43 protein-coding genes and 4 tRNA genes (1 of these 47 only partly in view) are annotated in these 55206 nt (G+C 71.0%); 26 read left to right on the top strand and 21 right to left on the bottom strand.

What is annotated here, in order from left to right:
• The 12 genes from rpoB to KF823_13855 all read right to left on the bottom strand — a co-directional run.
• Window positions 1-3754, bottom strand: partial view of a DNA-directed RNA polymerase subunit beta gene (rpoB, locus tag KF823_13800; protein MBX3726981.1) — the 5' portion only. 332 nt of this gene lie to the left of the window's left edge; 3754 of the gene's 4086 nt are visible here — the first part of the coding sequence; the start codon lies at window positions 3752-3754; its stop codon lies beyond the left edge, outside the window.
• A gap of 211 nt (window positions 3755-3965) precedes the next feature.
• The gene (gene rplL / locus KF823_13805) at window positions 3966-4343 is read right to left on the bottom strand and encodes a 50S ribosomal protein L7/L12 (protein ID MBX3726982.1); all 378 of its coding nucleotides are present in this window, start codon (window positions 4341-4343) and stop codon (window positions 3966-3968) included.
• A gap of 51 nt (window positions 4344-4394) precedes the next feature.
• The gene (rplJ, locus tag KF823_13810) at window positions 4395-4925 is read right to left on the bottom strand and encodes a 50S ribosomal protein L10 (GenBank protein MBX3726983.1); all 531 of its coding nucleotides are present in this window, start codon (window positions 4923-4925) and stop codon (window positions 4395-4397) included.
• Between the two features lie 627 nt (window positions 4926-5552).
• Window positions 5553-6257 carry a 50S ribosomal protein L1 gene (gene rplA, locus KF823_13815; GenBank protein ID MBX3726984.1) on the bottom strand — a complete coding sequence of 235 codons (705 nt, stop codon included), beginning with the start codon at window positions 6255-6257 and terminating at the stop codon, window positions 5553-5555.
• 3 nt (window positions 6258-6260) lie between these two features.
• A complete protein-coding gene (gene rplK, locus KF823_13820; protein MBX3726985.1) occupies window positions 6261-6689 on the bottom strand; it encodes a 50S ribosomal protein L11 in 429 nt (142 codons plus the stop codon).
• 167 nt (window positions 6690-6856) lie between these two features.
• A complete protein-coding gene (gene nusG, locus KF823_13825; GenBank protein ID MBX3726986.1) occupies window positions 6857-7417 on the bottom strand; it encodes a transcription termination/antitermination protein NusG in 561 nt (186 codons plus the stop codon).
• A 3-nt stretch (window positions 7418-7420) separates the two neighbouring features.
• The gene (gene secE, locus KF823_13830; GenBank protein ID MBX3726987.1) at window positions 7421-7804 is read right to left on the bottom strand and encodes a preprotein translocase subunit SecE; all 384 of its coding nucleotides are present in this window, start codon (window positions 7802-7804) and stop codon (window positions 7421-7423) included.
• A gap of 82 nt (window positions 7805-7886) precedes the next feature.
• Window positions 7887-7962 (bottom strand) — tRNA-Trp (locus KF823_13835).
• A 94-nt stretch (window positions 7963-8056) separates the two neighbouring features.
• The gene (gene tuf / locus KF823_13840) at window positions 8057-9247 is read right to left on the bottom strand and encodes an elongation factor Tu (protein MBX3726988.1); all 1191 of its coding nucleotides are present in this window, start codon (window positions 9245-9247) and stop codon (window positions 8057-8059) included.
• 90 nt (window positions 9248-9337) lie between these two features.
• Window positions 9338-9413 (bottom strand) — tRNA-Thr (locus KF823_13845).
• Window positions 9414-9446: 33 nt separating this feature from the next.
• Window positions 9447-9520: transfer RNA gene (locus tag KF823_13850), tRNA-Gly, on the bottom strand.
• A 13-nt stretch (window positions 9521-9533) separates the two neighbouring features.
• Window positions 9534-9619 (bottom strand) — tRNA-Tyr (locus tag KF823_13855).
• 157 nt (window positions 9620-9776) lie between these two features.
• On the opposite strand from KF823_13855, the gene KF823_13860 reads away from it, so the two are divergent.
• Window positions 9777-14087: a glycosyltransferase gene (locus KF823_13860; GenBank protein MBX3726989.1), complete on the top strand. Its 4311-nt coding sequence runs from the start codon at window positions 9777-9779 to the stop codon at window positions 14085-14087.
• Between the two features lie 183 nt (window positions 14088-14270).
• Here KF823_13860 and KF823_13865 read toward each other — a convergent pair whose 3' ends face one another.
• Window positions 14271-15722, bottom strand: a complete 1452-nt coding sequence (locus KF823_13865) for a DUF1501 domain-containing protein (GenBank protein ID MBX3726990.1) — start codon at window positions 15720-15722, stop codon at window positions 14271-14273.
• Window positions 15723-15732: 10 nt separating this feature from the next.
• Window positions 15733-17475, bottom strand: a complete 1743-nt coding sequence (locus tag KF823_13870) for a DUF1800 domain-containing protein (GenBank protein ID MBX3726991.1) — start codon at window positions 17473-17475, stop codon at window positions 15733-15735.
• A 657-nt stretch (window positions 17476-18132) separates the two neighbouring features.
• Between KF823_13870 and rpsB the strand changes: the two genes are divergently transcribed.
• From rpsB to KF823_13970, 20 genes are all read left to right on the top strand, one after another.
• Window positions 18133-19086 (top strand): 30S ribosomal protein S2, encoded by a 954-nt coding sequence (rpsB, locus tag KF823_13875; GenBank protein MBX3726992.1) that lies wholly within the window; start codon window positions 18133-18135, stop codon window positions 19084-19086.
• Window positions 19087-19190: 104 nt separating this feature from the next.
• Entirely contained in the window at window positions 19191-20069 is an 879-nt protein-coding gene (locus KF823_13880; protein MBX3726993.1) for an elongation factor Ts, read from the top strand.
• Window positions 20070-20420: 351 nt separating this feature from the next.
• The gene (gene pyrH, locus KF823_13885; protein MBX3726994.1) at window positions 20421-21131 is read left to right on the top strand and encodes a UMP kinase; all 711 of its coding nucleotides are present in this window, start codon (window positions 20421-20423) and stop codon (window positions 21129-21131) included.
• A gap of 67 nt (window positions 21132-21198) precedes the next feature.
• Window positions 21199-21756 (top strand): ribosome recycling factor, encoded by a 558-nt coding sequence (gene frr, locus KF823_13890; GenBank protein MBX3726995.1) that lies wholly within the window; start codon window positions 21199-21201, stop codon window positions 21754-21756.
• 101 nt (window positions 21757-21857) lie between these two features.
• Entirely contained in the window at window positions 21858-22568 is a 711-nt protein-coding gene (gene uppS / locus KF823_13895; GenBank protein ID MBX3726996.1) for a di-trans,poly-cis-decaprenylcistransferase, read from the top strand.
• Window positions 22569-22576: 8 nt separating this feature from the next.
• Entirely contained in the window at window positions 22577-23392 is an 816-nt protein-coding gene (locus KF823_13900; GenBank protein ID MBX3726997.1) for a phosphatidate cytidylyltransferase, read from the top strand.
• On the top strand, window positions 23389-24576 hold the full coding sequence (dxr, locus tag KF823_13905; GenBank protein ID MBX3726998.1) for a 1-deoxy-D-xylulose-5-phosphate reductoisomerase: 1188 nt from the start codon (window positions 23389-23391) through the stop codon (window positions 24574-24576). Before KF823_13900 ends, dxr begins: the two co-directional genes overlap by 4 nt.
• 54 nt (window positions 24577-24630) lie before the next feature.
• Window positions 24631-25980 (top strand): RIP metalloprotease RseP, encoded by a 1350-nt coding sequence (gene rseP, locus KF823_13910; GenBank protein ID MBX3726999.1) that lies wholly within the window; start codon window positions 24631-24633, stop codon window positions 25978-25980.
• Window positions 25981-26042: 62 nt separating this feature from the next.
• On the top strand, window positions 26043-28421 hold the full coding sequence (gene bamA / locus KF823_13915) for an outer membrane protein assembly factor BamA (GenBank protein ID MBX3727000.1): 2379 nt from the start codon (window positions 26043-26045) through the stop codon (window positions 28419-28421).
• 30 nt (window positions 28422-28451) lie between these two features.
• Entirely contained in the window at window positions 28452-29009 is a 558-nt protein-coding gene (locus tag KF823_13920; GenBank protein ID MBX3727001.1) for an OmpH family outer membrane protein, read from the top strand.
• Entirely contained in the window at window positions 29006-30031 is a 1026-nt protein-coding gene (gene lpxD / locus KF823_13925; protein ID MBX3727002.1) for a UDP-3-O-(3-hydroxymyristoyl)glucosamine N-acyltransferase, read from the top strand. Before KF823_13920 ends, lpxD begins: the two co-directional genes overlap by 4 nt.
• Window positions 30028-30486 carry a 3-hydroxyacyl-ACP dehydratase FabZ gene (gene fabZ, locus KF823_13930; GenBank protein MBX3727003.1) on the top strand — a complete coding sequence of 153 codons (459 nt, stop codon included), beginning with the start codon at window positions 30028-30030 and terminating at the stop codon, window positions 30484-30486. Before lpxD ends, fabZ begins: the two co-directional genes overlap by 4 nt.
• Window positions 30483-31253, top strand: coding sequence for an acyl-ACP--UDP-N-acetylglucosamine O-acyltransferase (gene lpxA, locus KF823_13935; protein MBX3727004.1), 771 nt, complete (start codon window positions 30483-30485; stop codon window positions 31251-31253). Before fabZ ends, lpxA begins: the two co-directional genes overlap by 4 nt.
• Window positions 31254-31417: 164 nt before the next feature.
• Window positions 31418-32563: a lipid-A-disaccharide synthase gene (gene lpxB / locus KF823_13940; GenBank protein MBX3727005.1), complete on the top strand. Its 1146-nt coding sequence runs from the start codon at window positions 31418-31420 to the stop codon at window positions 32561-32563.
• On the top strand, window positions 32560-33216 hold the full coding sequence (locus KF823_13945) for a ribonuclease HII (protein MBX3727006.1): 657 nt from the start codon (window positions 32560-32562) through the stop codon (window positions 33214-33216). The genes lpxB and KF823_13945 overlap by 4 nt, the downstream gene beginning before the upstream one ends.
• A 243-nt stretch (window positions 33217-33459) precedes the next feature.
• Window positions 33460-37119: a DNA polymerase III subunit alpha gene (gene dnaE / locus KF823_13950; GenBank protein ID MBX3727007.1), complete on the top strand. Its 3660-nt coding sequence runs from the start codon at window positions 33460-33462 to the stop codon at window positions 37117-37119.
• A gap of 382 nt (window positions 37120-37501) precedes the next feature.
• Complete coding sequence (locus KF823_13955; protein MBX3727008.1) at window positions 37502-38461, top strand: acetyl-CoA carboxylase carboxyltransferase subunit alpha; 960 nt, start codon at window positions 37502-37504, stop codon at window positions 38459-38461.
• 89 nt (window positions 38462-38550) lie between these two features.
• Complete coding sequence (gene tilS, locus KF823_13960) at window positions 38551-39897, top strand: tRNA lysidine(34) synthetase TilS (GenBank protein MBX3727009.1); 1347 nt, start codon at window positions 38551-38553, stop codon at window positions 39895-39897.
• 10 nt (window positions 39898-39907) lie between these two features.
• Window positions 39908-40192 carry an exodeoxyribonuclease VII small subunit gene (locus KF823_13965; GenBank protein ID MBX3727010.1) on the top strand — a complete coding sequence of 95 codons (285 nt, stop codon included), beginning with the start codon at window positions 39908-39910 and terminating at the stop codon, window positions 40190-40192.
• Between the two features lie 103 nt (window positions 40193-40295).
• Window positions 40296-41081 (top strand): polyprenyl synthetase family protein, encoded by a 786-nt coding sequence (locus tag KF823_13970; protein ID MBX3727011.1) that lies wholly within the window; start codon window positions 40296-40298, stop codon window positions 41079-41081.
• 18 nt (window positions 41082-41099) lie between these two features.
• Here the strand turns inward: KF823_13970 and KF823_13975 are convergent, their stop codons facing one another.
• Together KF823_13975 and KF823_13980 are read right to left on the bottom strand one after the other, a co-directional pair.
• Complete coding sequence (locus tag KF823_13975; GenBank protein ID MBX3727012.1) at window positions 41100-41957, bottom strand: ion transporter; 858 nt, start codon at window positions 41955-41957, stop codon at window positions 41100-41102.
• Window positions 41958-42096: 139 nt separating this feature from the next.
• Window positions 42097-42624, bottom strand: a complete 528-nt coding sequence (locus tag KF823_13980) for a nuclear transport factor 2 family protein (protein ID MBX3727013.1) — start codon at window positions 42622-42624, stop codon at window positions 42097-42099.
• 230 nt (window positions 42625-42854) lie between these two features.
• Here KF823_13980 and KF823_13985 point away from each other — a divergent pair, with 230 nt between their 5' ends.
• The gene (locus tag KF823_13985) at window positions 42855-43874 is read left to right on the top strand and encodes a DUF11 domain-containing protein (GenBank protein ID MBX3727014.1); all 1020 of its coding nucleotides are present in this window, start codon (window positions 42855-42857) and stop codon (window positions 43872-43874) included.
• 118 nt (window positions 43875-43992) lie between these two features.
• Here the strand turns inward: KF823_13985 and ychF are convergent, their stop codons facing one another.
• Window positions 43993-45084, bottom strand: a complete 1092-nt coding sequence (ychF, locus tag KF823_13990) for a redox-regulated ATPase YchF (protein MBX3727015.1) — start codon at window positions 45082-45084, stop codon at window positions 43993-43995.
• Window positions 45085-45724: 640 nt separating this feature from the next.
• Entirely contained in the window at window positions 45725-46171 is a 447-nt protein-coding gene (locus KF823_13995; protein ID MBX3727016.1) for an MAPEG family protein, read from the bottom strand.
• A 124-nt stretch (window positions 46172-46295) separates the two neighbouring features.
• Between KF823_13995 and KF823_14000 the strand changes: the two genes are divergently transcribed.
• Window positions 46296-47348 carry an NAD(P)-dependent alcohol dehydrogenase gene (locus tag KF823_14000; protein ID MBX3727017.1) on the top strand — a complete coding sequence of 351 codons (1053 nt, stop codon included), beginning with the start codon at window positions 46296-46298 and terminating at the stop codon, window positions 47346-47348.
• 183 nt (window positions 47349-47531) lie between these two features.
• Here the strand turns inward: KF823_14000 and KF823_14005 are convergent, their stop codons facing one another.
• From KF823_14005 to KF823_14015, 3 genes are all read right to left on the bottom strand, one after another.
• On the bottom strand, window positions 47532-48845 hold the full coding sequence (locus KF823_14005; protein MBX3727018.1) for an amidohydrolase family protein: 1314 nt from the start codon (window positions 48843-48845) through the stop codon (window positions 47532-47534).
• Between the two features lie 5 nt (window positions 48846-48850).
• On the bottom strand, window positions 48851-50272 hold the full coding sequence (locus KF823_14010; GenBank protein ID MBX3727019.1) for an amidohydrolase: 1422 nt from the start codon (window positions 50270-50272) through the stop codon (window positions 48851-48853).
• Window positions 50273-50415: 143 nt separating this feature from the next.
• Window positions 50416-50655, bottom strand: coding sequence for a DUF2007 domain-containing protein (locus tag KF823_14015; protein MBX3727020.1), 240 nt, complete (start codon window positions 50653-50655; stop codon window positions 50416-50418).
• 328 nt (window positions 50656-50983) lie between these two features.
• Here KF823_14015 and KF823_14020 point away from each other — a divergent pair, with 328 nt between their 5' ends.
• From KF823_14020 to KF823_14030, 3 genes are all read left to right on the top strand, one after another.
• Window positions 50984-52702 (top strand): glutamine--tRNA ligase/YqeY domain fusion protein, encoded by a 1719-nt coding sequence (locus KF823_14020; protein ID MBX3727021.1) that lies wholly within the window; start codon window positions 50984-50986, stop codon window positions 52700-52702.
• Window positions 52632-53306, top strand: a complete 675-nt coding sequence (locus KF823_14025) for a TMEM165/GDT1 family protein (protein MBX3727022.1) — start codon at window positions 52632-52634, stop codon at window positions 53304-53306. Before KF823_14020 ends, KF823_14025 begins: the two co-directional genes overlap by 71 nt.
• A 399-nt stretch (window positions 53307-53705) precedes the next feature.
• Window positions 53706-54422 carry a nucleoside deaminase gene (locus KF823_14030; GenBank protein MBX3727023.1) on the top strand — a complete coding sequence of 239 codons (717 nt, stop codon included), beginning with the start codon at window positions 53706-53708 and terminating at the stop codon, window positions 54420-54422.
• Window positions 54423-55206 lie beyond the last annotated feature (784 nt).

The raw sequence follows: 55206 nt of genomic DNA on the forward strand, positions 1-55206 counted from the left end.
GCATGTACATGTAGCCGACGGTGACCGGCCGGTCGAAGGCCTCGCCGGTGCGGCCGTCGAACAGGGTCGTCTGACCCGATTCGGGCAGCTCGGCCAGTTCCAGCATCGCCTTCAGCTCGCTTTCGTGGGCGCCATCGAACACCGGCGACGCGGTGGTCAGGCCGCGCGATGTGTTGCGGGCCAGCTCCTGGATCTCGGCGTCGGTCAGGGACTTCAGGTCGACCCGCTTGTCGCTGGTGTTGTAGACCTTGTCCAGGAACTTGCGCAGTTCGGCGACCGCCGCCTGCTCCTCGATCATGCGGCCGATGCGCCGGCCGACGCCCTTGGCCGCCCAGCCCAGGTGGGTCTCCAGGATCTGCCCGATGTTCATGCGGCTGGGCACGCCGAGCGGGTTCAGCACGATGTCGACCGGGGTGCCGTCGGCCATGTGCGGCATGTCCTCGACCGGAACGATCATCGAGACCACGCCCTTGTTGCCGTGGCGGCCGGCCATCTTGTCGCCCGGCTGGATGCGGCGCTTGACGGCCAGGTAGACCTTGACCATCTTCAGGACGCCCGGGGCGAGGTCGTCACCCGCGGTGATCTTCTTCTTCTTCTCCTCGAAGCGCTTCTCGAACTCGGCCTTGTGGCGCTTGATCTGCTCGCCGGCCTTCTCGAGGGCCTCGGCCAGGGCCTCGTCCTTCATCCGGATCGCGAACCACTCGTCCTCCTTGAGGCCGTCCAGGTACTCGCCGGTGATTGCGGCGCCCTTCTTGATGCCGCCCGGACCGCCGTTGACCGGCTGGCCGGTGATCTGGCCGCGCAGACGGTTCTTGATCGCCTCGCGCAGGATGCGGTACTGGTCGTCGAGGTCCTTCTTGATCGCCTTGATCTCGCCCTGCTCGATGGCCAGCGCGCGCTTGTCCTTCTCCAGCCCGTCGCGGGTGAACACCTGCACGTCGATCACGGTGCCGTCCATGCCCGGCGGCACGCGCAGCGAGCTGTCCTTCACGTCGCTGGCCTTCTCGCCGAAGATGGCGCGCAGCAGCTTCTCCTCGGGGGTGAGCTGGCTCTCGCCCTTCGGGGTGACCTTGCCGACCAGGATGTCGCCGGCCTGCACCTCGGCGCCGATGAACACCACGCCCGACTCGTCCAGGCGCGACAGCGCCGACTCGCCGACATTGGGGATGTCGGCCGAGATCTCCTCCGGACCCAGCTTGGTGTCGCGGGCGACGCAGGTCAGCTCCTCGATGTGGATCGAGGTGTAGCGGTCCTCCTGGACGACCCGCTCCGAGATCAGGATGGAATCCTCGAAGTTGTAGCCGTTCCAGGGCATGAAGGCGACCAGCATGTTCTGCCCCAGGGCCAGTTCGCCGAGATCGGTCGACGGGCCATCGGCCAGCACGTCGGCCACCGCGACGCGGTCGCCGACCTTCACCAGCGGGGTCTGGTTGATGCAGGTGTTCTGGTTCGAGCGGGTGTACTTGACCAGGTTGTAGATGTCGACGCCGGCGTCGTTGTCGCCGATCTCGGCCTCGTCGACCTTGACCACGATGCGGCCGGCATCGCACTGCTCGACCATGCCGCCGCGCCGCGCGACCACGGTCACGCCGGAGTCGGTGGCGACCACGCGCTCGATGCCGGTGCCGACCAGCGGCGCCTCGGCGCGCAGCGTCGGCACCGCCTGGCGCTGCATGTTGGCGCCCATCAGCGCGCGGTTGGCGTCGTCGTGCTCGAGGAAGGGCACCAGGGCCGCGGCGACCGACACGGTCTGCATCGGCGAGACGTCCATGTAGTGGACCTCGGACGCCGCCTTGAGCAGGGTCTCGCCCTGGAAGCGGCAGGCCACGAACTGCTCGACGAAGGCGCCGTTGCGGTCCAGCGGCGAGTTCGCCTGGGCGATGACGTAGTCGTTCTCCTCGATCGCCGAGATGTACTGGACGTGGTCGGTGACCTTGCCGTCGACGACCTTGCGGTACGGCGTCTCCAGGAACCCGTAGGGGTTGGTACGGGCGTACACGGCCAGCGAGTTGATCAGGCCGATGTTCGGGCCTTCAGGGGTCTCGATGGTGCAGACGCGGCCGTAGTGCGTGGGGTGCACGTCGCGCACCTCGAAGCCGGCGCGCTCGCGGGTCAGGCCACCCGGGCCCAGCGCGGAGACGCGGCGCTTGTGGGTGACTTCGGACAGCGGGTTGTTCTGGTCCATGAACTGGGACAGCTGCGAGGAGCCGAAGAACTCCTTGATCGCAGCGGCCACCGGCTTGGCATTGATCAGATCCTGCGGCGTGAGGCCCTCGGCCTCGGCCATCGACAGGCGCTCCTTGACCGCGCGCTCGACGCGCACCAGTCCGACGCGGAAGGTGTTCTCGGCCATCTCGCCGACGCTGCGCACGCGGCGGTTGCCGAGGTGGTCGATGTCGTCGACGCCGCCCTTGCCGTTGCGGATGTCGATCAGCACCTTGAGCACGGCGAGGATGTCGTCGGTCGACAAGGTGCCGGCGCCGGTGATCTCCTCGCGGCCGACGCGGCGGTTGAACTTCATGCGGCCGACGCCCGACAGGTCGTAACGGTCGAGGCTGAAGAACAGGTTCTGGAACAGGTTCTGCGCCGCGTCCTTGGTCGGCGGCTCGCCCGGGCGCATCATCCGGTAGATCTCGACCAGGGCCTCGAGCTGGGTCCGGGTCGGGTCGATGCGCAGGGTGTTGGAGATGTACGGGCCGCGATCGAGGTCGTTGACGTACAGCGTCTCGACCCGGTCGATCCCCGCCTTGCGGAACTTCTCCAGGTGGGTCTCGTTGAGCTCCTCGTTGGCCGCGGCGATCAGCTCGCCGGTGCCCGGGTCGACCACGTCGCGGCCCAGGATCAGGCCGTGCAGGTAGTCGTCCGGCACCTGCAGGGCGGTGATCCCCGCCTTCTGCAGCTCGCGGACCTGGCGCGCGGTGATGCGCTTGCCGGACTCGACCAGCACGCTGTCGCCGACCACGATGTCGAAATTGAAGGTCTCGCCGCGCAGGCGCTCGGCGACCAGGTCGAGCTGGGCGCCCTCGTCCTCGAGCGTGAACGTGTTCATCTCGAAGAAGGTCGCCAGGATCTCCTCGTTGCTCATGCCCACGGCGCGCAGCAGGATCGTCACCGGCAGCTTGCGGCGGCGGTCGATACGCGTGAAAACGCTGTCCTTCGGGTCGAACTCGAAGTCCAGCCAGGAGCCGCGGTAGGGGATGACGCGCGCGGAGTACAGCAGCTTGCCCGAGCTGTGGGTCTTGCCGCGGTCATGGTCGAAGAACACGCCCGGCGAACGGTGCAGCTGCGAGACGATGACCCGCTCGGTGCCGTTGATGATGAAGGTGCCGGTGTCGGTCATGAGCGGCAATTCGCCCATGTAGACCTCCTGCTCCTTGACGTACTTGATCGCCTTGTTGCTGGCCGGGGAATCCTTGTCGTAGATCACCAGACGGACCAGCACGCGCAGCGGCGCGCCGTAGGACAGACCACGGGTCCGGCACTCGCGCTCGTCGAAGGGCGGCTCGCCCAGCTTGTAGCTGACGTACTCCAGGGCGGCATTGCCGCTGTAGCTGCTGATCGGGAAGATCGACTTCAGCGCGGCGTGCAGGCCGACCTCGGTGCGCTCGTCGGCAGGCCGGTCGACCTGCAGGAACTCACGGTAGGACTCGACCTGGGTCGCCAGCAGGTACGGGACCCGCAGGATGGTCGGACGCTTGCCGAAGTCCCGGCGGATGCGCTTCTTTTCGGTGAAGGAGTACTGGGTGGTGGTCATGTAACCGCCTCGCTAGATGCCGCCCCGCGGGCACGGGACTGGGGTGTGAAACCGGATGGCAGAACGGAAATCGGGAAGGCGCCGCCGGCGCCCGGGTCTCGGCGCCTTCCCCATTGCCGTCGCAACCACCGCGGCGAAAAACACGAAAGGCCCGGGGGCTTGCGCCCCCAGGCTCGACCGGTCGCTGTGGTGACAGCGACGCAACCGCCGATTACTTCAGCTCGACGGTGGCGCCGGCCGCTTCCAGCTCCTTCTTGAACTTGGCGGCGTCGTCCTTGCTCACGGCATCCTTGACGGTGCCGGTCGCCTCGACGAGGTCCTTGGCCTCCTTCAGGCCCAGGCCGGTGATGGCGCGGACCGCCTTGATCACCTCGACCTTCTTCTCGCCGGCCGACTTCAGCACGACGGTGAACTCGGTCTGCTCCTCGGCGGCCGGGGCAGCGGCGCCACCGGCCGGCGCGGCGGCGACCGCCACCGGGGCGGCGGCGGACACGCCGAACTTGTCTTCCATCATCTTGACCAGCTCGACGACGTCCATGACGGACATGCCGGCGATGGCATCCAGGATCTCTTCCTTGCTAACGGCCATTTTCTTAACCTCGAAACGTGATTACGGGATGATTGGGTTGCGAACCGCGGATCAGGCTGCAGCCTTCTTGGCTTCGGCCACGGCATTGACGACGCGCGCGGTCTGGGCGACCGGCTCGTTGAGCGTGCGCACGAACTTGACGACCGGGGCGATCATCACGCCGGCCAGCATTCCGAGCGCCTGCTCGAGGGTCGGCAGCGATGCCAGCTGCTCCACATGGGAGGCCGGGTACATCTGCCCGCCGACCGCGACGAGACGCGGCTTCAGCTTGTCGTTGCCCTTGGCGAACTCCTTGATCAAACGACCGGCAGCACCGGGATCGTCCTTGGAGAAGGCATACAGGAGCGGACCGGTCAGCGCGTCGGCGACGCACTGGTAATCGGTACCGTCCACCGCACGGCGGACCAGCGTGTTCTTGGCCACCTTGAGGAAGACGCCGCCCTGACGGGCCTTCGCACGCAGCTCGGTGAGCTGCGCCACGGACAAGCCGATGTAGTCGGCCGCGACCAGGGAATGCGCCTGGGCCGCCACTTCCGCGAGTTCGGCAACCAGCTCTTTCTTCTGAGCAAGATTTAGTGCCATTTCGACTCCGAACTTGCATCCGGCGGGCACCATGCCCGCCGGGGGTGAACGGACCGCATCCTTGCGGGCCGCCGGTGCCTTGCGGCACCTTCCGTGGTGGCCTTCATCCCGCTGCTCCAGCCGGCCGCAACCGGCTGGAGGAGCGGGACGAGGGTTGCACCATCTACGCAGGCCGGTTGCCCGATTACCCCGGAACGGCTCGCGCCACGCCGGGACCTGCGGTCTTTGACGGCTTGCCGGACGGTCACGCACCCTGGCGGGTGTCACACCGTGGGCCTTCCGGCAGCCCTCATTTACGGTCGTCCCTGACCAACAGCCCGGCCATCCATGGCCGGACTTTTCAAACAAGCCTTCCCTGACCAGAAGCCCGGCCGTCCGTGGCTGGACTTTTCAAACAAGCCTTCCCTGACCAGAAGCCCGGCCATCCATGGCTGGACTTTTCAAACAAGCCTTCCCTGACGAGAAGCCCGGCCGTCCGTGGCCGGCTTTTCAAACAAGCCTTCCCCGACCAGCAAGCCGGTCATCCGTGACCGGCCTTCGAAACGAGCCTTCGGAGGCCGTGGCGCCGGCCATCCGGGCCCGGCGCGATCGCGCCCGGGCCGGACGGGGCCCGAGCCCGCGGCCCGGTTACTTGGCGCCGGTGGTCAGGGTCGAGGTGTCGACGCCGATGCCGATGCCCATGGTGCTGGACACGAACACCTTCTGGAGGTACTGGCCCTTGGCGGCGGACGGCTTGGCCTTGACCAGGTCGGCGACCAGCGCGTTCAGGTTCTCCTTCAGGGCATCGACCTCGAAGCTGGCCTTGCCGATCGTTGCGTGGACGATGCCGCCCTTGTCCGCGCGGAACCGGACCTGGCCGCTCTTGGCGTTGTTCACGGCCAAAGCGACGTCCATGGTCACGGTGTTGGTCTTCGGATTCGGCATCAGGCCACGCGGGCCGAGCACCTGGCCGAGCTTGCCGACCACGCGCATGGCGTCCGGGGTGGCGATCACCACACCGAAGTTGAGGTCGCCGGCCTGCATCTGCTCGGCCAGGTCGTCCATGCCGACCGCATCGGCGCCGGCGGCGCGGGCCTCATCGGCCTTGGGACCCTGGGCGAACACCGCGACACGCACGGTCTTGCCGGTGCCGTTGGGCAGCACGGTGGAGCCGCGCACGACCTGATCGGACTTCTTGGGATCGATACCGAGGCGGACCGCGACGTCGATGGACTCGACGAACTTGGTCTTGCTGTTGTCCTTGAGGATCTTCAGGGCCTCGTCGATGGCGTAGGTGGAACCGGGCTTGACTGCACCGGCCATCGCCTTGAAACGCTTGCTGAGCTTTGCCATGTCTTATCCCTCCACCACCAGACCCATGCTACGCGCGCTGCCGGCGATGGTACGCACGGCGGCGTCCAGGTCGGCCGCGGTCAGGTCGGGCTCCTTCGCCTTGGCGATGTCCTCGAGCTGGGCGCGGGTGACCTTGCCGACCTTGTCGGTATGCGGCTTGGGCGAGCCCTTGGCCACGCCGGTCGCCTTCTTGAGCAGGATCGTGGCCGGCGGGGTCTTGGTGATGAAGGTGAAGCTGCGGTCGGAATAGACCGTGATCACGACCGGCAGGGGCAGGCCCGGCTCGACCTTCTGCGTGGCGGCGTTGAATGCCTTGCAGAACTCCATGATGTTGACGCCGCGCTGGCCCAGCGCCGGGCCCACGGGCGGACTCGGGTTGGCCTGCCCGGCCTTGACCTGCAGCTTGATGTAGCCGGTGATCTTCTTTGCCATCGTTGTCTACTCCTCGGGTCCAGACGCCTGCACGTCGATGTCGACTGCGGGGCTCCCCGTCAGTTTTGGATTCGGGACCGGGGACCGGGAACCGGGGACCGGCCGGGCGCGGATGGAATCCTTCCGCCCAGCCCGCTGTCCCGGCGCCCGACCCTGGGCCCGGCCTTTCAGGCCTTCTCCACCTGTGCGAACTCCAGTTCCACAGGCGTCGATCGGCCGAAAATCAGTACCGCCACCCGCAGGCGGCTCTTGTCGTAGTTCACTTCCTCGACCACGCCGTTGAAGTCGTTGAAGGGACCGTCGACGACGCGGACCATCTCGCCCGGCTCGAACAGCACCTTCGGCCGCGGCTTCTCGACACCTTCCTGGACGCGCCGGAGGATGGCGTCGGCCTCGTGGTCGGCGATCGGCAGCGGCCGGTCGGCGGTGCCGCCGATGAAGCCCATCACCTTGGCGGTCTCCTTGACCAGGTGCCAGCTCTCGTCGTCGATCTTCTTGGTCTTGCCGTCCTCGTGGGTCTCGATCTGGACCAGCACGTAGCCGGGGAAGAACTTGCGCTCGGACTTGCGCTTCTGGCCGCCGCGCATCTCCACGACCTCTTCGGTCGGGACCAGGACCTCACCGAAGCGGTCGTCCATGCCGGCGCGCGCGATGCGCTCGCGAAGGTTCTGGGCGACCGACTTCTCGAAGCCGGAATAGGCGTGAACGACGTACCAGCGCTTGGCCATGGCTCAGACTCCGACGATGCCGCGGACGATCCAGGCCAGCAGCATGTCGATCAGCCAAAGGATGATCGAGATGATGACCACCACGATCAGCACCACGATGGTGGTCTGGATGGTCTCCTGGCGGGTCGGCCAGGTGACCTTGCGCATCTCGAATCGGGTCTCGCCGAAGAAGCCGGTCAGGGCGCGGCCGGGACCGGTGAAGGCGGCCAGCAGCGCCGCCACCACCACGGTGGCGACCAGGCCGAGCACCCGCACCGCGAAGTGCAGGACGTCCGCGAACCAGTAGAAGCCCACCACGCCGGCGACCAGCAGCGCGAGCGCCGCCAGCAGCTTGACGGTGTCCTGGCCCGAGGCGCCGCCCTCGTGTTGTTCCACCTTGCCGTTCATCCAGCTTTCCTTGTCGCTGCCGGACACGCGCCCGGCACTGTGAGCTTCCGTCCGTGGGGACCGGGCCGTGGCCCGGGACCGGTGGCACGCCAGGAGGGACTCGAACCCCCAACCTGCGGTTTTGGAGACCGCTGCTCTGCCAATTGAGCTACTGGCGTAACCGGTGCCTCACAAACACGTTCGGCGAGCCCGCGAGGACTCGCCTTGATGACGCGTGCCGGGCGGCGTCGGCCGCCCGGCGGATCGTCGCGCTTACTCGATGACCTTCGCCACGACGCCGGCGCCGACGGTGCGGCCGCCCTCGCGGATCGCGAAACGCAGGCCGTCTTCCATCGCGATCGGGTTGATCAGCGTCACCACCATCTTGATGTTGTCGCCCGGCATCACCATCTCGACGCCTTCCGGCAGCTCGCACGAACCGGTCACGTCGGTGGTCCGGAAGTAGAACTGCGGACGGTAGCCCTTGAAGAACGGCGTGTGACGACCGCCCTCCTCCTTCGACAGCACGTACACCTCGGCCTCGAACTTGGTGTGCGGCTTGATCGTGCCCGGCTTGCACAGCACCTGGCCGCGCTCCACGTCGTCGCGCTTCGTGCCGCGCAGCAGCAGACCCGCGTTGTCGCCCGCCTGGCCCTGGTCCAGCAGCTTGCGGAACATCTCGACGCCCGTCACCGTCGTCTTCACGGTCGGACGGATGCCGACGATCTCGACCTCCTCGCCCACCTTGATCACGCCGCGCTCGATGCGCCCGGTCACCACCGTGCCGCGACCGGAAATCGAGAACACGTCCTCGACCGGCATCAGGAACGGCTTGTCGATGTCGCGCTGCGGCTCCGGAATGTAGCTGTCCAGCGCGTCCACCAGCTTGATGATCGCCGGAACGCCGATCTCCGACTGGTCGCCTTCCAGCGCCTTCAGCGCCGAGCCCTTGATGATCGGCGTGTCGTCGCCCGGGAACTCGTACTTGCTCAGCAGCTCGCGGACTTCCATCTCCACCAGCTCCAGCAGCTCGGCGTCGTCCACCATGTCCGCCTTGTTCAGGAAGACCACGATGTACGGCACGCCCACCTGCCGCGCCAGCAGGATGTGCTCGCGCGTCTGCGGCATCGGGCCGTCCGCCGCCGAACACACCAGGATCGCGCCGTCCATCTGCGCCGCACCGGTGATCATGTTCTTCACGTAGTCGGCGTGACCCGGGCAGTCGACGTGCGCGTAGTGGCGGGTCGGCGACTCGTACTCGACGTGCGCCGTCGAGATCGTGATGCCGCGCGCCTTCTCTTCCGGCGCCGCGTCGATCGCGTCGTAGGCCTTGAACTCGCCACCGAAACGCTCGGCACCCACCTTCGTCAGCGCCGCCGTCAGCGTCGTCTTGCCGTGGTCGACGTGACCGATCGTGCCGACGTTCACGTGCGGCTTGGTGCGCTCGAACTTACCCTTTGCCATGACTGCCTCTTGCTGACGTTAGCTTGTGTAGTGGCGCTCTCGGGGAGCCTGCACACGGATGTACGGGCCGTTGCGGGGGATCCGCGAATCTGGTGCCCACGAATGGAATCGAACCATCGACCTCTTCCTTACCAAGGAAGTGCTCTACCGACTGAGCTACGTGGGCAAGTTTTCAATGTGTCGTGCGGCAGGGTCGCAATGGAGCGGGAGACGGGAATCGAACCCGCACCATCAGCTTGGAAGGCTGAGGTTCTACCATTGAACTACTCCCGCTACGACGGGTTCCTGGTGGAGGGAGGTGGATTCGAACCACCGAAGGCGTAAGCCAGCAGATTTACAGTCTGCCCCCGTTGGCCGCTTGGGTATCCCTCCATTGGGAGCCGCGCATTCTCGCCGCAAGCGCCGGGCCATGTCAACGCCCGCCCCGGGCGCGGCTGGCGGACCGCGTCCGCCGCACTGGCCGCGGGCCGGCGCGATTGGCGATAATCCGCGGCCCGCCCGCGCCAGCCCGCCCCCCGACCCGACCCTGATGACGTCCCTCGCCGCCCAGACCGTCCGCTGGGGTCCGGATGCCGCCGCCCTGGCCCCGGGCGAGCTGGCCTGGCCCGACCTGGACCCGCCCGGGCGGACGGGCGACTGGCAACCCCTGCTCGAGCGGCTCGCCGCCCTGCCCGGCGACCGTCCGGTGCTGTTGCTGCGGGCCGGCGTCGTGCTGCCGGCAGCGGCCGTTCGCCGACTGGCCCTGTCCGGCGCCGCGATCGCGGCGGCCGCGGGCGGCGAGGCCGGGCATTCCCCGCTGCCACCGGGCACCTTGCTGCCCGCCCCCCTGCCCGTGGCGGAACTGGATCGCGCGCTGGCCTGGCTGGGGCGGGGGCGCACGGTCGCCCTGGCCGAGCCCGCCCTCGCAGCGGCCCTGTGGCAGGCCGGCGCCGCGACCCGGCTGCTCGCCTCGGGCTGGCAGCCAGGCGAGCCGCTGCCGGACGGACTGGACTGCCGGCTGGTCGACAACGCCCTGGCCCTGGATCCCGACCGGGACCTGGCCGGAACCCCGGCCTGGCAACACAACGTCGTGCCGCCCCCCGCCGACGCCCTGGATTCCGTCCGGGCCGGATGGCCGCTCACGCACGAGCGCCAGGCGCGCCTGCCGGACGTCCCCGCGGCGCCGGTTGCCGGTGTCGATCCGGTACCGGTTGTCCTGCATCTGTCGCATGGCTGGGGCGGCGGCACCGCACGCTTCATCACCGATCTCGCCCGGGCCGACACCTCCCGCGCCCACCTGTTGCTGGAGGCTCACGGGGCCACCACGCGCGCGCAGTACGGCGAGTGGCTGGAGCTGCGACCGGCCGCGGCGCCCGACCTGCTACTGGAACGCTTCGACCTGGCGCCCCCGATTGCCGCCAGCGTGGATGGCCATGCCCTGCACGCCCAGGCCCTGGCCGCGGTGCGTGAGCGCTGGCCGGTCTCGGCGCTGGTCGTGTCGTCGCTGATCGGCCACGCCCTGGCCGCGCTGGAATGCGGCCTGCCCTGCCTGGTGGTCTGCCACGACTACTATCCGCTCTGGCCCGAGCTGCACTGCGATTTCGGCGACCCGGCGCGGCGCTTCGACCGTGCGGAACTTGAGCGGGACCTGGCCCTGGCGCCACCGACCCTGTTCGGCGGCCGCGACGCCGGCCGCTGGTGGGCGCTGCGCGAGGCATTCGTGGCCCGGCTGCTGGCGGCGCGACCGACTCTGGTCACGCCCACCGCCCAGGTCCGTGACAACTGGCTGCGCATCGAACCGCGGCTTGCGGCGCTGCAGTGGCAGGTCGTGGCGCACGGCCTCGCGCCCTGGTCGCGGCCGGTCGCCATGCCGGTGCCGGATCGGCATGACGACCGGCCGCTGCGGGTACTGGTGCCGGGCCGGATCTCCGGCGGCAAGGGCATCGCCCTGCTCGCGCCGTTGGCGCGCAGCCTGCCGGACGGTGTCGAGCTGGTGCTGGTGGGCGCCGGCACCACCGGTGCCGAGCTGCTCGGCCTGTCCCGCGTCCACCTGCTGTGCGACTACCCACGCGACGAACTGCCGACGCTGGTGGCGAGCCTGGCGCCCGACCTCGCCCTGCTTCCCGCCACCGTGGCGGAGACCTTCGGTTACCTGCTGAGCGAACTGCGCGACCTCGGCGTACCGGTCCTGGCGACCGCCATTGGCGCCTACCGGGAACGCATCGACGATGGCGTGGACGGCCTGCTGGCCGAACCGGAGGCCGGCGCCCTGGCGCGCCGGCTGGCCGCGCTGCGCGACGACCGCACGGTCCTCGACCGCGTGCGCGCCCGGCTGGCCGCGCTGCCCAGCCGCAGTGCCGGGGCGATGGCCGCCGACTACGCGGCGCTGCTGCCGCCGGCACCGCCAGCGAGCCGGACCGGCAGACTTCCCGACCAGCTCGGCCTGGCCCGCCTGGACCAGCTCAACCGCCGCGCGCTGGAGGCCGAGGCGACCCGGGAATTCCTCTGCAACCGCCTGGCCGAACAGGCCGCCGAACTGGAACGGCGGGCGAGCTGGGGCTTCGCCCTCGACCGCCAGGTCCGCGCCCAGGCCGCCGTGATCGCCCAGCACGAGGCAAGCAGCGTCAACACCCGGCTGCGCGCCGAGGTCGACCAGCTGCTGGCCGACCGGGCCGTGCTGCAGGCCCGATCCGACGAGCTGGAGCGCGTCCACCGCAGCCGCTCCTGGCGCCTGATGGGACCGGCCCGGCGACTGGCCCGCCTGCTGCGCACCTCCGCCGACCGCCTGGCCTACCGGCTGCTGCGACTGCGCGGCCTGCTGCGCCGCGCCCGCCTGAGCCTGTCGACACGGGGACTGGGCGGCAGCCTGCGCCACATTCGACAGCGCCGGCGTGGTCCCGGCGCCGGTTCCTCGTCGGCGTGGGTCGTGCCGGTACCGGTCAGCGCCATCCCGCCGGCACGGCTGCCCACCTCGACGCAGCCCGAGGTGAGCATCGTCATCCCGGTGCACGGCAAGCTGCCCTACACCTGCGCCTGCCTGGCCTCCCTGGTCCGGCATGCCGGGCTGACACCGTTCGAGGCGATCGTCGTGGACGACGCCTCGCCCGACGACAGCGCGGCGGTGCTGGCGCAGGTCGAGGGTCTGCGCCTGCTCCGCAACGCCAGCAACCTGGGCTTCGTGGGCAGCTGCAACGCGGGCGCCGCCGCCGCGCGGGGCCGCTGGCTGCTCTTCCTCAACAACGACACCACGGTCACGGAAGGCTGGCTGGAGGCGCTGCTGGCGACCTTCGACGAGTTCCCGGAAGCCGGCCTGGTCGGCGCCCGCCTGGTCTATCCCGACGGTCGCCTGCAGGAATCCGGCGGCCTGGTGTTCGCCGACGGCTCGGGCTGGAACTACGGCCGCTTCGGCGATCCGTCGGACCCCCGCTACGCCTGGGCGCGCGCCACCGACTACTGTTCCGGCGCCGCGATCGTGATCGCCAGGGCGCTGTTCGAGCGGCTCGGCGGCTTCGACCAGCGCTATTCGCCGGCCTACTACGAGGACACCGACCTGGCCTTCAAGGTGCGCGACGCCGGCCGGGACGTGGTCGTCCAGCCCGCCGCGACGGTGGTGCACCACGAGGGCGTCACCGCCGGCACCGACACCGGCAGCGGCATAAAGCGGCACCAGGTGGTCAACCAGGCCACCTTCGCCGAACGCTGGCGCGACGCCCTGGCCCGACAACCCGCGCCCGGCTGCGATGTCGACGACCTGGTCCGGCGCGCCCCCCGCGGCCGCGTCCTGGTGGTCGACGCGACCACCCCCGAGCCCGACCAGGATTCCGGGTCGGTGCGCCTGGTCAACCTGTTCCGGCTGCTGCGTCGATCCGGCCGCCATGTCACCTTCCTGGCCGACAACCGCGCCCGGGTGCCTGGGTACACGGAACGACTGCAGGCGATCGGCATCGAGGTGTTGTACGACCCCTGGCTGGGCGATCCCATCGACTGGCTGCGCCGCCACGGCCCGACGCTGGACGCGGTGATCGTCTGTCGCCACTACATCGCCGCGTCCTGGCTGCACCTGGTGCGCCGCTACGCGCCGCGGGCGCGCTTCGTGTTCGACACCGTCGACCTGCACTACCTGCGCGAGCAGCGCGCCGCCGAACTGTCCGGCAGCGCCGAGCTGGCGCGCCAGGCGGCGGTCACGCGCGGCCAGGAGCTGCGCCTGGTGCGCGCGGCCGACGTCACGGTGGTGGTCAGCCCGGCCGAGCGCGCACTGCTGGCCGTCGATGCCCCGGGCGCGCGCGTCGAGGTGCTGTCCAACATCCACCCGGTGCACGGCTGCCGCAGGCCCTGGGCGCAACGCGCCGACCTCTGGTTCGTCGGCGGCTTCCAGCATCCGCCCAACGTCGATGCCGTGTCCTGGTTCGTGGCCGAGGTGTTCCCGGCGATCCGGCAGCGATTGCCCGGGGTGCGCTTCCACGTGGTCGGCAGCAAGATGCCGGCCTCGATCCGGGCACTGGCCGGCGACGCGGTGGAGATCCATGGACACGTCGCCGACCTCGACCCCTTCCTGGACGGGTGCCGGATCGCGGTCGCGCCGTTGCGCTACGGCGCCGGCGTCAAGGGCAAGGTCAACATGAGCATGAGCTGCGGGCAGCCGGTGGTTGCGACGCCGATGGCGGTCGAGGGCATGCACCTGGCGGACGGCAGCGAGGTGCTGGTGGCCGACGACGCGGCGCGGTTCGCGGACGCGGTGGTCCGTCTCTACCAGGACGAGTCGCTCTGGGACCGCCTGTCGGCGGCCGGGCTGGACAACGTCCGGCGGCACTTCTCCTTCGAGGCGGCGCAGGCCGCGCTGGAGCAAGTGCTGGAGCGCTGAACGGGCGTGCAGCGCGCGGCCCCGGCGATCTCCCGTCCGGCACTGCGGTGGGAGCCGCAGCGTTGCATGATCGACGTGCTGCCCCGGGCTGAGCCTTCCGTCGAGCGCAGCAGCGCGCGCACGCCGGGTGCCCCAGGGCCGCAATCGGCGGCCGGGCGCGCCCGCGCGCGCCCGGCGTCGGGTTCAGACCATGAAGCCCAGGTCGTTGCTGGCGAAGTTGGGCAGGTTCGGAAAGATGGTGTTGAGGTCGTTGCTGGCGGTCACGCCCATCCAGCGCGCCAGGGTCGAGCCCATCTGCTCCACCGACAGGGCCGGGATGGTCTGCCCGCGGCTCAGGCTGATCGGGCCGTTGAGGGTCTGGTCCGGCCAGGGCCCGTACAGGCGTCCACCGTTGACCTGGCCGCCCATCACGAACTGCACGCCGCCCCAGGCATGGTCGGACCCGTTGCCGTTGGAGTTCAGGGTACGGGCGAACTCGCTCATGGTGAAAAGCGTCACCTCGTCCTGGGCGCCCAGCTCGCCCATCGCGGTCCAGAACGCCGCCATCGCCGCCGAGACCCGGCCCAGCAGATTGGCGTGGTTGCCGGCGAAGTTGGCGTTCATGAGGTTGTCGTGCAAGTCGAAACCGCCCATCCGCACATAGAACACCTGGCGTCGGTGCTGGATTCCGAGGTCGGTCTCCCGGGAAATCTTGATCATGCGCGCGACCATGCGCAGCTGGTCGGCCAGGTTGTTGTTGGCCGGGAAGGTCGTGGTCAGGCTGCCGTTCGGGCCGTCCAGCGCCGTCTTGACGGCATCCTGCAACTCGCGGGCCCGACCGAAGGTCGCTGCGTACTCCGCCTGGAAGGCGTTGTCGTAGGCCTGGTTGAGGAGCAGCTCCAGGGCCGCCGTACGCTGGCTGTTGAAGCCGGTGCAGTTGGCGCCCGGGTTGCACACGCCGCTGAGGTTGGCGACGCCACCGGTGCCCATCTGGTAGGGAATGGTCTGCTGCCCCACCTGGAAGCGGTTGCTGCCGGCGATCGAGATGCACGGCGACAGTGGCTGGTACAGGTTCTGGCCCCGGACCCGGTCGGCCACCTGGCCGCCCCAGCCGGTCGCCGCCGAGCCTGCGCGGCCATACTGCCACTGGTTTTCCTGGTCGTTGTGGGAGTAAAGCTGCGGCGGCCGCAGGGCGCTGTTGGCGTTGTATTCGGCCTTGGTGATCGGCCGGCGCAGGGTGCCGATGTTGGACAGGATGGCCATCCTGCCCTGGTCGAACAGCGGCTTGAGGCCCGTCATCGCCGGATGCAGGCCGTACGGCAGGCCGCTGGCGGCATCGGTGATCGGCAGCACCTGACCGAGGTCCAGCGCAAGTCCGGCAGGGTTGCTGCCGGCGTTGTAGACGCCGCCGCGGGCGGCGGCATACACGTCGAAACGCGCCTGGTCGCGCGGCACCACCATGTTCCAGGAGTCGTTGCCGCCGGCGAGGTACAGGCAGACCAGGGCCCGGTAACCGGGGACGGTGCCACGGGGTGCCTGGGCCAGCGCGGTGCCCAGCATGCCCAGCTGTGGCAAAAAGGCGGCGCCGCCTGCGGCGCAGACGCTGCCGGCGAGCTGGCGGATGAAGGCGCGGCGGGACTTTCGCGATTCGGTCATGGCGGGCTCCTCAGCGCTGCACCGCGTATTCGGGGGACAACGCCACCAGGTAGACCAGGGAGCGTGCCTTCTCGTTGGCGCTGGCCCCTGGCATGAAGGTGAGCATGTTGACCAGGGTCGAGCGCATGGCCGGCGACATCGCGCCGAAGGTCATGCGCAGGTCGGCCTCCGCCACCATGGCGGCAGGGTCGCTGGCCAGCGCCAGCAGCGGATCCAGGTTCAGCAGGGGCCGGTCGGCAGGCGGATTGGTCATGCCGACCCAGCTGTTCCAGCTGTAGGTGTACAGGCTGTTGGTGACCGAGAACGCCGTGCCCTCATGGATGACCTGGAACTCCGGGGCGTACAGCCCGGCAGCGGCGAGCGGTCCGGGCGGCTGGAAGTCCGGCTCCCAGAAGTTGAACACGGTCGGGGCGCCGAGGGGGCGCTGACCGTAGTTGCCCAGGGTGGCGGCGGTGCTGGTCAGGCCCATCGGCACGTCGCCGAACTGGTTGGCGGCCGGCGACTGCGCGTCCCAGGCCCGCCACAGGGCGGTCAGCCGCAGCAGCGGCTCGCGGGCCTTGCCGTAACCCGCGCCCGGCGGCGGATTGCGTGCCTCGGTGTCGAGCAGGATGGCGCGGACCACGGCGCCCAGGTCGCCGCGCTCGCCCGACCCGTTGTTCTCGAACACCTGGGCGACCCGCAGGATGTAGGCCGGCGAGGGATTGCTGGTGACCAGCCGCTGGATGAGCTGACGGGCGATGAAGGGCGCGACGTTGGGGTGGTTGAAGACGATGTCCAGGGCCAGGTTGACGTCGCGGATCTCGCGGCGGTTGCCGTCGCCCGGCCGCGGCGCGGCGCAGATCACGTGGTTGGGATCGCCATTGGCCTGCGTCGGGGTGGCCGGGATGGTGTTGGCCAGGAAGGTCTTGGCGCCGAGGTCGTGCTCGCCCGGGATGCAGTTCATCGGCAGGTAATTGTTGGTGCCGTTGCTGATCGTGGTCGAGTTGAAGTAGTTGAAGCCGGTGAACACCCGGGCCAGGTGGGTGATGTCGTCCTGGTTGTAGGTCGGCAGCGGCTGGCCGCCGCCCAGCACCGGGGTGAAGTCGAGGTTGCGCTCGACCAGCCCGATGGTGAACAGCTGCATGATTTCGCGGGCGTAGTTCTCGTCCGGTTCGCGCGGCGCGGCAGGCGGCACCGACGCCTTGCGATTGCGGAAGTGGGTCAGGTACTTGCCCATCGACGGGTTATAGGTGACCTCATGCAGGAGGTCCCGGTAGTTGCCGAAGGCGTTGCGGGCCAGGATGTCCCAGTACTCGGTGACCTGCACCGGCTCGCCGCCGAGGGTGCCGTCCTGGTCGGAAATGACCAGGATCTGGCTGAGCGCGAAGGCCACCCGCTGGCGGAGCTGGTCGGGCGCGTAGGCCGCGGTATGGAACCAGCGGTTCATGCGCTGGTTGTGGCTGAGCGTCTGGCCGCCTGCGGTCATCGCGTCGCGGACCTGCTCGATATAGGGTCGGGCCAGGGTCGGCGGCCGGCCGAGCTGCTGGTCCAGCCACTGGCCGACGCCCAGGCCGCGCAGACGGGCGATCTCGGCGCGCGTCGGACCGAAGGTGGCCTGGGTCAGCAGGCGCGCCGCCGCGGCATCGCTGGCCGGCGCATCGGTGACCGGCTGGAAGCCGCTGCGGTACAGGTGGTCATAGACCGCTGCGGTCGCGGGCGCGCCCGGCGCCGACAGCCAGGCCGCAGCCAGGACGTACTTGAAAAGGCGTTGCATGGTTCTCCCCCGGGGCCGCGGGTGCCGGCCCGTGGCGCGACTTTAGCGCCGGGCGTGGCCGCGATGCGAGACCTGCGACACACTTGTGTCCCGGTCACGACCAAGGCACCGGACCCCTGCGCGTCCGCCGCTGCGGGGCGCGGCTGCCCGTTGCGGTCAGCGCGTCGGTCCGAGCCTTGACAACCGAACGACCGTGCTGCGCTCTGGCGACGTCGCGCGTTGCGCGCGGCCGGGCAGAATCCAATTCAATCAACACCTTGCGAGGCTTCTTGTGCTCGCGGCCGGCCATGGCCGCAGCCATCCCGACCAGCGACGGGCGGCCGGACGCCGGGCAGGCACGGCCAGCCGGCCGGCTGCGCGGACCGGCGCGGCGGCGGGCAGGCCACCGCGGGAAGGGCCGCCCCCCCGCCCCGGGCCCGTTCCCGCCGGGGCCCTGCCTTGCGGCAGCGGCAGCGCGGCAGCTAGAATGCACGATCGCTGGACCATTCCGGCGGCCGGCATCGCGCCGGAAACCCGCACACGCATCGTCACCCTGGTGGGGTGCCCCGGCTGCACATGGGGTCGCCAGCGGCGGATGCGTGGAGGACCAACCCCGGAGCCCGACCCCCTGGCGACGATCGCCCACGGGGCGCCGCTCCCCGTGCCAAGGACCATCAAATGACCCAGGTCACCATGCGCCAGATGCTCGAGGCTGGCGTGCACTTCGGCCACCAGACCCGCTACTGGGACCCGCGCATGTCGCCGTACATCTTCGGCGCCCGCGGCAAGATCCATATCGTCAACCTCGAGAAGACGCTGCCGCTGTTCAACGATGCCATGAACTTCATCGGCAAGATCGCGTCCAAGCGCGGCACCGTGCTGTTCGTCGGCACCAAGCGTTCGGCGCGCGAGGCGATCCGCGAGGAAGCCGACCGCTGCGGCATGCCCTCGGTCTCGCAGCGCTGGCTGGGCGGCATGCTCACCAACTTCCGCACCGTCAAGCAGTCGGTCGCCCGCCTCAAGGAGCTCGAGGCCATGGAGGCCGACGGCAGCATCAATCGCTTCGTCAAGCACGAGGTCCTGCAGCTTCGCCGCGAGCGCGAGAAGCTGGAGTCTTCGCTGGGCGGCATCAAGAACATGCCGGCCCTGCCCGACTGCCTGTTCGTGATCGACATCGGCCAGGAGAACATCGCCGTCGCCGAAGCCAAGAAGCTCGGCATCCCGGTGGTGGCGGTGGTCGACACCAACTACGACCCGGGCCTGGTCGACTACGCGATCCCGGGCAACGACGACGCGATCCGCGCGATCCAGCTCTACTGCCGCGCCGCCGCCGATGCCGTGCTGGAAGGCAAGGCCTCGGCCCCGGCCTACGTCGCCGCCGCGGACTCCGAGTTCATCGAACTGGACGCCGAGGGCAAGCCGGTGGTGGACAACCGCGGCCGCGGCCGCGAGCGGGACGACCGGGGCCGCGCCCCGGGCAAGAACGCCCGCCCGGGCAGCAAGGCACCGGCCAAGACCGGCGCCCGCCGCGCCCCGGCGGCCAAGGCCCCGGCCCCGGCGGCGGCCGCGCAGGAGCCAGCCGGCGATGCGCCGGCCGCCGAGGCGCCCGCGGCCGACGCGCCGTCCGAGTAAGCCGGTACCGGCGTCCGGCCAGCCGGCCGGACGCCGTCATCCTCCGGTCGCGCCGGCACGTCACGCTGGCCGGCCAAGAATCCCCCAAGCTCTGAGGAAACCCCATGACCATTTCTGCCAGCCAGGTGAAGGAGCTGCGCGAGCGGACCGGCGCCGGCATGATGGAGTGCAAGAAGGCGCTGGCCGAGAACGGCGGCGACATGGACGCCGCCATCGAGTGGCTGCGCAAGCAGGGCCTCGCCAAGGCCGACAAGAAGGCCGGCCGGGTCGCCGCCGAGGGCCGCATCGCGCTGGCCCAGGAAGGCAGCCGCGCCGTGCTCGTCGAAGTCAACTCGGAAACCGACTTCGTGGCCAAGGACGCGAACTTCGTGGCGTTCGCCGAGGCCGTCGCCGCTGCGGCGCTGGCCGCCGGCGGCACCGACGTCGAGGCGCTGCGGGCCGCTCCGGTCGCGGCCGGCGGCACCGTCGAGGAGGCGCGCTCCGCCCTGGTCAACAAGGTCGGCGAGAACGTCCAGGTCCGCCGCGTCGCCCGCATCGACGCCGGCGACAACGTCGCGGCCTACGTGCACGGCGGCCGGATCGGCGTGCTGGTCGAGCTGAAGGGCGGCGACGCCGAGCTGGCCCGCGGCCTGGCCATGCATATCGCGGCGATGAACCCGCCGTACGTGAAGGCCGCGGACGTGCCGGCCGACTTCGTGGCCAAGGAGAAGGAGATCGAGCTGGCCAAGATGTCCGACAAGGACCGCGCCAAGCCTGCCGAGATCCTGGAGAAGATCATCGGCGGCAAGATCGCCAAGATCGTCAACGAGGTGACCTTGTACGGCCAGCCGTACGTGCTCGACACCAACCAGAACGTCGAGGCCGTGCTCAAGGCCGCCGGCGCCGAGGTGGCGGGCTTCACCCGCCTGGCGGTCGGCGAGGGCATCGAGAAGGTGGTCGAGGACTACGCCGCCGAGGTGATGAAGCAGGCCGGACTGGCCTGACCGTTCGCTCCGTGCGTCGCAGGAAGGCCGCCTCCGGGCGGCCTTTCTGCTTGCCGCGCGCCACCGCCGCGCCGGCGATACCCTGCCTGCGCCGCAGCAGAGCCCCCCCGCTGTCGACCGTCCCTGCGGATCACAGAACACCCCCGGCAGTCAGGCGGGCGTGGGCGACCATGGCGAGGGAAAGCGGGGCCGACGCCATCCCCGCCATCGCTCGAGGAGGATGGCGGCGCCTGCCCGACGGGAAGGAGGGCGGATGGGCACCGGTATCCGCCTTTCCGCAGTGCATGGGTCTCACGTCCGGCAGGCTGCTAGAATCCCGCCGTTTGCCCGACCGCTCCGGAGCCCTGGCCGATGCCCCTGAAGTACAAGCGCGTTCTGCTCAAGCTCTCCGGGGAAGCGCTCATGGGCGATGCCGACTACGGCATCGACCCGGCCACCCTGGCTCGCCTGGCCAAGGAGATCCACGAAGTCTCGGACCTGGGCGCCCAGGTCGGCGTGGTGGTCGGCGGCGGCAACATCTTCCGCGGCGCCGGACTGGCCGCCAAGGGCATGGACCGGGTCACCGGCGACCACATGGGCATGCTCGCGACCGTCATGAACGCCCTGGCCATGCAGGACGCCCTGGAACGGCGCGGCGCGCTGGTCCGGGTGATGAGCGCGATCAAGATCAACGAGGTCGCCGAGGACTTCATCCGCAGGCGCGCCATCCGGCACCTGGAGAAGGGCCGCATCGTCATCTTCGCCGCCGGCACCGGCAACCCCTTCTTCACCACCGACTCGGCCGCCGCGCTGCGCGCCATCGAGATCGGCGCCGGGCTGCTGGTCAAGGCGACCAAGGTCGACGGCATCTACAGCGCCGACCCGAACCGCGATGCCGGCGCGACCCGCTACGAGTCGCTGAGCTACCAGCAGGTGATCGAACGCGACCTCAAGGTCATGGACACCGCCGCATTCGCCCTGTGCCGCGACCACGGCGTGCCGATCCGCGTCTACGACATCGGCCGTGAGGGCGCCCTGAAGTCGATCCTCGAAGGGCAGCCGATCGGCACCCTGGTGCATTGACGCGCCGGCCGTCGCGGGTCGGCCAGCCGCTATACTGCCGGGTCAGTCCAGCCGCCAGAGGCCACGCATGCTCAACGACATCAGGAAGGACGCCGAGACGCGCATGAAGAAGAGCGTCGAGGCGCTGCGCCAGGACCTCACGCGCCTGCGCACCGGCCGCGCCTCGACCGCCCTGGTCGACCACCTCAAGGTGAACTACTACGGCTCGGAAATGCCCCTGACCCAGGTCGCCAACGTCGCGGTAAGCGACGCCCGGTCGATCACCATCACGCCCTGGGAGAAGACCATGGTGGCGCCGATCGAGAAGGCGATCATGGCCTCCGACCTCGGGCTGACGCCGAACACCGCCGGCACCACGATCCGGATCAACCTGCCGCCGCTCACCGAGGAACGCCGCAAGGAGCTGTCCAAGCACGTCGGCCACGAGGGCGAGAACGCCAAGGTCGCGGTCCGCAACATCCGTCGCGACGCGATGCAGCAGGTCAAGGAGCTGCTCAAGGAAAAGCTGGTCTCCGAGGACGAGGAGCGTCGCGCCGAGGACGACATCCAGAAGCTGACCGACCAGTACGTCAAGGAAGTGGATCTGGTGGTGAAGGCCAAGGAAGAGGAGCTGATGGCGATCTGAGCCCCCCGGGGAACGCCATGAGCACCCTCGCAACCCCGGCAGCGGCGGTGGCCGGCAGCGCGGCCGACGGTGCCGGCGCGCCGATCCTGCCGCCCGAGCAGATGCCCCGGCACATCGCCATCGTCATGGATGGCAATGGCCGCTGGGCGGCCGGCCGCGGCCGGCCTCGCAGCGCCGGCCATCGCGCCGGCCAGAAGGCGGTGCGGGCGGCGATCGAGTTCTGCCTGCGCCAGGGCGTCGCGGCGCTGACGCTGTTCGCGTTTTCGAGCGAGAACTGGCGGCGCCCCGAAGGCGAGGTCAGGGCGCTGATGGAGCTGTTCCTGCGCGCGCTCGACCGTGAGGTGCGCAACCTGCACAAGAACGGCATCCGGATCCGCTTCATCGGCGACCTGGATGCCTTCCAGGCGCCGCTGCGCGAGCGCATGGAACGCGCGCAGGTCCTGACCGCCGGCAACCAGGCCCTGGCGCTCAACGTGGCGGTCAGCTACGGCGGCCGCTGGGACATCGTGCAGGCCTGCCGGACGCTGGCCCGCCAGGCGCGCGACCACGGCCTCGATCCGGCCACCATCGACGAGGCCATGGTCGACCGCCACATCGCGCTGGCCGACCTGCCCCCCCCCGACCTGTTCATCCGCACCGGCGGCGAACAGCGGATCAGCAATTTCCTGCTCTGGCAGCTGGCCTACGCCGAGCTCTGGTTCACCCCGGTGCTGTGGCCGGATGTCGACGCGCAGGTGCTGGGCCGCGCCTGCCTCGACTTCGCCGCCCGCGAACGTCGCTTCGGGCTCACCAGCGAGCAGGTGCGGCCGTGAGCTCGGGACTGACCACCCGGGTGGCGACCGGCCTGGTGCTGGCGCCTGCCGTCGTGCTCGCCATCGTGTTCCTGCCACCGCTGGCGTTCGCCACCCTGGTCAGCGTGCTGATGCTGGCCGGGTTCTGGGAATGGACCCGTCTGTCGGGCATGTCCGGCCGGCCCCTTCGCGTGCTCGTGCTGACCGGTCTGGCGGCCGTTTTCGCCGGGCTCGCCTGGCGCATCGGGACCGCCGGACTTGTGCTTCTGGCCTGGGTCGCCTGCGGATTCTGGCTGTTCGCCCTGGCCTGGCTGCGCTGGCCGCGCCTGGGCGCTGCGGGCGGGACGCTCGCGGTCACCCTGAAGGTCGCCGCGGGTGCCCTGCTGCTGTCCGGCGCCTGGGCCGGCGCAGTGCTGCTTCGCGACCACCTGCCGCAGGGTCCGGGCTGGCTGATCGCCTGCCTGGCCGTGGTCTACGGCGGCGATTCGTTCGCCTATTTCAGCGGCCGCCTGTTCGGCGATCGCAAGCTGGCCCCGTCGATCAGCCCTGGAAAGACCTGGGCCGGCCTGTACGGCGCCCTGGTCGGCACCGTGCCGGTGGCCCTGGTGGCCGGCTGGCTGCTTGGCCAGACCGGCACAGGTCTGGTTGCCTGGCTGCTGCTGGCGATGCTCTGCCTGATGCTGTCGGTACAGGGCGACCTGATCGAGAGCGTGCTCAAGCGGCAGGCCGGCGTGAAGGATTCCGGACGGCTGTTCCCGGGCCACGGCGGCGTGCTCGATCGCGGCGACAGCCTGTTCGCGGCGCTTCCGGCGTTCGCGGTCGGCCTCCACTGGCTGCTGGCATGAGACGCCTGTGCGTCCTGGGGGCGACCGGCTCGATCGGCGCCTCGGCACTGGATGTCGTCGCCCGCCACCCGGATCGCTATGCGGTGCACGCACTGGCCGGCGGCCACCGGGTCGAGGCGCTGGCCGACCTGTGCGCCCGGTTCCAACCCGCCCGGGCGGCGATCGCCGACCCGGACGGCCTCGATGCGCTCGCCGACGCCCTGCGCGCGCGTGGCCTGGCCACCGAAGCCCTGGCCGGGCCGGCCGCCCTGGCCGGACTTGCCGCCGACCCCGGCTGCGACACCGTGATCGCGGCCATCGTCGGCGCCGCCGGGCTGGCCTCGACCCTGGCCGCCGCAGGTGCGGGCAAGCGCCTGCTGCTGGCCAACAAGGAAGCAGTGGTGATGGCCGGCGAGCTGCTGTTCGGGGCGCTGGCCCGCGGCGGCGGCGAGTTGTTGCCGGTCGACAGCGAACACAACGCCATCTTCCAGTGCCTGCCTGCGGGGTTCGATCGCGATCTGGAGCGGGCCGGGGTCGCGCGTCTGATCCTCACCGCCTCCGGCGGGCCGTTCCGGGACTGGTCGGCGGCCGAGCTGGCCGCGGCCACGCCCGAGCAGGCCTGCGCGCACCCGAACTGGGCGATGGGCAGGAAGATCTCGGTCGATTCGGCCACCCTCATGAACAAGGGCCTGGAGGTCATCGAGGCGCATTGGCTGTTCGGCGCCGGCAGCGACCGGATCGAGGTGCTCGTGCATCCGCAGAGCCTGGTGCACTCGCTGGTCGAGTACCGCGACGGCTCGGTGCTGGCCCAGCTCGGCAGCCCCGACATGCGGACCGTGCTGGCGCATGCCCTGGCCTGGCCGGAGCGGATCGCCGCCGGAGTCGCGCCGCTCGACCTGGTCCGGGCGGGACGCCTGGATTTCCATGCCCCGGATCGCGGCCGGTTTCCCTGTCTCGACCTGGCCTACCAGGCCCTGCGCACCGGCGGTTCGGCGCCGTGTGCACTGAACGCCGCCAACGAAGTCGCCGTCGCCGCGTTCCTCGAGGGCCGGCTGTCTTTCCCCGGCATCGCGGCTGTGGTCGAAAGCGCCCTGGCCGCCGAACGACCGGCGCGGATTCAGGATCTGGACTCGATACTGGCCTACGATGCCGCGGTCCGGCGGGACGCCTGGACTGCCGTCGCTCGGTTGGGCGCCGTCGCATGATCGCCCTGGCCCCGGCCCCAGGCACCGCCGCGCCCGCTTCAGGATGGCAGTCGCATGAATGAGTTCTTCGGATCGGTCTGGTGGCTGCTGGTGACCCTCGGCCTGCTGATCACCTTCCACGAGTACGGGCACTACTGGGTCGGGCGCCGCTTCGGGGTCCGGGTCCTGCGCTTCTCGGTGGGTTTCGGCAAGCCGCTGTGGCGCCGCACCGACCGCCATGGCACCGAGTTCGCGCTGGCGCCCATCCCGCTGGGCGGCTACGTGAAGTTCCTCGACGAGCGCGAGGACGATGTGCCGCCGGCGCTGCGCGACCAGGCCTTCAACAACAAGCCGGTCGGCCAGCGCATGGCGATCGTCGCTGCCGGCCCGGCAGCCAACCTGCTGTTCGCCCTGCTCGCCTTCTGGGCGATGTACCTGGTGGGCAAGCAGGACTTCGCCCCGGTGCTTGGCCGTGCCGAAGGCATCGCCGCGCAGGCCGGGTTGCGGGCCGGCGACCGCCTGACGGCGATCGACGGCGAGCCGGTGGCGACCTGGACCCATGCCGCCCTGCGCCTGGTGACCGCCGGCGTCGACCGCCGCGCGGTGGCTGTCGAGGCGGAGTCGGCCCATGGCGAACGCCGCAGCCTGGTGCTCGACCTGTCCGCGCTGCCCGCCGGCACGCGCGAGCCGGCGATGCTGTCGGCCAGCGGCCTGGTTCCCCGGCACTTCGTGGCGCCGGCCGTGGTCGGCACCGTGAGCGACGGATCCCCGGCCGCCGAGGCCGGCGTGCTGCCCGGCGACCGGATACTGGCCATCAACGAAACCGCCGTCGACGACTGGAGCGACGTGCCGCGCCTGGTCCAGGCGGGCGGTGCGCAGGGCGAGCTGCGCCTGAGCGTGGACCGCGGCGGCGAGCGCCTGCGCCTGCGCCTGGTGCCTGTCGAGGTCGAAGACGAAGCCGGCCGCCGCTGGCAGGCCGGCATCAGCGTGCAACGTCAGGCCTGGGAATACGACGCCCTGCTCCGGCACGGCCCGGTGGGCGCAGCCGCGGCGGCCGCCCGGGAAACCTGGACCCTGACCGGCGCCACGGTCGGCATGCTCTGGCGGATGGTCGCCGGACGCGCCTCCCTGGAGAACATCTCCGGTCCGATCAGCATCTCCCGCTACGCGAACGCCTCGGCCCGCAGCGGCCTCGGCCACTTCCTCTGGTTCCTGGGCGTCATCTCGCTGAGCCTCTGCATAATCAACCTGTTGCCCGTCCCGATCTTGGACGGCGGACACCTGCTGTATTACCTTATCGAGCTGGTCAAGGGTTCCCCCCTCAGCGAGCGGGCCATGGCGGCCGGTCAGTACATCGGCCTCGTCATGCTCGCCGGCCTGATGGGCCTGGCCTTCTACAACGACATCCTGCGGCTGCTGTCCTGATCCCGGGCACCGGCCGCCGGACGCGGCGTACCGGCGCAGCCGACGCTTTTCTTGGAGTGACGATGAAACGATTCGCCGCATCCCTTCTGCTCGCGCTGGCCGCCCAGGCGCATGCCGTCGACCCGTTCGTGGTCCAGGACATCCGCATTGAAGGCCTGAGCCGCATCAGCGAGGGCACGGTGTTCAACTACCTGCCTGTGGAACGCGGCGACCGCGTCGATCCGGCCCGGGTCGCCGAGTCGGTGCGCGCGCTCTACCGCACCGGCTTCTTCGAGGACGTGGCGATCAACCGCCAGGGCGGCATCCTGGTGGTCACCGTCCAGGAGCGGCCGTCGATCGCACGGCTCTCGCTGAGCGGCAACAAGGAGATCAAGGAGGACGACCTGCGCCGCGGCCTGGCGGAGATCGGCCTGTCCGAAGGCGAGGTGTTCAACCGACTGGCGGTCGACCGGGTGACCCAGGAGCTGACCCGCCAGTACAACAATCGCGGCAAGTACAACGTCTCGATCTCGCCGGTGGTCACGCCCCTCGACCGCAACCGGGTCGACATCGCGATCACCGTCGCCGAAGGGCGCCCGGCCCGGATCCGGCACATCAACATCGTCGGCAACGAGCAGTTCAGCAACCGGCAGCTCCGGCGCGAACTCCAGCAGGACTCCACCAACTGGACCTCCTGGTACAGCCGCGACGACCAGTACTCCCGCGAGAAGTTCACCGGCGACCTGGAGCGGCTGGTGTCGTTCTACCAGGACCGCGGCTACCTGGACTTCGACATCGACTCGACCCAGGTCACGATCAGCCCGGACCGGCGCAGCATCTACATCAGCGCCGGCGTACGCGAGGGCGAGATCTACACCGTGCGCGATGTCCGCCTGACCGGCGAACTGGTGCTCGAGGAGGAGAACCTGCGGCGCCTGGTCCAGGTGCAGCCCGGCGACATCTACTCGCGTCGCCGCGTCGAGCGCACCACCGAGGCCATTTCCGCGGTCCTGGGCAACATCGGCTACGCGTTCGCCGAGGTCACCCCTGTCCCCGACATCGATGCCGATGCCCGGGAAGTGGGGATCACCTTCCTGGTCAACCCGGGCAAGCGCGTCTACGTGCGCAGGGTGGTGTTCAAGGGCAACACCCGCACCATGGACGAGGTGATGCGCCGCGAGATGCGGCAGTTCGAGGGTGCCTGGTTCTCGCAGGCTGCGGTGGACCGGTCGAAGATCCGCCTGCAGCGGCTGGGCTACTTCGAGGACGTCACCATCGAGACGCCACGGGTGCCCGGCAGCGAGGACCTGGTCGACGTCGAGGTGGCAGTCAAGGAGCGGCCGACCGGCGCGTTCCAGTTCGGCCTGGGCTTCTCCCAGCTGCAGGGACTGATCACCACCTTGTCGGTGGAGCAGGACAACTTCATGGGCACCGGCAGCCGGGCCGCGATCAACATCCAGAACAACCGCTTCTACAAGCGCCTGGACCTCACCTACATCAATCCCTACACCACCGACGACGGCCTGAGCGTCGGCTACAACGCCAGCTATCGCGAGCTCGACTTCGCCGACCAGAACCTCTCCGCGTTCAGCACCGACACGATCGCGTTCAAGGCGTTCTTCGGGATCCCGCTCACCGAGACCGACACGCTGTCGGCGGCGATCGGCATCGACAGCACCAAGATCCAGGCGATCCCCGGGCTGACCCCCGACTACATCTTCGACTACCTGCTGCGCGTCGCCGCAAGCAAGGACAATCTCGAGCGGCGGACCTTCAAGGCGTGGCGGATGGAGGCGGGCTGGTCGCGGGACAGCCGCAACCGCTTCTTCAACCCGACGCGCGGCGGCTTTCAGCAGGTCGGCGCCGAAGTGGTCCTGCCCGGCTCGACCCAGGAGTACTACAAGGTCTTCTATCGCTTCGGCCGCTACTTCCCGGTGAATTCCTGGCTGACCCTGTTCGCTTCCGGCGATGTCGGCTACGGCGACGGCTACGGCAATTCCGTGCCCCTGCGCGACTGCACGCCGCTGGTCAACAACCCCGGCACCGACATCCCGGCGCCGCCGTGCAGCGAGGGCTCGCGCCTGCCGTTCTTCGAGAACTTCTATGCCGGCGGCGTGCGCTCCATCCGCGGCTTCGAGGACAACTCGCTGGGTCCCCGCGACGCCCAGTTCGGCCGGCCGATCGGCGGCGCGTTCCGCACCATCGGCACGCTCGAGGCGGTCTTCCCGACCCCCTTCCAGCGCGCCGCGGACAATACCCGCCTGTCCTGGTTCGTCGACTTCGGCAACGTCTATCCGTCGGTCGACGACTTCGAGTTCAGGGACTACCGGGTGTCCACCGGCCTGTCGTTCCAGTGGCGGGCGCCGATCGGACCGATCGTGCTCAACTTCGCGTTCCCGCTGCAGAAGGACCGCGACGACGAGGTCGAGCGCTTCCAGTTCACCTTCGGCTCGCTGTTCTGAGGTCGACCGCGCAGGCCCACAGGCACGGACATGCCCCGCCCCACCGCCCCCGGCAGACGCGCGCGCCATCGCCGGATCGGACGGTGCCTGGCCCTGATGCTGGCGCTTGCCCTGGCGGGCGCCGCCGGCGCCCAGCAGGCGCGCATCGGCTACGTGGACCTGCAACGGCTGCTGGACAACGCGCCCCAGATGTCGGACTCCAGCGAGCGCCTGCGTGCCGAGTTCGACGAGCGCGACCGGGCGCTCAAGGCGGACGAGGCCCGGCTGGCCGGCCTCCAGGACCGGCAGCGCCGGGAGGCCGGCCTCGTGCCGCCGGACGCCAGCCAGGCCCTGGCCGCCGAGATCGACGCCCTGGAGCGACGGGTCAGGCGGACCCGTGAATCGCTGCGCGCCGAATTGCGCAGACGTGGCGAGGAGGAAACCGAGCAGCGCTGGCGCGAAGTCAACGAGGCGGTCGCGGCGTTCGCCCGGGACCAGGGCTACGACCTGATCGTCGCCAGCCCGGTGTTCTACGCCAGCCCGGCCATCGACATCACCGACCAGGTGCTTGCGCGGCTGCGCGCCAGCGCCGGACGACGGCAGCCGTGAACGATCCGAACTTCACCCTGGCCGATCTCGCCGAGCGGTTCGGCCTGGCCATCCATGGCGACCCCGGGACGCGCATCGACGGCGTGGCCACGCTCGCCTCGGCCGGTCCCACCCAGCTCGGCTTCCTGGCCAACCCCAGATACGGCCGTCAGGTCGCGAGCAGCCGCGCAGGCGCCCTGGTGGTGACCCCCGCGCTGGCGTCCGGGCTCGGCCGCCCGGCCCTGGCCAGCGACAATCCCGCCGCCACCTTCGCACGCATCGCCGGCCTGTTCGAGCGGCCGCCGCCGGCACCGCCGGGCATCCATGGCAGCGCCGTGGTCGACCCCGGCGCCGAGGTCGACGCGAGCGCCAGCATCGGCCCCCTGTGCACGGTCGCCGCAGGCGCCAGGATCGCTGCCGGCGCCGTGCTCGGTCCGCAATGCAGCGTCGGCCCGGACTGCGTGGTCGGCGAGGACAGCCGCCTGGTGGCGCGCGTGACCCTGGTCGCGCGCGTGGTGCTGGGTCGCCGGGTGATCGTGCACCCCGGGGCGGTGATCGGCGCCGACGGCTTCGGCCTGGCGATCGACCGCGGCGCCTGGCTCAAGGTGCCCCAGCTCGGCGGCGTCCGCATCGGCGACGACTGCGAGATCGGCGCCAACACCACCATCGACCGCGGTGCCCTCGACGACACCGTCCTCGAGGAGGACGTCCGTCTGGACAACCAGGTGCAGATCGCGCACAACGTGCGCATCGGCGCCCACACCGCCATGGCCGGCTGTTCGGCGGTCGCCGGCTCGACGCGCATCGGCCGCTGGTGCCTGGTCGGCGGCGCCGCCGGCATCGCCGGGCATCTGGAGCTGTGCGACCGGGTCACCGTCCTGGCCATGAGCATGGTCAGCCATTCCATCAGCGAGCCCGGCGAGTATGCTTCCGGGATTCCCGCGCAGGACAGCCGGCAGTGGCGACGCAACGCCGCCCGGCTGCGCAAGCTGGACCAGCTGGTCCGGCGCCTCGGGCGCGACGACAAGGACCAGGATCAATGAGCAAGCAGAACGCCCCGGTGGCGGACATCGAGCGCATCTTCAAGGCGCTGCCGCACCGCTACCCGTTCCTGCTGGTCGATCGCGTGCTGGAGTTCCAGGCCAGCAAGCGGCTGAAGGCCATCAAGAACGTGACCTTCAACGAACCGCATTTCACCGGGCACTTCCCGGACCACCCGGTGATGCCGGGCGTGCTGATCATCGAGGCGCTTGCCCAGGCCGCGGGCATGCTGGTCCAGCTCTCCGCGGAGAGCGATCCGGCCGCCCGGGCGTTGTTCTACCTGGTCAAGATCGACAACGCGCGGTTCAGCAAGCTGGTGGTGCCCGGCGACCAGCTGGTCCTGGACGTCGAGCAGACCCGGATGATCCGCAAGATGGGCCTCTACCACTGCGTGGCGACGGTCGACGGCGCCGAGGTGGCCTGCGCCGACATCCTCTGCGCCGAGCGCCCTGCATGATCCATCCCGGCGCCTTCGTCGATGCCACGGCGCGCCTCGGCGCCGGCGTGTCGATCGGGCCCGGCGCCGTGATCGGGCCCGACGTCGAGATCGGCGACGGCTGCTCGATCGGCGCGCATGCCGTGATCGCAGGGCCGACCCGGATCGGCCGCGACAACCGCATCCACCCCCATGCCGTGCTCGGCGGCGATCCCCAGGACAAGAAGTTCGCCGGCGAGCGGACCGAGCTGGTGATCGGCGACGGCAACGTCATCCGCGAGTTCTGCACGCTGAACCGCGGCACCGGCAATGGCGGCGGTGTCACCCGGATCGGCGACGACAACTGGCTGCTCGCCTACGTGCATGTCGCCCACGACTGCCAGGTCGGCAGCCACTGCATCTTCTCCAACAATGCCGCGCTCGCCGGCCACGTGACCGTCGGCGACCATGTCGTACTGGCCGGCTATACCCTGATCCACCAGTTTTGCCGGATCGGCGATCACGCGTTCACGGCGATGGGTGCGAAGATCAACGCCGATGTGCCGCCCTTCGTGCTGGTCGGCGGCGAATACGCGGTGCCGCGCGGCATCAATGCAGAGGGCCTCAAGCGCCGGGGCTTCGACGCCGGCCAGATCCGGGCCATCCGTCGCGCCTACAAGACGCTCTACAACAGCGGCCTGCCGCTGGCGCAGGCCACCGAGGAACTCGCGCGCATGGCCGCCGAAGAGCCGGCGGTCGGCGTCATGGTCGACTTCCTCGGACACTCCACGCGCTCGTTGCTGCGCTGAGCGCCGGTGAACAGCAGCGCACGGACATTCCGCAAGGCAGGCGACGAAGTCGCCTCGCATCCGGCGCCGACCGGGCCTGACCGACAAGATCCGCCAGTCGCCGCGCCGGGGATGCCGCGGTGAACACCGGCGCGGCAGGCAGCGCAGACAACCGTCCGCCCCGGATCGCCCTGATCGCCGGGGAGGCCTCCGGTGACCAGCTCGGCGGCGAGCTCGCCTCGGCGCTGGCGGCGCGCTGGCCCGGCGCGCAACTGGCCGGCGTCGGCGGTCCGAGGATGGCCGCAGCCGGCGTCCAGCTGTGGTCCGACTACGCGCCGCTGGCGGTGATGGGCCTGTTCGAGGTGCTGCGCCACCTGCCCCGCCTGCTCCGTTTCCGCCGGTCCCTGCTGGCGCGGCTGGCGGACTGGCGACCCGATCTGGTGGTCGGCATCGACGCACCGGATTTCAACCTGGGCCTGGAAGCGCGCATGAAGCGCGTCGGCGTCGCCACCGCGCACTACGTCAGCCCCTCGGTGTGGGCCTGGCGGGAGCGGCGTGCCGCGCGCATGGCGACCAGCGTCGACCGCGTTTTGTGCCTGTTTCCGATGGAGCCGGCGATCTATGCCCGCCATGGGGTCGATGCGCGCTTCGTGGGCCACCCCCTGGCCGACCGCTTTCCGCACCGGTCCGACCGCGACGCGGCGAGGCAGGCGCTCGGCGTCGAGCCTGGCGCCGCCGTGCTTGCCGTGCTGCCGGGCTCGCGGCTGGGCGAGATCCGCCGGCTTGCACCGCCCTTCCTGGCCGCGGCCCGGGCGCTGCGCGCGGACCGCCCGGACCTGGCCGTTCTGGTGCCAGCGGCCAACCCGGCCTGCCGCGCCGCCCTGGAACAGTTGCTGACGGCGGGATCCGACCCCGGCATCCGCCTGGTCGACGGCCAGGGGCATGCGGCGCTGGTGGCCAGCGACGTCGTCCTGCTGGCGTCCGGCACCGCGGCCCTGGAAGCGGCCCTGGCCAAGCGGCCGATGGTGGTCGGCTACCGGATCGCCGGCGCCACCTACACCCTGGTCCGGGCCCTGCGGCTGCTGAAGATCAGCCGGTTCTCCCTGCCCAACGTGCTGGCCGATGCGGCCCTGGTGCCGGAACTCATCCAGCACGACTGCGAGCCGCTGCGCATCCGCGCGGAGCTCGAACGCTTGCTGGACCAGGCCGAAGCCCGCGACCGCCAGGTGGCGGGCTTCGATGCGATCCATGCCCGGCTGGGCGCCCCCGGCGGCAGCGCCGCGGCCGCGGCGGCCGCGCTCGACGACCTGCTGGGACGCACGCGGCCATGACCGACACCGGCCATCGCGCGTCGGATCCCGGCGACGAGCTCGCGGGGCGTGCAGGCGGCTCCGGGGAAGATCTGGTCGCCGGTGTCGACGAAGCAGGACGAGGGCCCCTGGCGGGGCCGGTCACGGTCGCGGCGGTGATCCTGCATCCACGACGGACGATCGCCGGGCTGGCCGACTCCAAGGTGCTGACCCCGGCCCGCCGCGAACGGCTGGCCCTGGCGATCCATGCCGAAGCGCTCGCCTGGGCGGTGGTCGAGGTCGAGCCGGAGGAAATCGATCGCTGCAACATCCTGGCCGCAACCCTGGCTGGCATGGAACGCGCCCTCCGGGCGCTGCCGGTTGCGCCGGCGATGGCCCTGATCGACGGCAACCGTTTGCCACCCGGCCTGCCCTGCGCGGCGCGCGCGATCGTCGGAGGCGACCGCAGCGAGCCCGCGGTGTCCGCCGCCTCCATCCTGGCCAAGGTGCACCGAGACCGGCGGATGGTCGAGCTCGATGACCGCCATCCCGGCTACGGATTCGCCGTTAACAAGGGCTACCCCACCGCCGACCACCTGGGTGCCCTGGCGCGCTTGGGCCCCTGCCCGGTCCACCGGCGCAGCTTCGCGCCGGTCCGTGCCTGCCTGGTCCAGGCGCTGCCGCTGCCCCCGTAGCCGACCATTGCGTCGAAGCCAGTCGACGGCGGCGGCGCACGCGCTCCCGGCGAACGGCCGGCGGAAATCAGTGCTGGCGCCACCGGCGCGACCAGGCGTGCGCCCGTGGCGGCCGTGTCTGGCGCGGCTGAGCGCGGCCCGGTCGGGGCGCGCGCCGCCTTCGGATACCGGATGCCGATCCGCGGCACCTGCTCGGCCGCTGTCGGGCCTGGGCCGCAAATCGAATGGGCTATCATCCGGGCAATGGCGCGGCCGTTCGTCCACCTGCACGTCCACAGCGAGTTCTCCCTGGTGGATTCGACGATCCGGCTGCCCGGCAAGCCCGAGCTGGGCCTGCCGAAAAAGGCGGCCGACCGCCCGAACCTGGTCAGCCGGAGCGTCGAGCTGGGCACCCCGGCGGTCGCCCTGACCGACGAGGCCAACCTGTTCGGCCTGGTCAAGTTCTACCGCGCCTGCGAGACCGCCGGCGTGCAGCCGATCGCCGGCTGCGACCTGCGCCTGGCGCCGGTCCGCGAACACGACCGGCCGGCGCGCGCCACCGTCCTGTGCCGCAACACCGCTGGCTACCGGGCGCTGTCGCGCCTGCTGACCCGCGCCTGGCTGGAAGCGCCGCGGGTCGACGACCTGCCGGTGCTGCCGCCCTCGTGGCTGGTCGAGCAGGGCGACGACCTGTTCGTCCTGCTCGGGCCGGCCAGCAATGTCGCCAGCAGCCTGGCTGCCGGACGCGAAGGCGAGGCGGTGAAACTCCTGGAGCGCTGGCAGCGGCGCTTCGGGGATCGCCTCTACCTGGAGGTCAGCCGAACCGGCCGGGCCCAGGAAGCGCTCTGGGAAGGCCCGGCGCTGGATCTGGCCGCCAGCGCGGGTCTGCCGGTCCTGGCCAGCAGCGACGTGCGCTTCCTGGACCAGGACGACTTCGAGGCGCACGAGGCGCGCGTGTGCATCGCCAGCGGCCGCGTGCTGGGCGATCCCCGGCGGCCGCGCGAGTACAGCGCCGGCCAGTACCTGCGTTCGCCATCCGAGATGGCCGAACTGTTCGCGGACCTCCCCGAGCTGCTCGACAACACTGTGGAACTGGCCCGGCGCTGCACGCTGGAGCTGGCCCTGGGCACCTACCACCTGCCGGCCTTTCCGGTACCGGAAGGCCAGACCCTGGACAGCTGGATCCGCCACGAGGCGGACCGCGGCCTCGACGAACGGCTGAGGGCGGCCGCGCCGGCGCACGGCCACGGGGCCGACGACTACCGGCAGCGCTTGCGGCGCGAACTGGACGTGATCGTCCAGATGGGGTTCCCCGGCTACTTCCTGATCGTCGCCGACTTCATCAACTGGGCCAAGCGCAACGACATTCCGGTGGGCCCCGGCCGCGGCTCGGGCGCCGGCTCGCTGGTCGCCTGGTCGCTGGGCATCACCGACCTCGACCCGATCCCGTACGACCTGCTGTTCGAGCGTTTCCTCAATCCGGAACGTGTGTCGATGCCCGACTTCGACATCGACTTCTGCATGGACCGGCGCGACGAGGTGATCGACTATGTGGCCCACAAATACGGCCGCGACCAGGTCAGCCAGATCATCACCTACGGCACCATGGCCGCCAAGGCCGTGGTGCGCGACTGCGGCCGCGTGCTTGGCCACCCTTACGGCTTCGTCGACGGCATCGCCAAGCTCATCCCGATGACCCTGGGCGTCACCCTCGACGACGCGTTGGGCCGCTCGGAAAAGGCACAGGCCGACCGCGACCTGGCCAGCGCCGAGCTGATCGCCCGCTACCGCGACGAGGACGAGGTCCGCGACCTCCTCGACCTGGCCCTGAAACTGGAGAACCTGGCGCGCAACGCCGGCAAGCACGCCGGCGGCGTGGTGATCGCGCCGGCGCCGCTGAGCGAGTTCTGCCCCCTGCACGCCGAGCCGGGCGGCCACAACCCGGTCACCCAGTTCGACAAGGACGACGTCGAGGCGATCGGCCTGGTCAAGTTCGACTTCCTGGGCCTGCGCACGCTGACCATCGTCGACTGGGCGGTGAAGTCGCTCAACCAGCGGCGCGCCGCCGCCGGCGAGCCGTCGGTGGACCTGGCACGGCTGCCCCTGGACGACCGCGAAAGCTACGAACTGTTCGCCCGCGGCGACACCGTCGCCGTGTTCCAGTTCGAGTCCGCTGGCATGCGCAAGATGCTCAAGCAGGCGCTGCCGGACCGCTTCGAGGACCTGATCGCCCTGGTTTCGCTGTTCCGGCCCGGGCCCATGGACCTGATTCCGGACTTCGTCGAGCGCAAGCACGGGCGTCAGCGCGTGGAGTACCTGGATGCCCGGATGGAACCGATCCTGGGGCCGACCTACGGGATCATGGTCTACCAGGAACAGGTGATGCAGATCGCCCAGGCCCTGGGCGGCTACTCCCTGGGCGGCGCCGACCTGCTGCGCCGGGCGATGGGCAAGAAGAAGCCCGAGGAGATGGCCAAGCAGCGGGAGATCTTCCGGAGCGGCGCGCAGGCCAACGGCATCGCGCCGCACGTGGCGGACGCGGTGTTCGACCAGATGGAGAAGTTCGCCGGCTACGGCTTCAACAAGTCGCACGCCGCCGCCTACGCCCTGGTCGCCTACCACACCGCCTGGCTGAAGGCGCACCATCCGGCCGACTTCATGGCCGCCGTGCTGTCTTCGGACATGGACAAGACCGAGAAGCTGGTCGGCTTCATCGACGAGACCCGCGCCATGGGCCTGGCACTGCAGCCGCCCCACGTCAACCAGTCCGGCTTCCGGTTCCAGGCCCTGGACCGGCAACGGATCGGCTACGGTCTGGGCGCCATCCGCGGCGTCGGCCAGGGTGCGGCCGAGGCGATCATCGCCGCGCGCGAGAGCGGTGGCGCCTTCGACGACCTCGCCTCGCTGTGCCAGCGCGTCGACCCCGGCAAGCTCAACCGCCGGGTGCTGGAGACCCTGATCCAGGCCGGCGCCTGCGACGGCCTGGCGGCGAACCGGGCGACGCTGATGGCGCAGCTCCCGGAGGCGATGCGCCTGGCCGAGCAGGACCAGGCAAACCGCGCCGCGGGCCAGCACGACATGTTCGGCATGCCCGTCGCGGGCAGTGCCGGTCCCGGCCTGTCGACGCCCACCCAGGCCGACTGGCCGCTGCGGCAACGCCTGGCCGCCGAGCGGGAAACGCTGGGCTGGTACCTCAGCGGCCATCCCACCAGCGAATACCGGACGATCCTGGAACAACTGGTGCCGACGCCGGTGGGGCGCATCGAGGAACTGCTCAAGGCCGCCGGGCCGGCGCGTGGCGATTTCCGGCAGGGCGAGGGCGGCGGAGCCCGCGGCGTGCCCGTGGTGATCGCCGGGCTGGTCACCGAGGTCCGCCCGCGCGGCGATGCCAGGGCGTTCGTGCCGATCGAGGACTGGAGCGGCCGCATCGAGGTCAGCTTCTTCCGGGAGAGCTGGCTGGACAACGCGCCGCGGCTGTCCCGCGACCGCATCGTCCTGGTCGAGGGCATGCTCGCGCCCGACCACTTCAACGGCGGCGTGCAGGTGCGCGGGCGGCACGTCATCGATCTCGACGAGGCGCTCGACCGCCATGCCCAGACCCTGCTGCTGGATCTCGACGGCGACGCCGACCTGTCCGCGGTGCTTGCCGAACTGCGCGCCGCCGGCACCGGCCCCTGCGCCCTGCGCCTGCGCGTTCGCACCTGCGCCGGACGCGGCGACCTGATGCCCGGACCCGACTGGGGGCTGCGCATGCGGACCGACCTGCTCGACCGCCTGCGCAGCCTGCCCGGAGTCACCGGTCTGGAGCTTCGGGTGCGTCGGGCCGGTCAGCTCGGCAACGGACACGGACACGGCGGCGTTCGCGCCGCCGCTCCGGTCGAGTCCGAGGATGCGCTGGCGGAGCGGCTGGCGCAGGCGCAGTAGGCCGGGCGTTCCAGGAGGGTCCATGGCGAGGCCGTCGAGGTCGCGTCGTGGCCCCGGCAGCGCCCCGCTCGACCCTGGCGCTGCGGTTGCCACGGGGCCGCTCCAGCCAACACGAGCAGGGGCGTGTCCTGGCGCGGAGATCGGCGGCCGTTGTTGCGGCTTCCCGAATCCCCCGTGGGCAAATCACGCCGGCCAGGTCCGCCCCCCGGCGTTAGGTTGCGAAGCCTCCGTCCCGGTCGCTTTTCGAGCCCCCCGGCGACGCCTGGCCGTCCGGAGCGGGGCCCGGCGGGTCGCAGCCGCCCCTGGCAGCGGCCGGGCTGGCTGGCCGGGCGCATCGGGGCCCCGCTGGTATACTCGCCCGCTGGTCCCGACCCGCCCGCCGATGAATCCGAACGTCCTCGATTTCGAGCAGCCGATCGCCGAACTTGAGGCGAAGATCGCCGATCTTCGCCAGACCAGCCACGGCAGCTCGGTCGACATCGACGACGAGGTGGGCAAGCTCAAGGCCAAGCTCGAGGCGCGCACGCGGCAGATCTTCTCGGCGCTCACGCCCTGGCAGGTGGCGCAACTCGCCCGCCATCCCGCGCGCCCCTACACGCTGGACTACCTGGGACGGATCTGCGAGGAGTTCCAGGAACTGGCCGGCGACCGCGCCTACGCCGACGACCCCGCGATCGTCGGCGGCCTGGCCCGCATCGACGGCCGCGCCGTGGTCGTCATCGGCCACCAGAAGGGCCGCGACACCAAGAGCAAGATCCGCCGCAACTTCGGCATGCCCAGGCCGGAGGGCTACCGCAAGGCGCTGCGCCTGATGGAACTGGCCGAGCGTTTCGGCCTGCCGGTGCTCACCTTCATCGACACGCCCGGCGCCTATCCCGGGGTCGGCGCCGAGGAACGCGGCCAGTCCGAGGCGATCGCCCGCAACCTGCTGGTGATGTCGCGCCTGCGCGTGCCGGTGGTGTGCACGGTGATCGGCGAGGGCGGCTCCGGCGGCGCCCTGGCGATCGGCGTCGGCGACCGCACCTTGATGCTGGAGAACGCCACCTATTCGGTGATCTCCCCGGAGGGCTGCGCCTCGATCCTTTGGAAGACCGCCGAGAAGGCCAAGGACGCCGCCGAGGCCCTGGGCATCACCTCCGCCCGCCTGCTCGAACTGGGGCTGGTCGACCGGGTGCTGCCCGAGCCGCTGGGCGGCGCCCACCGCGACCCCAACGGCATGGCCGACCGCCTGAAGGAGGCGTTGCTCGAGGAGCTCGCGGCGCTGGAACGCCTGACCCGCGACGAACTCGTGGCGCAGCGCTACGCCCGGCTGCGCGGCTACGGCGCGCACCTGGGCGACTGACGTGGCGGCAGCCCCCCGCAGCCGGGGAGCACCTCCTGCAGGCGGCGCTCCCCGGCCCGTGGCGCTGCGCTGAGGCGCCGGCGCCGGCCATGGCCATCGATCCCTCCGACCTGCTGGCGCGCGGCCTGGCCGACCTGCCGGAGGGACCCTTGAGGGTCGGCTTCAGCGGTGGGCTGGACTCCACGGTGCTGCTCCACGCCCTGGCGGCGCTGCCGGCGGCCCGCCGGCGCGGCCTGGCGGCGATCCACGTCGACCATGGCCTGCATCCGGCGTCGTCCGGCTGGGCCGCGCACTGCGCCCGCGTCTGCGCGGACCTGGACGTGGCCCTGCACACCCGGAAGATGACCGTCGTGGAAGCCGGTCGGGGGCTGGAAGCTGCCGCGCGGGAAGCCCGTTGGCAGGCTTTCCGCGACGACTGCGAAGAGGGCGCCGTGCTGGTGCTTGGCCACCATCTCGACGACCAGGCGGAGACGGTCCTGCTGCGCCTTCTGCACGGCGCCGGCGCGACCGGCCTGTCGGCGATGGCCGGCTGGCGCGATGGTGGCTCCGACGGACTCCGGGTCTGGCGACCCTGGCTGGGCGACGAGCCGGCCGGTCGGCCTGGCATCGATCGCCAGACGCTGGCGGCGTGGGCGACCGCCCGCGGTCTGTCCTGGGTCGAGGATCCCGGCAATCTCTCACCCCGTTTCGAACGCAACCATCTGCGCGAGGTGGTCATGCCGGCACTGCGCCAGCGCTGGCCGGATGCGGCCGCCGCCCTCTCGCGCAGCGCCCGGCGCCTGGCCGATGCGCGCGACCTGGAACGCGCCACCGGGGCTGACCTGCTGGAACGGGCACGGGGTCCGGATCCGCGCGTGCTCGCCTGGCCGGCACTGGCCGGCGCCCCGCGTCCAGCGCGCTGGGCGGCGCTGCGCCTATGGCTGTCGGCGCTGGACATCCACGACATCGGCGCCGACCGCCTGGCACGCGTCGAGCGGGAGCTGGCCGGCGCCGCGGTCGATGCCTCGCCCCGCCTGGTCCTGCCTGGCGCGGTCCTGCGCCGATACCGGCAGTACCTGTACCTGCTGCCGCCCGGGGGCGACCAGCCGCTCGATTACGCGATCGACTGGGACGGCCGGCAACCGCTCGAGCTGCCCTGCGGGCAGCTGCTGCTCGACCCCCAACCCGCCACCGCGCTGGCCATGCAGGTCCGCTCGCGGCGCGGCGGCGAGGCCTTCAGGCTGACGCCGGGCGGTCCGACCCGACCCTTGCGCCTGGTGCTCCAGGAGCAGGCGGTGCCGCCCTGGCAGCGCGCGCGTTGGCCGGTGCTGTGGCTGGACGGCACGGCGGCGGGCTTTGCCGACCTGGTCGCCTCCGCCGCGCTGTCCGCCCGCCTGGCGCAGTCCGGCAGCGTGCTGCGCTTCGAGCCGATTGACCGGATGCCGGAGCGCGTTTAACGTGACGGCCATGGCCCGAACCAGCCCCGCCAGCGCCCCTGCATCAACGCCGGGCCTCGACGCCCCCCTGCCGGTCGCCGATTTCGAATCGGCGCTGGGCGAGCTCGAGACCCTGGTCGGCCGGATGGAGGAGGGCGAGCTGGGCCTCGACGACTCCCTGGGCGCATTCGAGCGCGGGATCGCGCTGTACCGGCAATGCCGCAGCGCGCTCGACCAGGCCGAGCTGAAGGTGCGCCAGCTGCTCGATCCGCTCGATCCGGACAGCGCCACGCCGTTCGACGCCGATCCTTCCTGAGCCGCGCGCACCGGTGGCGGACCTGCTCGATGCGCTGAGCGCACGCTGCGACGACGCCCTGGCCCGGCTGCTGCCCGGCGGCGAAGGACGCCTGGAACAGGCCATGCGCTACGCCGTCCTCGGGGGCGGCAAGCGCCTGCGGCCGCTGCTGGTCTACGCCAGCGGCCAGGCCTGCGGCGTGCCGCTGGCGCGGCTTGATTCTGCCGCCTGCGCGGTCGAGCTGATCCACGCCTACTCGCTGGTCCACGACGATCTGCCGGCGATGGACGATGACGACCTGCGCCGCGGCCGGCCGACGGTGCACCGCGCCTTCGACGAGGCCACCGCCATCCTGGCCGGCGACGCCCTGCAGGCGCTCGCCTTCGGGACGCTGGCCGGCGGCCTGGCGGCCGGACTGCCGGCGCCGGTGGTCCTGGCGCAGACCGTGGAACTGGCGCGCGCCAGCGGCGCCCTGGGCATGGTCGGCGGCCAGGCGCTGGACCTGGCCCTGGTCGGCCGGGATGCCGACCTCGCCACCCTGCGGGAGATGCATGCGCTCAAGACCGGTGCGCTGATCCTGGCGGCGGTGCGCCTGGGCAGCCTGGCCGCGGCCACCGCCGACCCCGCGCGGGACTCGGCGCTGGACCAGTACGGCCGCGATCTCGGCCTGGCCTTCCAGATCCAGGACGATGTGCTCGACGAGACCGGCGACAGCGCGGTGACCGGCAAGGCGGTCGGTGCCGACCGCGCCCGTGGCAAACCCACCTTCACCTCCCTGCTCGGCGTCGGAGCCGCCCGCCGCCACGCCGACGAACTGATCGCCGGCGCGCTGCAATCGCTGTCCCGCGCCGGCGGCGAAACCGCCGCGCTGGAGGCGCTGCTGCGACGCCTTGCCGACCGCCGCGCCTGAGCCTGCGCCGCGCGCGGCTCAGGCCGACGGACCGGAACTGCGGTCGAGGAACCGGCGCAACTCGCCGACCTCGCGGCGCAGATGGACGATCTGCGCCGCCAGGCCTTCGGCCTCCTCATGGGTGATCGCCCGCAGCGTCTGTTCGGTCTCCGCCTTCTCCTCGGCATGCATCTTCTGCATGGTGTCGACGATGATCGCGATGAACAGATTGAGGATGGTGAAGGTGGCGACCAGGATGAACGGCACGAAGAACGACCAGGCCCAGGGATGCACCGCCATCACCGGGCGCACGATGCCCATCGACCAGCTTTCCAGGGTCATGATCTGGAACAGGCTGTACAGCGAGGCGCCGAGCGTCCCGAACCACTCCGGAAAGTCGGGACCGAACAGCTTGGTGGCGATCACCGCGAACACGTAGAAGACCAGCAGCAGCAGGCCGCCGATGGCGCCGATGCCGGGCACCGCCGCGAGCAGCGCACCGACCACGAAGCGCAGGCGCGGCATCAGCGAGATCAGGCGCAGCACGCGCAGGACGCGCAGCGCGCGCAGCACCGACAGCGGTCCCGCCGCCGGGACCAGGGCGATGCCGACCACGACAAGGTCGAACACGTTCCAAGGGTTCCGGAAGAACCTGGGACCGAACGCGAACAGCTTGACCAGCAGCTCGACCACGAACACGCCGAGCACCGCGCGGTCGGCCAGCACCAGCCAGTCGCCCCAGGACGCCATTGCGCGCGCCGAGGTCTCCAGGCCCAGGGTGACCGCGTTGACCAGGATCAGGACGATGATGAAACCCTGGATGCGCGGCGACTCGATCCAGGCGCCAAGGCGGGAGCGCAGCCCGGCGGGGGCGACGGCGGGGACGGCAGCGGTCATGGCGCACTCGGCAGCGGAATCCGGGGGCGGATTCTATCCCGGCCCACCCGCGTGAAGGCGCCCGGGGCGGGCGGTCAGGGCGGCAGGTCGCCCCGCGATGGCGATACCGGGCAAGCCGGCGCAGCCGTCAGGTGCGAGGTTACAGTCGCCGGGTGATCGCCCGTATGCCCCAGCCCAGCACCGGCACGTACTGGAACAGCCCGTGCGCCGCATTCCAGTAGTCCTGGTGGTAGGCCACCCGACCGTCCGCCGCGAGTCGCAAGTGGCTCATGCCGGCGCTCCAGGTGTCCTGCCCCCTGGCGAAGCGGCGGAAGCGGATCATCATCCGCCAGCGCAGCAGGTGCTCGCCGGCATCGGAGCGGACGACCTCGTCGATGGCCACCTGGCAGTCCTCGGTGGCGCGCGCCCCGTCGATCAGATAGGCGCGTAATGCGGCGATGCCGCGGACGGTCTTCAAGGTGTCGTCGAACACCACGTCAGGGTGGTAGACGCCGTCGGCCAGGCGCTCGATCCGGTCTTCGCGCAGGCCGGCGAAGAGTTCGGCGAAGCGGGCCAGGCCATCGCGCTCGGCAGGACTGCCCGCTGCGGGCGGCTGCGGGTGGGCGCGGCGCGCGGCGGCAAGCAGGGTCAGGGTCCGGTCGGCGGCGTGGAGATCGTCGGAATCCATGCGCCAAGGCTAGGCAGACCGATGTGAAGGCCGCGGCGAGACCGGGCAGGTCCTGGAACCCCGGTTCAGGTTCGTGTCCCGTACGGAACCTTGCCCGCCCGGCCCGGCCGGACCCAGCAGGATCGCACCGCCCTACGGCCCGACAACTGTCGATCAGTTCGCGGAAACCACCCGCCGGCCTTCGATAGGCTCCCGGATGTGCCGAGAGGGCACCGGTGGGGGACACAACCATGATGAGGAACACGCTGGCGGGCCTGCTTGCCCTGGCCACGGCGGGCGGCGCCACGGCCGCGGAGGTGACCGTGAAGAACGACTCGCTGACCGACTTCGGGACGGCCATCATCGTCACCGGCTTCATTTCCGGTGGCGCGGCCGGCTCGTGGCTGACCTCGCCGTGCGCGGGCAACATCGTGGCCGTCCAGGTGTTCTGGCGTTCGCAGTCCGGCACCGCCGCGCCCATCATCCACGAGGCGGTGCGCATCCACCGCGCCGGCACCTTCCCGACACCCGGCGTCGTGGTCGAGACGGTGGGTGGTCCGGTGCTGACCGACGGCGTACTGAACGAGTGGCGCTACACGGACGAGAACAGTGTCATCCCGATCCTGGTCCCGGTCGCCCAGGACGAGACGTTCGTGGTGGCGCTCACCTTCGACGAGGCGCCGCCGCTCGTGGTCGGCCCGAGCGTGGTGCGCGACACCAACGGCATCCTGCCCGGACGGAATTCGATCTATTCGAATTTCGGCGCCGGCTTCGAGTGGCGCAGCGCCGAAAGCCTGGGCGTCGCCGGCGACTGGGTGATCCGGGCTGTGGTCGACTGCCAGGCCGCCAGCACCGAGGCGGATGTCGCGGTGGGTCTTGCCGCCCACCCGTCGGCCTACACCGCGGGTGCCCCGCTCGCCTACACCCTGGTGGTCAGCAATGCCGGGCCGGCCGCGGCGCCCGGCACCACCGTGGTCGACCTGTTCCCGGCCGCCTTCACCGGGGCGACCTGGACCTGTGCGGCGACGGGGGGCGCCAGTTGCGCGGCAGCCGGCAGCGGCAACATCACCCAGCTGGTCAACCTGCCGCCCGGCGGGCAGGTCGTGTTCAACGCGACCGGGACGGTCGCGCCCGGCACGCTCGGGCCCATCGCCAACACCGCCACCGCCGTGCTCGGCGCCGGCCTGACCGACCCGGTGCCGGGCAACAACACCGATTCGGTGGTGGTGGAGCCCGACAACGACCTGATCTTCGCCCACGGATTCGAGTGATCGGCCACCGGCCGGGCGGGGCTGCAAGACTGCCCCGCCAGCCCTTTCAGAGCGCTGAGAATGCGGTCGTCTGCCTGTTTCCCAGCCTGCGTGGCGCGCCACGCAGGCCTGAGAGTCGTCAGACGTTGAAGCGGAAATGCAGGACGTCGCCCTCCTGCACCACGTAGTCCTTGCCTTCCAGGCGCAGGCGCCCGGCTTCCTTGCAGCCGGCCTCCCCGCCCAGCCGCACGAAGTCGTCGAAGGCCATGGTCTCGGCGCGGATGAAGCCCTTCTCGAAATCGGTGTGGATCACACCGGCGGCCTGCGGCGCGGTGGCGCCCTTGCGCACGGTCCAGGCCCGGACCTCCTTGACGCCTGCCGTGAAGTAGGTCTGCAGGCCCAGCAGCCGGTAGCCGGCGCGGATCACGCGGTTGAGGCCGGGCTCGTCCAGGCCGAGGTCCTTGAGGAACTCGTCGCGGTCGGCGTCGTCGAGCTGGGCCATCTCCTCCTCGATGGCGGCGCATACCGGCACCACCTCGGCGCCCTCGGCGGCGGCGCGGGCGCGCACCGCGTCCAGGTGCGGGTTGTCGGAGAAGCCGTCCTCGCGGACGTTGGCGATGTACATCAGCGGCTTCAGGGTGAGCAGGAACAGGTCGCGCACCAGGGCGCGCTCCTCCTCGTCCAGCCCGGCGCTGCGCGCGCTGCGGCCCTCGGCGAGCGCAGCCTGCAGCTTCGCCAGCACCGGGCGGCGCGCCATCGCCTCCTTGTCGTTGGCCTTGGCGGCGCGCTCGGCGCGGTTCAGCGCCTTCTCGACCGACTCCAGGTCGGCCAGCGCCAGCTCGGTGTCGATGGTGTCGATGTCCGACAGCGGATCGATGCGCCCGGCGACATGGACGATGTCCGGGTGCTCGAAGCAGCGCACCACGTGGGCGATCGCATCGACCTCACGGATGTGCGCCAGGAACTTGTTGCCCAGGCCCTCGCCCTTGCTGGCGCCGGCGACCAGGCCGGCGATGTCGACGAACTCGATCGAGGTCGGGATCACCTTCTGCGGCTTGACGATGCCGGCCAGCTGGCCCAGCCGGGGATCCGGCACCGGCACCACCCCGACGTTGGGGTCGATGGTGCAGAACGGAAAATTTGCCGCCGCGATGCCGGCCTTGGTCAGCGCGTTGAAGAGGGTCGACTTGCCGACGTTCGGCAGGCCGACGATGCCGCATTTGATGCCCATGATCGTGTCCGGAAGGCGCGGGCCGCGGGGCGCAGCCGTGCAAAGCCGGCCATGGTGGCGGATGGGGGGCGTGGGGGCAAGTTGGTGGGGGCCGGGACCCGGGACTCGGGACTCGGGACTCGGGACTCGGGACTCGGGACTCGGGACTCGGGACTCGGGACTCGGGACTCGGGACCCGGGACTCGGGACCCGGGACCCGGGACTCGGGACTCGGGACTCGGGGTTGGGGACCGGGGACCGGGGACCGGGGACCGGGGAGCGGGGAGCGGGGACCGGGGAGCGGGGAGCGGGGATCGGGGACCGGGGATCGGGGATCAGGGATCGGGGAGCGGGGACCGGGGACCGGGGAGCGGGATCGGGGATCAGGAGTGGGAAAACAAGGGGGGGGGTGACTAGCGGCGGAAGCGGTGGGGGTTGGGCGGGTCCGGCTCTGGCCGCTTCTGAATCTCAATCCAGTCACGGGCCGGATGAAAAGACACCCTCTGCTGGATTCGGCGGACACGGCGCTCGATGCGGCGGCAGCCGAGGAGGTCGCGCTGCCGTACTGCTCCGCTTGCACCGGCCTGGCCACCGACGAGAAGTTCCGGGTCCCGGGTCCCGGGTCCCGAGTCCCGAGTCCCGGTTTCCCCATTAGCGACAATCAGGCGCCGCGCAGATCCCACAGAGCCCAGGCAGCGACCGCGGTCAGGGCGATCAGCGGCAGGGTGGACAGCACGAACAGGGCGAACCGGCTCGGGATGTGGTTGCACAGCGACTGGACCAGGCTGTGGGCGACGCGCAGGCCGACGTAGGCCCAGGCCAGGGCCAGGACCCAGGTGTCGCCGCGACCGAGCAGCGCCAGGCTGATCGCCACCGCATAGAACAGCGTGGGCTGCTCCATCAGATGGTTGTAGTTGTCGGCCTTCCAGCGCACCTTCGCCGGCAGGGTCGCCATCTGGGCGCCACGCGGCGCCATCGGGTCCGGCCGCATGCGAGCGTCACGCATCGCCGGCAGCCGGGTCGCGTACATCCAGGCCCAGACCACCAGGCTCCAGGCGACCAGGGCAAGCACAGGTCCGAGCAGTTGCGGGGCGATCGGTGTGTCCATCGGGGGCTCCTCAAGGCGGCCCCATTCTGCCGCAGCCCGCCCGCGGCCACGCCTGCGCCAGCCCTCGCACCGCGGTGCTGCGACTGTGCCAAGCTGGCGACGTCACCGACCCGAGAAACCCACCATGACCGTGCACGCCTACGGCGCCCATGCCGCCGACCAGCCCCTGACCCGGATGGCCATCGAGCGCCGGGAGCCCGGCCCGCGCGACGTGGTCATCGACATCGCCTGGTGCGGGGTCTGCCACTCCGACCTGCACACGGTGCGCTCGGAATGGCCGGGCACCCTGTATCCCTGCGTACCCGGTCACGAGATCGTCGGAACCGTGGCCGCGGTCGGCGCCGAGGTCGCCCGCCACAAGGTCGGCGACACCGTCGGGGTCGGCTGCCTGGTCGGCAGCTGCCGCCGCTGCGCGAGCTGCGGCCAGGGCCTTGAGCAGTACTGCGAGAACGGCTTCGTCGCCACCTACAACGGCCCCTGCCACGAGGCGCCCGGGCACACGCTGGGCGGCTACGCGCAGCGCATCGTCGTCGACGAGTCCTTCGTGCTGGCGATCCGCCACCCGGCCGACCAGCTCGCCGCGGTGGCGCCGCTGCTGTGCGCCGGCATCACCACCTACTCGCCGCTCCGGCACTGGCGCGTCGGCCCCGGCCAGACGGTCGGCATCGCCGGCATCGGCGGCCTGGGCCACATGGGCATCAAGCTCGCGAAGGCGATGGGCGCGCACACCGTGGCGTTCACGCGCAGCGCCGACAAGCGCGAGGCCGCCCTGGCGCTGGGCGCCGACGAGGTCGTGTTGACCGGCGATCCCGGGGCGATCAAGGCCCATGCCGGGCGCTTCCATTTCATCCTCGACACCATCGCCGCCAGCCACGACCTGGATCCATACACCAGCATGCTGCGCCGCGACGGCACCCTGTGCCTGGTCGGCGTGCCCGAGCATGGCCATCCCTCGCCGGGGGTCTTCAACCTGGTGTTCGGGCGCAAGGCGATCGCCGGCTCGCTGATCGGCGGCCTGCCGGAGACCCAGGAGATGCTCGACTTCTGCGCCGAGCACGGCATCGTCGCCGACATCGAGGTGATCGCCGCGAACCAGATCGAGGACGCCTACGCGCGCATGCTGCGCAGCGACGTCAAGTACCGCTTCGTGATCGACTGCGCGACCCTGGCCGGCTGAACCGGCCGGTCCGCGACCGCGTCGCCTGCGCGACGCTGTCCCCCGCCCCGTTGCCCGCCTTGCCGGACGCCGCCGCGGGCGGCATCGTCAGGGTCGCCAGCGCAGCGCGTCCACGCTCGAATGGCCGCGGGCCTGACCATCCGACCGGGCCCGCCGCAAGGGCGGATCCCGGTCGCTTGTTCCTCATCGGCTGCCGGAGTAGGCCCGCGGCAGCGCCCCGGCCGGCGCCAGATAGCGGTCGCGCAGCTCGGTCTGCCGCGAGCGCATCGGGATCGCGCGGCCGGCGAAGAACACCTGCCGGGCGACGCTGGTCACTTCCAGCGGGTCGCCGGTCCAGAGCACCAGGTCGGCGCTGCGGCCGACCTCGATGCGCCCATGGCGGTCGCCGACGCCGAAGGCCTGCGCGGGCACCGCAGTCAGGCCGGCCAGCCCGGCCTCCCAGGGCAGGCCGTTGGCGACGGCGTTGCCGGCCAGCTGGCGAACCTTGCGGGCGTTGTGGGTGGCGTCGCCGCCCTGGCTGAAGGCCACCGGCACACCGGCGGCGTGCAGGCGCGCGGCATTGTCCAGGCGGGCGCCGAGCTGGTCGAAGTTGCTGGGCAGGTTGTTCAGCGCGTCGAGCAGCACCGGCGCCTTCGCGGCGGCCAGCTCGGTGGCGACCATCCAGGCCTCGGTGCCGCCGGCGATCACCGGCTGCACGCCCATGCGCTGCGCCAGCGCCAGGGTCTGGCGGATGTCGCTGGCGCGGTCGACATGGAACACCACCCGACCACCGCGCAGGTAGCGCGACAGCGTTTCGCGGCCCAGGGGCGTCAGCAGGCCGTGGCTGGGGACCATCGGCATCATGCCCGGCGACGGCGCCGGACGCGCCTCGCGCAGGGCCTGCTCGAGCAGCATGTACTGGCCGGCACGGCTGCCGCCAGACAGCGTCGAAGCATCGGCGCCGAGGTTGATGAACAGGCTGCGGCTGCCTTCCAGCTCGGCGTCGAAGCGGCCGTCGAGGACGACCGCGGCCCCCTGCCCGGCCAGGAAGCTGCCGCCGGCGACGGTGCCCGGCGCCAGCACGGTCCAGCCGATGCCGGCGACGCGGTTGACGCCGATCGCCGCCGAGCGCGGGTTGAAAGCCGGCATCAGGTCGAACTCCGGGCGCCAGGCCGGCTCGTGCGCGGGCACGTTCTGCGGCGACATCAGCGCCAGGTTGCCATCGACGGTCGAAGCCTCGCCGCTGACCTCCTCGATGCCCAGGCCACTGAGGCCGCCGAACAGCACGGGCGTCAGCGACAGGCCGGCGGCGTCGACCACGGCGACGCCTTCCGGCGCCGTCAGCCCGGCACCGATGGCGGCGACCCGGCCGCCACGCACCAGCACGTCGGCGCGCTCCAGGGTGCCGGCCTCGGCGACGGTGTGCACGCGGGCGTCGCGGATCAGAACGTCCTGCGCCGACGCCGTGTGGGTGAGGGCTAGCGCCGCCGCGGCGGCTGCCAGGGTCCTTGCGAGCATGGCGATCATCGTGCGCCCTCCTGGCCGAGCATGAAGTCCGACAGCGGCTGCCTGCGCGGATCGGCGCGGTCGTACAGCAGCACGCCGTCGACGAACACCTGGTCGGCCTTCGCGTAGACGCTGAACGGGTTGCGGTCCCACAGCACGACGTCGGCCATCATGCCGGCCTCCAGGGTGCCGGTGCGCGACTCGATGCCCAGCGAGCGCGCGGCGTTTCGGGTCAGCCAGGTGATCGCCCGCTCCGGCGGAATGTCCATGCCGGCCTCGGCGGCGTGCGCCATGACCTTGGCCGCCTCCTGGTTGAGCCGCTGGATGCCCTCGGAGGAATCGGAGTGGACGATCGCGCAGCCGCCCTCGGGACGGTCGACCAGGGCGATGTTCTCGTTGATGGCGTCGTAGGCCTCCATCTTGAAGCCCCACCAGTCCGCCCACAGCGCGCCGCAAACGCCTTCCTGCGCCAGGGTGTCGGCCAGCTTGTAGGCCTCGACGCCATGGTGGAAGGCGGCGATCCGGAACTCGAACTCGCGCGCCAGGTCGAGCATCACCGCCATCTCGTCGGCGCGGTAGCAGTGCACGTGCAGCAGGATCTCGCCGTCGAGCACGCCGACCAGGGTCTCAAGGCGCAGGTCGCGCTTGGGCGTGTCGAGCGGACCGCCGCCGCCCACCGGCGGGGCATCGCTTCTGCCGCGGCGGCGCGGCTGCGACTCGCCGTCGCGCTGGCGCTGCGAATGACGCTGCAGGGTGCGCCGGTATTCGCTGGCCTCCTGGAAGGCCGCGCGATAGCCTGCGACGTTGCCCATCCGGGTCATCGGCGCCTGGCCGCGGCCGCCGTAGAAGCGCTTGGGGTTCTCGCCGCAGGCCATCTTCAGGCCCTGCGGCGCGTCCGGGAACTTCATCTCCTGGTAGGTCACCGCCGGCACGTTCTTGAGGGTGACGCCGCGGCCACCGATCAGGTTGCCCGAGCCGGGCAGGATCTGCAGGGCGGTGACGCCGCCGGCCAGCGCCGTGTGGAAGCCCGGGTCCTGCGGCCACACCGCGTGCTCGGCCCAGACCTGCGGTGTCGCCGGGCTGGTCATCTCGTTGCCGTCGCTGTGCGCCTGCATGCCCGGCGAGGGATACACGCCAAGGTGCGAGTGCACGTCGATCAGCCCGGGCGTCACCCACTTGCCGCGGCCGTCGATCTCGATGGCGCCGGCCGGCGCGGACAGGCCGCTGCCGATACGCTCGATGCGGCCGTCGACCAGCAGGATGTCGGCCTGTTCCAGGCGCTCGCCATTGCCGAGCAGGGCGGTGGCGCCGCGGATCAGGGTGGGCGGATGGGCGGCGGGCTGGTAGCTGCTGCGCCAGGCATCGGCCGGTGCGGCCAGCAGCGCCGGGCAGGCACACGCCGCGAGCGCGGCGGCGAGCCAACGGGAAGTGGAGGTCATGGCGATCCGTTAGTGGGCAAAGAACCTGCGACGCTAGCGCCTCGCCTGCGACCGTGCCAGCCGGCACCCGCAGTGGGCCGACCAGACGCCCGCGCCGGGCGCCCAGACGAAGCGCCCGCGGCCAGCCGCGCGCCCGGCCGGGATCAGGCCTCGATGTCGCCGCCGCCCTGGTCCTCGACCAGGCCCCATTCGCGCAGCAGCGCCAGCGCCCGCAACGCCTGCCGCGAATCCACCATCAGCGCGTACAGCCCGAACGCCGGCAACTCGCCCAGGCCGCCACTGAGGTGCTCCCCGGCCAGGTGACAGGCGATGCCCTCGTCCTGCAGGCGCATGCGCGCAAGCTGGCCTTCGATCAGGGTCGGCGGATGCCAGATGGTGTCCATCGCGCAAGCCTAGCCCACCCGCCGCCACGACGCGTGCCGACAGCCTGTCCGGCCCCGACCTGCCCGCCACCACAGCGTCCACGGACAACCGTGAGCCAATCAGTTGCCCTGTTCCGTGTTCCGTGTTCCGTGTTCCGTGTTCCGTGCTCCGTGCTCCGTGCTCCGCGCTCCGTGCTCCGTGCTCCGAGTTTCGATCCTCCACCCCGACCTTCGGTTCCCAGTCCCTGGTCCCTGGTCCCCGGTCCCTGGTCCCCGGTCCCCGGTCCCCGGTCCCCGCTCCCGAGTCCGGTAGAATTGCGACCCCTTTCAAGGTCGACCGCGCCCCCGCATGAGCGCCGAACCCCGCAACGATTTCATCCGCCAGATCATCCGCGACGACCTGGCCAGCGGTCGGCACCAGGCGATCCGCACGCGCTTCCCGCCCGAGCCGAACGGCTACCTGCACATCGGCCACGCCAAGTCGATCTGCCTGAACTTCGGCCTGGCCGACGAATTCCCCGGCGTGTGCAACCTGCGCTTCGACGACACCAATCCAGCCCGCGAAGACCCCGAGTACGTGGAGGCGATCAAGGAAGACGTGCGCTGGCTGGGCTTCGAGTGGTCCGAACTGCGCCACGCCTCGGACTACTTCGAGGTGCTCTACCTGGCCGCCGAGAAACTGATCCGCCAGGGCGACGCCTTCATCTGCGACCTGAGCGCCGACCAGGTGCGCGAGTACCGCGGCACCCTCACCGAGCCGGGCCGGCCGTCGCCGTTCCGCGAGCGCAATGTCGAGGAGAACCTCGACCTGTTCCGGCGCATGCGCGCCGGCGAGTTCCCCGACGGCGCGCGCACCCTGCGCGCCCGCATCGACATGGCCAGCGGCAACATCAACCTGCGCGATCCGGCCCTGTACCGCATCAAGCACGTGCCCCACCAGAACACCGGCGACGCCTGGTGCATCTACCCGATGTACGACTTCGCCCATGCCCTGAGCGACGCCATCGAGGGCATCAGCCACTCGCTGTGCACGCTGGAATTCGAGGACCACCGGCCGCTGTACGACTGGTGCGTGGATCGCGTCGGCCTGCACCAGGATGCGGCGCTGCTGGCGCCCCTTCGCGACCGCGGCCTGCCCGACCAGGCCGCCAAGCCCCGCCAGATCGAGTTCTCGCGCCTCAACATCAACTACACGGTGATGAGCAAGCGCAAGCTGATGGCCCTGGTCCAGGAGGGCCTGGTCGGCGGCTGGGACGATCCGCGCATGCCCACCCTGCAGGGCATGCGGCGGCGCGGCTGCACGCCGGCTTCGCTGCGCCTGTTCGCCGAGCGGATCGGCGTGTCCAAGCAGAACTCGGTGATCGACTTCTCGGTGCTGGAGGGCTGCGTGCGCGAGGATCTCGACACCAGCGCGCCGCGGGCGATGGCGGTGATCGAGCCGCTGCGCCTGGTCATCGACAACCTGGCCGAGGATCACGAAGAGTCGCTCGTGTTCGCCAACCACCCCAAGGACGCGTCCTTCGGGCAGCGCCAGGTGCCGTTCGCGCGCGAGCTGTGGATCGAGGCGGCGGACTTCATGGTCGACCCGCCCAAGGGCTTCCACCGCCTGGTGCCCGACGGCGAAGTGCGACTGCGCGGCGTCGGCATCGTGCGCTGCACCGGCGTGGAGCACGACGGCGACCAGGTGACCGCCGTGCATTGCACGCTGGACCCGGACACCCGTCCCGGCGGCCCAGGCACCGACCGCAAGGTCAAGGGCACCATCCACTGGGTCAGCGCCCGTCATGCCACGGCCGCGACCTTCCGGCTGTACGACCGTCTGTTCAAGGTCGCTGACCCGGACGACGAGTCCGGGGGGCTGGGCTACCGCGACCACCTCAATCCGGATTCGGTGCGCGAGCAGCGCGGCTGGGTGGAACCGGGCGCGGCCGGTGTGACGCCGGAGTCGCGACTGCAGTTCGAGCGGCTGGGCTATTTCGTCGCCGACCGTCGCGACCATGCGCCGGGGGCGCCGGTGTTCAATCGCACCGTCACCCTGCGCGACACCTGGGCGCGGGCCGCGGGCTGACCCGGTCGCGGCCGGCCCGATCGTCGTGGACGTCTTCCTGATCGCCACCGGCCTTGTTGCGCTGGCCGAGATCGGCGACAAGACCCAGCTGCTGTCCTTGCTGCTGGCGGCGCGCTACCGCCGGCCCTGGCCGATCATCGCCGGCATCGCCGTGGCCACCGTGCTCAACCATGCCCTGGCCACCGCGGTCGGCGCCCTGCTCGCGCAGTGGCTCGACCCGCAGGTGCTGCGCTGGCTGGTCGGCCTGGCGTTCCTGGCGATGGCCCTGTGGGCCCTGCACGCCGACCATCTCGACGAGGGCAAGGTCGCCAGCGCCAGCCGGCTGGGTGTGTTCGGCCTGACCGTGGTGGTGTTCTTCCTGGCCGAGATGGGCGACAAGACCCAGCTCGCCACGGTGGCGCTGGCAGCGCGATTCGACGAGGCAGCCTTCGCGGTGGTCGCCGGCACCACGCTGGGCATGCTGCTCGCCAACGCGCCGGTCGTGTTCACCGGGCACTGGCTGCTGCAGCGCCTGCCGATGGCCTGGGTCCGGCGGCTGGCGGCGCTGGCCTTCGCGGTGCTTGGTATCCTCGTGCTGCTGGCGCCCGGCGGCGCCGGCGGCTGATCGGCCCGGCTGCGACCACTCCGCAGCCCCGTCGGCCACCCTTTTTTGGCCGCGTTGCCCGCGACCGACCCTGACTGCGAGCCCGCCCATGCGTCCCTACCGTTGCCTGGTGATCCTCGTGCTTGCGCTGCTGGCCGTCGGCTGCAGCGCAGGCAGCCGCGACCGCGACGCGGCGGTGCCGGTGCCCGACTTCGCCGCCGCGCCGCCCCCGCCCCCGCTCGAACAGCCGGTGCCGCACGCTGGCCTGGATTCGCCGCCGCTGGCCGGTTACGCAGGGCTGCGCTTCGATTGCAGCGAGGACGCGCAGTGCACCGTCATGGATGTCGGCAACTGCTGCGGCTACTACCCGGCATGCGTCAACAGCGACTCGCGCCCCGATCCCGGCGCGGTGTCGCGCGAATGCGCCGAGCGCGGCCTGGCCGGCATCTGCGGCTTCCCGGTGATCGAGGCCTGCGCTTGCGTCGCCAATCGCTGCGAGGCGCGCGGCCCCGACCCGGACGGCAACCTATCGGGCGACCAGGCCCCGCCCGAAGGCGGAGCCGACCCCCGGTGAGCACGTCCCTGCCGCAGGTGGTGTCGCTGCGCCTGCCCGGGTGGGTGGCAGACCAGGTCGGCGGCGCCGCTGTCGCCGGCGACGAGGCCAAGGTCGCACTGGCCATCGCCCTGGCCGGCGGCAATGTCCGCCACGGCACCGGCGGACCGTTCGGGGCCGCGGTGTTCGACCCGGACGACCGCCTGGTCGCGGCCGGCGTCAACCTGGTGCTGCCGCAGTCCTGCTCGGTGGCCCACGCCGAGATCATCGCCTTCATGCTGGCCCAGCAGACCACCGGCCGCGCCCGCCTCAACGAGACCGGTACGGGCTGGACCCTGGCGACCTCGGCGCAGCCGTGCTGCCAGTGCTACGGCGCCACGTTCTGGGCCGGCATCGACACCCTGCTGATCGGCGCGCGCGCCGAGGATGTCATGGCGCTCACCGAGTTCGACGAGGGCCCGCTGCCGGCCGACTGGACCGGCGAACTGGAACGACGCGGCATCGCCGTACGCCGAGACATCGCTCGGGAGGCGGCCTGCGCGGTGCTGGCCGACTACGGAAGACAGGGCGGCGCCCGCTACTGAGCCAGACCTGACCGCACCGGACGCGGATCGTCTCGCCGGGGTCCGCCACCCCTGCCGGCCTGGGCGCAGCACCGCACGTCTCACCCGCTGGCGGGCATGACGCAGCGCCGCACTTGTCCTCTTTCCCGCACCTGATTGGCGTCGTGTTTCAGCTCGCTGCCAGGCGGCGTGTCGCCGATGCGACGGCGCCGCACTTCGCCCATCCCCGGCCTGCGGGGGAGGGGTGGGGGAGAAACCTCTGCAGCTCGCTGCGCTGCCCGCTTGTACCCGGAACCGGGGCGGCTTGGCGACCGTCAGGGTGCTTTGCACCCCAAGAAGTTCGGCTCAAAGTCAATGATTCCAAAAAGGTCCCGGGTAGGGCTCTCCCCGGACCAGTGCGCGCCGCCGCGACGGCAACGATCCAGATCATGGCAAGTGCCGGCCCTCTCCCCCGGCCCCTCTCCCAGAGGGAGAGGGGAGCACAGCGCGCCGCGCTTCCCGAGTCCCGGATCGCGAGCCCCGGATCCCGAGCCCCGGGTCCCGAGTCCCGAGTCCCGAGTCCCGAGTCCCGAGTCCCGAGCTGGCGACGGCACCGCACTTCTCCCCTCCCCCGCTTGCGGGGGAGGGGCGGGGAAGAGGCCCGTCCGGGCCAGCGCGCGCCGCCGGGCCGGCAACGATGCAAATCATGGCAAGTGCCGGCCCTCTCCCCCGGCCCCTCTCCCAGAGGGAGAGGGGAGCACAGCGCGCCGCGCTTCCCGGGTCCCGAGTCCCGAGTCCCGAGTCCCGAGTCCCGAGCTGGCGACGG

It is taken from the genome of Lysobacterales bacterium (genome assembly GCA_019634735.1).
Lineage (GTDB): Bacteria > Pseudomonadota > Gammaproteobacteria > Xanthomonadales > UBA2363 > Pseudofulvimonas.

Excerpts from the sequence above, each read along its gene's own strand:
- rplL (MBX3726982.1), bottom strand. The coding sequence starts at position 4,343 with ATGGCCGTTAGCAAGGAAGAGATCCTGGATGCCATCGCCGGCATGTCC.
- rplJ (MBX3726983.1), bottom strand. The coding sequence starts at position 4,925 with ATGGCACTAAATCTTGCTCAGAAGAAAGAGCTGGTTGCCGAACTCGCG.
- rplA (MBX3726984.1), bottom strand. The coding sequence starts at position 6,257 with ATGGCAAAGCTCAGCAAGCGTTTCAAGGCGATGGCCGGTGCAGTCAAG.
- rplK (MBX3726985.1), bottom strand. The coding sequence starts at position 6,689 with ATGGCAAAGAAGATCACCGGCTACATCAAGCTGCAGGTCAAGGCCGGG.
- nusG (MBX3726986.1), bottom strand. The coding sequence starts at position 7,417 with ATGGCCAAGCGCTGGTACGTCGTTCACGCCTATTCCGGCTTCGAGAAG.
- secE (MBX3726987.1), bottom strand. The coding sequence starts at position 7,804 with ATGAACGGCAAGGTGGAACAACACGAGGGCGGCGCCTCGGGCCAGGAC.
- tuf (MBX3726988.1), bottom strand. The coding sequence starts at position 9,247 with ATGGCAAAGGGTAAGTTCGAGCGCACCAAGCCGCACGTGAACGTCGGC.
- KF823_13860 (MBX3726989.1), top strand. The coding sequence starts at position 9,777 with ATGACGTCCCTCGCCGCCCAGACCGTCCGCTGGGGTCCGGATGCCGCC.
- KF823_13865 (MBX3726990.1), bottom strand. The coding sequence starts at position 15,722 with ATGACCGAATCGCGAAAGTCCCGCCGCGCCTTCATCCGCCAGCTCGCC.
- KF823_13870 (MBX3726991.1), bottom strand. The coding sequence starts at position 17,475 with ATGCAACGCCTTTTCAAGTACGTCCTGGCTGCGGCCTGGCTGTCGGCG.
- rpsB (MBX3726992.1), top strand. The coding sequence starts at position 18,133 with ATGACCCAGGTCACCATGCGCCAGATGCTCGAGGCTGGCGTGCACTTC.
- KF823_13880 (MBX3726993.1), top strand. The coding sequence starts at position 19,191 with ATGACCATTTCTGCCAGCCAGGTGAAGGAGCTGCGCGAGCGGACCGGC.
- pyrH (MBX3726994.1), top strand. The coding sequence starts at position 20,421 with ATGCCCCTGAAGTACAAGCGCGTTCTGCTCAAGCTCTCCGGGGAAGCG.
- frr (MBX3726995.1), top strand. The coding sequence starts at position 21,199 with ATGCTCAACGACATCAGGAAGGACGCCGAGACGCGCATGAAGAAGAGC.
- uppS (MBX3726996.1), top strand. The coding sequence starts at position 21,858 with ATGCCCCGGCACATCGCCATCGTCATGGATGGCAATGGCCGCTGGGCG.
- dxr (MBX3726998.1), top strand. The coding sequence starts at position 23,389 with ATGAGACGCCTGTGCGTCCTGGGGGCGACCGGCTCGATCGGCGCCTCG.
- rseP (MBX3726999.1), top strand. The coding sequence starts at position 24,631 with ATGAATGAGTTCTTCGGATCGGTCTGGTGGCTGCTGGTGACCCTCGGC.
- bamA (MBX3727000.1), top strand. The coding sequence starts at position 26,043 with ATGAAACGATTCGCCGCATCCCTTCTGCTCGCGCTGGCCGCCCAGGCG.
- KF823_13920 (MBX3727001.1), top strand. The coding sequence starts at position 28,452 with ATGCCCCGCCCCACCGCCCCCGGCAGACGCGCGCGCCATCGCCGGATC.
- fabZ (MBX3727003.1), top strand. The coding sequence starts at position 30,028 with ATGAGCAAGCAGAACGCCCCGGTGGCGGACATCGAGCGCATCTTCAAG.
- lpxA (MBX3727004.1), top strand. The coding sequence starts at position 30,483 with ATGATCCATCCCGGCGCCTTCGTCGATGCCACGGCGCGCCTCGGCGCC.
- KF823_13945 (MBX3727006.1), top strand. The coding sequence starts at position 32,560 with ATGACCGACACCGGCCATCGCGCGTCGGATCCCGGCGACGAGCTCGCG.
- dnaE (MBX3727007.1), top strand. The coding sequence starts at position 33,460 with ATGGCGCGGCCGTTCGTCCACCTGCACGTCCACAGCGAGTTCTCCCTG.
- KF823_13955 (MBX3727008.1), top strand. The coding sequence starts at position 37,502 with ATGAATCCGAACGTCCTCGATTTCGAGCAGCCGATCGCCGAACTTGAG.
- tilS (MBX3727009.1), top strand. The coding sequence starts at position 38,551 with ATGGCCATCGATCCCTCCGACCTGCTGGCGCGCGGCCTGGCCGACCTG.
- KF823_13965 (MBX3727010.1), top strand. The coding sequence starts at position 39,908 with ATGGCCCGAACCAGCCCCGCCAGCGCCCCTGCATCAACGCCGGGCCTC.
- KF823_13970 (MBX3727011.1), top strand. The coding sequence starts at position 40,296 with ATGCGCTACGCCGTCCTCGGGGGCGGCAAGCGCCTGCGGCCGCTGCTG.
- KF823_13975 (MBX3727012.1), bottom strand. The coding sequence starts at position 41,957 with ATGACCGCTGCCGTCCCCGCCGTCGCCCCCGCCGGGCTGCGCTCCCGC.
- KF823_13980 (MBX3727013.1), bottom strand. The coding sequence starts at position 42,624 with ATGGATTCCGACGATCTCCACGCCGCCGACCGGACCCTGACCCTGCTT.
- KF823_13985 (MBX3727014.1), top strand. The coding sequence starts at position 42,855 with ATGATGAGGAACACGCTGGCGGGCCTGCTTGCCCTGGCCACGGCGGGC.
- ychF (MBX3727015.1), bottom strand. The coding sequence starts at position 45,084 with ATGGGCATCAAATGCGGCATCGTCGGCCTGCCGAACGTCGGCAAGTCG.
- KF823_13995 (MBX3727016.1), bottom strand. The coding sequence starts at position 46,171 with ATGGACACACCGATCGCCCCGCAACTGCTCGGACCTGTGCTTGCCCTG.
- KF823_14000 (MBX3727017.1), top strand. The coding sequence starts at position 46,296 with ATGACCGTGCACGCCTACGGCGCCCATGCCGCCGACCAGCCCCTGACC.
- KF823_14005 (MBX3727018.1), bottom strand. The coding sequence starts at position 48,845 with ATGCTCGCAAGGACCCTGGCAGCCGCCGCGGCGGCGCTAGCCCTCACC.
- KF823_14010 (MBX3727019.1), bottom strand. The coding sequence starts at position 50,272 with ATGACCTCCACTTCCCGTTGGCTCGCCGCCGCGCTCGCGGCGTGTGCC.
- KF823_14015 (MBX3727020.1), bottom strand. The coding sequence starts at position 50,655 with ATGGACACCATCTGGCATCCGCCGACCCTGATCGAAGGCCAGCTTGCG.
- KF823_14020 (MBX3727021.1), top strand. The coding sequence starts at position 50,984 with ATGAGCGCCGAACCCCGCAACGATTTCATCCGCCAGATCATCCGCGAC.
- KF823_14025 (MBX3727022.1), top strand. The coding sequence starts at position 52,632 with ATGCGCCGGGGGCGCCGGTGTTCAATCGCACCGTCACCCTGCGCGACA.
- KF823_14030 (MBX3727023.1), top strand. The coding sequence starts at position 53,706 with ATGCGCCGAGCGCGGCCTGGCCGGCATCTGCGGCTTCCCGGTGATCGA.